At 69.9% G+C, this 54,902-nt stretch carries 59 protein-coding genes and 1 pseudogene (1 of these 60 running past the window's edge); 25 read left to right on the forward strand and 35 right to left on the reverse strand.

Translation table 11 applies throughout. The annotated features are described in order from the left end of the window. From IE153_RS28025 to IE153_RS28055, 8 genes are all read right to left on the reverse strand, one after another. Positions 1-414: ATP-binding cassette domain-containing protein (locus IE153_RS28025; protein ID WP_438817940.1), on the reverse strand; the 414-nt coding region annotated here is incomplete at its 3' end. Positions 415-491: 77 nt separating this feature from the next. After that, positions 492-1,334 carry a DUF4097 family beta strand repeat-containing protein gene (locus IE153_RS28030; protein ID WP_189592581.1) on the reverse strand — a complete coding sequence of 281 codons (843 nt, stop codon included), beginning with the start codon at positions 1,332-1,334 and terminating at the stop codon, positions 492-494. A 97-nt stretch (positions 1,335-1,431) separates the two neighbouring features. Next, positions 1,432-1,950, reverse strand: coding sequence for a toxin-antitoxin system HicB family antitoxin (locus tag IE153_RS28035; protein WP_189592582.1), 519 nt, complete (start codon positions 1,948-1,950; stop codon positions 1,432-1,434). A gap of 290 nt (positions 1,951-2,240) precedes the next feature. After that, the gene (locus IE153_RS28040) at positions 2,241-2,666 is read right to left on the reverse strand and encodes a DUF6003 family protein (protein WP_189592583.1); all 426 of its coding nucleotides are present in this window, start codon (positions 2,664-2,666) and stop codon (positions 2,241-2,243) included. Positions 2,667-2,723: 57 nt separating this feature from the next. Then, the gene (locus tag IE153_RS41820) at positions 2,724-3,308 is read right to left on the reverse strand and encodes a Fic family protein (protein ID WP_229829205.1); all 585 of its coding nucleotides are present in this window, start codon (positions 3,306-3,308) and stop codon (positions 2,724-2,726) included. Positions 3,309-3,487: 179 nt separating this feature from the next. Further along, the gene (locus IE153_RS41825; protein WP_229829206.1) at positions 3,488-4,114 is read right to left on the reverse strand and encodes a hypothetical protein; all 627 of its coding nucleotides are present in this window, start codon (positions 4,112-4,114) and stop codon (positions 3,488-3,490) included. 72 nt (positions 4,115-4,186) lie between these two features. Continuing rightward, complete coding sequence (locus IE153_RS28050; RefSeq protein WP_189592584.1) at positions 4,187-5,026, reverse strand: restriction endonuclease; 840 nt, start codon at positions 5,024-5,026, stop codon at positions 4,187-4,189. A gap of 80 nt (positions 5,027-5,106) precedes the next feature. After that, complete coding sequence (locus IE153_RS28055) at positions 5,107-5,442, reverse strand: hypothetical protein (protein ID WP_229829208.1); 336 nt, start codon at positions 5,440-5,442, stop codon at positions 5,107-5,109. A gap of 208 nt (positions 5,443-5,650) precedes the next feature. On the opposite strand from IE153_RS28055, the gene IE153_RS28060 reads away from it, so the two are divergent. Then, on the forward strand, positions 5,651-6,289 hold the full coding sequence (locus IE153_RS28060) for an HAD family hydrolase (RefSeq protein ID WP_189592756.1): 639 nt from the start codon (positions 5,651-5,653) through the stop codon (positions 6,287-6,289). Positions 6,290-6,310: 21 nt separating this feature from the next. Here IE153_RS28060 and IE153_RS28065 read toward each other — a convergent pair whose 3' ends face one another. Beyond that, positions 6,311-7,936, reverse strand: coding sequence for an FAD-binding oxidoreductase (locus tag IE153_RS28065; RefSeq protein ID WP_189592585.1), 1,626 nt, complete (start codon positions 7,934-7,936; stop codon positions 6,311-6,313). A 68-nt stretch (positions 7,937-8,004) separates the two neighbouring features. Between IE153_RS28065 and IE153_RS28070 the strand changes: the two genes are divergently transcribed. Beyond that, positions 8,005-8,643, forward strand: a complete 639-nt coding sequence (locus tag IE153_RS28070) for a TetR/AcrR family transcriptional regulator (protein WP_189592586.1) — start codon at positions 8,005-8,007, stop codon at positions 8,641-8,643. Between the two features lie 30 nt (positions 8,644-8,673). On the opposite strand, the gene IE153_RS28075 is transcribed toward IE153_RS28070, so the two are convergent. Next, entirely contained in the window at positions 8,674-10,008 is a 1,335-nt protein-coding gene (locus IE153_RS28075) for an alpha/beta fold hydrolase (protein ID WP_189592587.1), read from the reverse strand. A 68-nt stretch (positions 10,009-10,076) separates the two neighbouring features. On the opposite strand from IE153_RS28075, the gene IE153_RS28080 reads away from it, so the two are divergent. Continuing rightward, the gene (locus tag IE153_RS28080; protein ID WP_189592588.1) at positions 10,077-10,694 is read left to right on the forward strand and encodes a TetR/AcrR family transcriptional regulator; all 618 of its coding nucleotides are present in this window, start codon (positions 10,077-10,079) and stop codon (positions 10,692-10,694) included. Positions 10,695-10,736: 42 nt separating this feature from the next. Here IE153_RS28080 and IE153_RS28085 read toward each other — a convergent pair whose 3' ends face one another. The 4 genes from IE153_RS28085 to IE153_RS28100 all read right to left on the reverse strand — a co-directional run bounded on the left by IE153_RS28085 (position 10,737) and on the right by IE153_RS28100 (position 15,205). Beyond that, a complete protein-coding gene (locus IE153_RS28085; RefSeq protein ID WP_189592589.1) occupies positions 10,737-11,369 on the reverse strand; it encodes a class I SAM-dependent methyltransferase in 633 nt (210 codons plus the stop codon). A gap of 290 nt (positions 11,370-11,659) precedes the next feature. Further along, the gene (locus IE153_RS28090; RefSeq protein WP_189592590.1) at positions 11,660-12,187 is read right to left on the reverse strand and encodes a DUF4232 domain-containing protein; all 528 of its coding nucleotides are present in this window, start codon (positions 12,185-12,187) and stop codon (positions 11,660-11,662) included. A gap of 211 nt (positions 12,188-12,398) precedes the next feature. Further along, the gene (locus IE153_RS28095; protein WP_189592591.1) at positions 12,399-13,838 is read right to left on the reverse strand and encodes a hypothetical protein; all 1,440 of its coding nucleotides are present in this window, start codon (positions 13,836-13,838) and stop codon (positions 12,399-12,401) included. A gap of 203 nt (positions 13,839-14,041) precedes the next feature. Further along, entirely contained in the window at positions 14,042-15,205 is a 1,164-nt protein-coding gene (locus IE153_RS28100) for an epoxide hydrolase family protein (protein WP_189592592.1), read from the reverse strand. A gap of 103 nt (positions 15,206-15,308) precedes the next feature. On the opposite strand from IE153_RS28100, the gene IE153_RS28105 reads away from it, so the two are divergent. Further along, on the forward strand, positions 15,309-15,866 hold the full coding sequence (locus IE153_RS28105) for a CGNR zinc finger domain-containing protein (protein ID WP_189592593.1): 558 nt from the start codon (positions 15,309-15,311) through the stop codon (positions 15,864-15,866). Between the two features lie 130 nt (positions 15,867-15,996). On the opposite strand, the gene IE153_RS28110 is transcribed toward IE153_RS28105, so the two are convergent. Together IE153_RS28110 and IE153_RS28115 are read right to left on the reverse strand one after the other, a co-directional pair. Continuing rightward, a complete protein-coding gene (locus tag IE153_RS28110) occupies positions 15,997-16,302 on the reverse strand; it encodes an adenylyltransferase/cytidyltransferase family protein (protein WP_229829240.1) in 306 nt (101 codons plus the stop codon). 77 nt (positions 16,303-16,379) lie between these two features. Continuing rightward, positions 16,380-17,129 (reverse strand): transposase family protein, encoded by a 750-nt coding sequence (locus tag IE153_RS28115; protein WP_189592595.1) that lies wholly within the window; start codon positions 17,127-17,129, stop codon positions 16,380-16,382. 323 nt (positions 17,130-17,452) lie between these two features. On the opposite strand from IE153_RS28115, the gene IE153_RS41830 reads away from it, so the two are divergent. After that, positions 17,453-17,647 carry a hypothetical protein gene (locus IE153_RS41830; RefSeq protein ID WP_229829210.1) on the forward strand — a complete coding sequence of 65 codons (195 nt, stop codon included), beginning with the start codon at positions 17,453-17,455 and terminating at the stop codon, positions 17,645-17,647. A gap of 97 nt (positions 17,648-17,744) precedes the next feature. Here the strand turns inward: IE153_RS41830 and IE153_RS28125 are convergent, their stop codons facing one another. Beyond that, positions 17,745-18,716 carry a helix-turn-helix transcriptional regulator gene (locus IE153_RS28125; protein ID WP_189592597.1) on the reverse strand — a complete coding sequence of 324 codons (972 nt, stop codon included), beginning with the start codon at positions 18,714-18,716 and terminating at the stop codon, positions 17,745-17,747. A 137-nt stretch (positions 18,717-18,853) separates the two neighbouring features. Here IE153_RS28125 and IE153_RS28130 point away from each other — a divergent pair, with 137 nt between their 5' ends. From IE153_RS28130 to IE153_RS28145, 4 genes are all read left to right on the forward strand, one after another. Beyond that, positions 18,854-19,249: a RidA family protein gene (locus IE153_RS28130; RefSeq protein WP_189592757.1), complete on the forward strand. Its 396-nt coding sequence runs from the start codon at positions 18,854-18,856 to the stop codon at positions 19,247-19,249. 70 nt (positions 19,250-19,319) lie between these two features. Further along, the gene (locus IE153_RS28135; protein WP_189592598.1) at positions 19,320-19,805 is read left to right on the forward strand and encodes a DUF488 domain-containing protein; all 486 of its coding nucleotides are present in this window, start codon (positions 19,320-19,322) and stop codon (positions 19,803-19,805) included. A 153-nt stretch (positions 19,806-19,958) separates the two neighbouring features. Next, positions 19,959-20,708, forward strand: coding sequence for an SDR family oxidoreductase (locus IE153_RS28140; protein WP_189592599.1), 750 nt, complete (start codon positions 19,959-19,961; stop codon positions 20,706-20,708). 201 nt (positions 20,709-20,909) lie between these two features. Continuing rightward, positions 20,910-21,521: a TetR/AcrR family transcriptional regulator gene (locus IE153_RS28145; RefSeq protein ID WP_189592600.1), complete on the forward strand. Its 612-nt coding sequence runs from the start codon at positions 20,910-20,912 to the stop codon at positions 21,519-21,521. Positions 21,522-21,551: 30 nt separating this feature from the next. Here IE153_RS28145 and IE153_RS28150 read toward each other — a convergent pair whose 3' ends face one another. Next, positions 21,552-21,950, reverse strand: a complete 399-nt coding sequence (locus tag IE153_RS28150; protein WP_189592601.1) for a nuclear transport factor 2 family protein — start codon at positions 21,948-21,950, stop codon at positions 21,552-21,554. A 144-nt stretch (positions 21,951-22,094) separates the two neighbouring features. On the opposite strand from IE153_RS28150, the gene IE153_RS28155 reads away from it, so the two are divergent. Further along, positions 22,095-22,391, forward strand: a complete 297-nt coding sequence (locus IE153_RS28155; protein ID WP_189592602.1) for a hypothetical protein — start codon at positions 22,095-22,097, stop codon at positions 22,389-22,391. A gap of 150 nt (positions 22,392-22,541) precedes the next feature. Here the strand turns inward: IE153_RS28155 and IE153_RS28160 are convergent, their stop codons facing one another. Then, positions 22,542-23,288: a dienelactone hydrolase family protein gene (locus tag IE153_RS28160; protein WP_189592603.1), complete on the reverse strand. Its 747-nt coding sequence runs from the start codon at positions 23,286-23,288 to the stop codon at positions 22,542-22,544. Positions 23,289-23,397: 109 nt separating this feature from the next. Here IE153_RS28160 and IE153_RS28165 point away from each other — a divergent pair, with 109 nt between their 5' ends. After that, positions 23,398-23,880, forward strand: a complete 483-nt coding sequence (locus IE153_RS28165) for a MarR family winged helix-turn-helix transcriptional regulator (RefSeq protein ID WP_189592604.1) — start codon at positions 23,398-23,400, stop codon at positions 23,878-23,880. A 164-nt stretch (positions 23,881-24,044) separates the two neighbouring features. After that, positions 24,045-24,842: a class I SAM-dependent methyltransferase gene (locus IE153_RS28170; RefSeq protein ID WP_189592605.1), complete on the forward strand. Its 798-nt coding sequence runs from the start codon at positions 24,045-24,047 to the stop codon at positions 24,840-24,842. Here IE153_RS28170 and IE153_RS28175 read toward each other — a convergent pair. After that, positions 24,775-25,377: a hypothetical protein gene (locus IE153_RS28175; protein ID WP_189592606.1), complete on the reverse strand. Its 603-nt coding sequence runs from the start codon at positions 25,375-25,377 to the stop codon at positions 24,775-24,777. The two genes, IE153_RS28170 and IE153_RS28175, sit on opposite strands and share 68 nt — an antisense overlap. A 161-nt stretch (positions 25,378-25,538) precedes the next feature. On the opposite strand from IE153_RS28175, the gene IE153_RS28180 reads away from it, so the two are divergent. Both IE153_RS28180 and IE153_RS28185 read left to right on the forward strand, forming a co-directional pair. Beyond that, positions 25,539-26,111 carry a 2'-5' RNA ligase family protein gene (locus IE153_RS28180; protein WP_229829211.1) on the forward strand — a complete coding sequence of 191 codons (573 nt, stop codon included), beginning with the start codon at positions 25,539-25,541 and terminating at the stop codon, positions 26,109-26,111. Positions 26,112-26,251: 140 nt separating this feature from the next. Continuing rightward, positions 26,252-26,545, forward strand: coding sequence for a hypothetical protein (locus IE153_RS28185; RefSeq protein WP_189592608.1), 294 nt, complete (start codon positions 26,252-26,254; stop codon positions 26,543-26,545). 40 nt (positions 26,546-26,585) lie between these two features. On the opposite strand, the gene IE153_RS28190 is transcribed toward IE153_RS28185, so the two are convergent. Together IE153_RS28190 and IE153_RS28195 are read right to left on the reverse strand one after the other, a co-directional pair. Further along, a complete protein-coding gene (locus tag IE153_RS28190; RefSeq protein ID WP_189592609.1) occupies positions 26,586-26,804 on the reverse strand; it encodes a hypothetical protein in 219 nt (72 codons plus the stop codon). Positions 26,805-26,848: 44 nt separating this feature from the next. After that, positions 26,849-27,424 (reverse strand): dihydrofolate reductase family protein, encoded by a 576-nt coding sequence (locus IE153_RS28195; RefSeq protein ID WP_189592610.1) that lies wholly within the window; start codon positions 27,422-27,424, stop codon positions 26,849-26,851. Positions 27,425-27,665: 241 nt separating this feature from the next. Between IE153_RS28195 and IE153_RS28200 the strand changes: the two are divergent. The 3 genes and pseudogenes from IE153_RS28200 (at position 27,666) to IE153_RS28210 (ending at position 30,053) form a co-directional block, all read left to right on the forward strand. Further along, a pseudogene (locus tag IE153_RS28200) lies at positions 27,666-28,748 on the forward strand (barstar family protein). Positions 28,749-28,841: 93 nt separating this feature from the next. After that, positions 28,842-29,276: a VOC family protein gene (locus tag IE153_RS28205; RefSeq protein WP_189592611.1), complete on the forward strand. Its 435-nt coding sequence runs from the start codon at positions 28,842-28,844 to the stop codon at positions 29,274-29,276. A 57-nt stretch (positions 29,277-29,333) separates the two neighbouring features. Next, on the forward strand, positions 29,334-30,053 hold the full coding sequence (locus tag IE153_RS28210) for a Type 1 glutamine amidotransferase-like domain-containing protein (RefSeq protein ID WP_189592612.1): 720 nt from the start codon (positions 29,334-29,336) through the stop codon (positions 30,051-30,053). Positions 30,054-30,077: 24 nt separating this feature from the next. On the opposite strand, the gene IE153_RS28215 is transcribed toward IE153_RS28210, so the two are convergent. The 5 genes from IE153_RS28215 to IE153_RS28235 form a co-directional block, all read right to left on the reverse strand. Continuing rightward, on the reverse strand, positions 30,078-30,623 hold the full coding sequence (locus IE153_RS28215) for a hypothetical protein (RefSeq protein ID WP_189592613.1): 546 nt from the start codon (positions 30,621-30,623) through the stop codon (positions 30,078-30,080). A 165-nt stretch (positions 30,624-30,788) separates the two neighbouring features. Continuing rightward, positions 30,789-31,712 (reverse strand): DUF3626 domain-containing protein, encoded by a 924-nt coding sequence (locus IE153_RS28220; protein ID WP_189592614.1) that lies wholly within the window; start codon positions 31,710-31,712, stop codon positions 30,789-30,791. 140 nt (positions 31,713-31,852) lie between these two features. Beyond that, positions 31,853-32,344 (reverse strand): hypothetical protein, encoded by a 492-nt coding sequence (locus tag IE153_RS28225; protein WP_189592615.1) that lies wholly within the window; start codon positions 32,342-32,344, stop codon positions 31,853-31,855. A gap of 51 nt (positions 32,345-32,395) precedes the next feature. After that, positions 32,396-33,310: a hypothetical protein gene (locus tag IE153_RS28230; RefSeq protein ID WP_189592616.1), complete on the reverse strand. Its 915-nt coding sequence runs from the start codon at positions 33,308-33,310 to the stop codon at positions 32,396-32,398. A 250-nt stretch (positions 33,311-33,560) separates the two neighbouring features. Then, positions 33,561-37,214 (reverse strand): LamG-like jellyroll fold domain-containing protein, encoded by a 3,654-nt coding sequence (locus tag IE153_RS28235; RefSeq protein ID WP_189592617.1) that lies wholly within the window; start codon positions 37,212-37,214, stop codon positions 33,561-33,563. A gap of 549 nt (positions 37,215-37,763) precedes the next feature. On the opposite strand from IE153_RS28235, the gene IE153_RS28240 reads away from it, so the two are divergent. The 5 genes from IE153_RS28240 to IE153_RS28260 all read left to right on the forward strand — a co-directional run bounded on the left by IE153_RS28240 (position 37,764) and on the right by IE153_RS28260 (position 43,811). Continuing rightward, on the forward strand, positions 37,764-38,792 hold the full coding sequence (locus IE153_RS28240; RefSeq protein ID WP_189592618.1) for a LacI family DNA-binding transcriptional regulator: 1,029 nt from the start codon (positions 37,764-37,766) through the stop codon (positions 38,790-38,792). A gap of 135 nt (positions 38,793-38,927) precedes the next feature. Further along, positions 38,928-40,169 carry a sugar ABC transporter substrate-binding protein gene (locus IE153_RS28245; protein ID WP_189592619.1) on the forward strand — a complete coding sequence of 414 codons (1,242 nt, stop codon included), beginning with the start codon at positions 38,928-38,930 and terminating at the stop codon, positions 40,167-40,169. A gap of 10 nt (positions 40,170-40,179) precedes the next feature. Then, positions 40,180-41,163 carry a carbohydrate ABC transporter permease gene (locus IE153_RS28250; protein WP_189592620.1) on the forward strand — a complete coding sequence of 328 codons (984 nt, stop codon included), beginning with the start codon at positions 40,180-40,182 and terminating at the stop codon, positions 41,161-41,163. Beyond that, positions 41,160-41,984 (forward strand): carbohydrate ABC transporter permease, encoded by an 825-nt coding sequence (locus IE153_RS28255; RefSeq protein ID WP_189592621.1) that lies wholly within the window; start codon positions 41,160-41,162, stop codon positions 41,982-41,984. Before IE153_RS28250 ends, IE153_RS28255 begins: the two co-directional genes overlap by 4 nt. A gap of 93 nt (positions 41,985-42,077) precedes the next feature. Continuing rightward, the gene (locus IE153_RS28260; RefSeq protein ID WP_189592622.1) at positions 42,078-43,811 is read left to right on the forward strand and encodes an amylo-alpha-1,6-glucosidase; all 1,734 of its coding nucleotides are present in this window, start codon (positions 42,078-42,080) and stop codon (positions 43,809-43,811) included. Positions 43,812-43,886: 75 nt separating this feature from the next. Here IE153_RS28260 and ppk2 read toward each other — a convergent pair whose 3' ends face one another. Then, entirely contained in the window at positions 43,887-44,690 is an 804-nt protein-coding gene (gene ppk2 / locus IE153_RS28265; RefSeq protein WP_189592623.1) for a polyphosphate kinase 2, read from the reverse strand. A 258-nt stretch (positions 44,691-44,948) separates the two neighbouring features. On the opposite strand from ppk2, the gene IE153_RS28270 reads away from it, so the two are divergent. Continuing rightward, a complete protein-coding gene (locus tag IE153_RS28270) occupies positions 44,949-45,974 on the forward strand; it encodes a 6-phosphofructokinase (protein WP_189592624.1) in 1,026 nt (341 codons plus the stop codon). Between the two features lie 4 nt (positions 45,975-45,978). On the opposite strand, the gene IE153_RS28275 is transcribed toward IE153_RS28270, so the two are convergent. From IE153_RS28275 to IE153_RS28295, 5 genes are all read right to left on the reverse strand, one after another. Next, positions 45,979-46,866, reverse strand: coding sequence for a universal stress protein (locus tag IE153_RS28275; protein ID WP_189592625.1), 888 nt, complete (start codon positions 46,864-46,866; stop codon positions 45,979-45,981). Positions 46,867-47,031: 165 nt separating this feature from the next. Continuing rightward, positions 47,032-47,823, reverse strand: coding sequence for a MerR family transcriptional regulator (locus IE153_RS28280; protein ID WP_189592626.1), 792 nt, complete (start codon positions 47,821-47,823; stop codon positions 47,032-47,034). A gap of 15 nt (positions 47,824-47,838) precedes the next feature. After that, on the reverse strand, positions 47,839-48,600 hold the full coding sequence (locus IE153_RS28285) for an ABC transporter permease (protein ID WP_189592627.1): 762 nt from the start codon (positions 48,598-48,600) through the stop codon (positions 47,839-47,841). A gap of 9 nt (positions 48,601-48,609) precedes the next feature. Further along, the gene (locus IE153_RS28290) at positions 48,610-49,404 is read right to left on the reverse strand and encodes an ABC transporter ATP-binding protein (RefSeq protein ID WP_189592628.1); all 795 of its coding nucleotides are present in this window, start codon (positions 49,402-49,404) and stop codon (positions 48,610-48,612) included. Between the two features lie 191 nt (positions 49,405-49,595). After that, entirely contained in the window at positions 49,596-50,267 is a 672-nt protein-coding gene (locus IE153_RS28295) for a pyridoxamine 5'-phosphate oxidase family protein (protein ID WP_229829212.1), read from the reverse strand. Between the two features lie 269 nt (positions 50,268-50,536). Between IE153_RS28295 and IE153_RS28300 the strand changes: the two genes are divergently transcribed. Together IE153_RS28300 and IE153_RS28305 are read left to right on the forward strand one after the other, a co-directional pair. Next, positions 50,537-51,100, forward strand: a complete 564-nt coding sequence (locus tag IE153_RS28300; protein ID WP_189592630.1) for a dihydrofolate reductase family protein — start codon at positions 50,537-50,539, stop codon at positions 51,098-51,100. Positions 51,101-51,211: 111 nt separating this feature from the next. Beyond that, the gene (locus tag IE153_RS28305; protein ID WP_189592631.1) at positions 51,212-51,838 is read left to right on the forward strand and encodes a hypothetical protein; all 627 of its coding nucleotides are present in this window, start codon (positions 51,212-51,214) and stop codon (positions 51,836-51,838) included. A gap of 85 nt (positions 51,839-51,923) precedes the next feature. Here the strand turns inward: IE153_RS28305 and IE153_RS28310 are convergent, their stop codons facing one another. Next, positions 51,924-53,204 (reverse strand): ThuA domain-containing protein, encoded by a 1,281-nt coding sequence (locus IE153_RS28310; protein ID WP_189592632.1) that lies wholly within the window; start codon positions 53,202-53,204, stop codon positions 51,924-51,926. Then, positions 53,201-54,902, reverse strand: the 3' portion of a protein-coding gene (locus tag IE153_RS28315) for an RICIN domain-containing protein (RefSeq protein WP_229829213.1). It continues 515 nt past the right edge of the window; the window shows 1,702 of its 2,217 coding nt (coding positions 516-2,217); its start codon lies beyond the right edge, outside the window; it ends in the stop codon at positions 53,201-53,203. Before IE153_RS28315 ends, IE153_RS28310 begins: the two co-directional genes overlap by 4 nt.

Below are 54,902 nucleotides of genomic sequence, written 5' to 3' on the forward strand. Positions count from 1 at the left end.
CGCCGCGTCGGTGAGGTCGAAGCGCTCCAGCAGCTCGGCGGCGACGCGGCGTCCCTCGCGTTTGGGCAGGTGGTGCAGGTCCGCCATGAGGAGCATGTTCTCCTCGCCGGTGATCAGGCCGTCGACCGCGGAGAACTGACCGGTCACCCCGATCGCGGCCCGGACCCCGTCCGGTGACGTGGCGATGTCGTGGCCCGCGACCTGTGCGTGTCCGCCGTCGGCTGTGATGAGGGTGGAGAGGATCTTCACGGCGGTGGTCTTGCCGGCGCCGTTCGGCCCGAGCAACGCGAACACGGACCCGGCCGGAATGTGGAGATCGAGGCCGTCGAGGACGGTCTTGTCGCCGTACGACTTGCGCAGACCCACGGCGGAGACGGCGGGAGCCGACGCGTGTCCCTGGCTGGATGTGGACATGACAGATGAAGGCATGAAGCCCTCCCGTTCGAAGGCTGAAGTGGACTAGGGGTGGCGCCGGTTGAGGGGCGTGATGCTCAGGCCTTGGCGCGACGGATGTCGATGTTGCCGTGCTTGGTGCGGGCGCGGACTCTGACGGTGTCCTCGGTCTTCTCCGGGGCGTCGGACGTGGTGAGCGTGTTGCGCACCTGTCCGGAGACCGAGCTGACGTCGAGCCAGGCGGTCGTGCCCTCGCGGACGCCGATGTCGATGGCGCCGTAGCTGGTCTCCAACTGGACGGTCCCGCGGGCCACTTCGCCCACACGCAGGGTGCCGTGGGCGGTGGTGGCGGTGATCGCGTCCTCGGCGCGCCGGATCTCGATGTCACCGTTGGCGCCGCTGACCCGCAGTTCGCCGGTCGCGACGTCGACGGTCGTGGTGCCGTGCGAGTTCTTCAGGACGGCGGGGCCGTCGACGAGGCCGACGCGCAGACTGCCGGAACTGGTGGTGATCTCGGCCGGGCCGTCGACCCGGTCCACGGTGATCGAGCCGTGGGACGCGGTCAGCTTCAGCGGGCCGGTCGCGTCGAACCGTACGTCGCCGGACGAGGTCTTCACGCGGACCTCGCCGAGCCGTCCCTCACCGAGCACCTGGGTCCAGGAGCCGGTCGTGTCGACGTGGGAGCCCGTGGGCAGTTCGACCGTCACATCGACGGTGCCGGTGCGACCGAACAGGCTGGACTTGGGCGTCCTGACGGTCAGTGCGCCGCCCGTGTACGTGACCTCGGTCTGGTCGGCCGCCCGTACGTCCAGGTCCTTCTTCCGGTCCCGGGGGCGTACCTCGACGACGGTGTCGACGCGGTCGCCCGCGGTGAACTGGATGGACCCGGCCTCCACGTGGGCCGTGGCGGAGATGGGTTCAGGAGTGTCGAAAGAAGGCATGGCTGTCCCGTCCTCTTGGGTCTTCGGAACGTCCCCGCTGGTGGGACGTGGTGTCGTGAGGTGCTGTGGGTGAGGTGCCGCGAGCCGCCGGTCGCGGTCAGCGAACCCAGCCCGTGAAGCTCTGTCCGAGGCTCTGGGTCTTCTCCGCCGTGCGCGGCCGGGTGCCGCCGTCGACCGCGGCCGACACGGCGCGGACCAGCCACGCGTTGACGGAGAGGCCCTCGCGGGCCGCGGCCTCCTCGGCCCGGGCCTTGAGGTGGGCCGGCAGGCGCAGATTGACGCGGGCGGTGCCGCCCTCGTCGGCGTCGGCCGGAGTCGGGGCCCTGAGCGGTTCGACGGGCGCCGACGGCTCCGCGGAGGCGCCACCGTAGGTCGGTGGCGGTGTCACCACGAAGTCGGGGTCGAGGCCGCGCAGGCGTACGTCGACCGAACCGGGGGCGAGCTCACGGGTGATCTCGTCCATTGCGGCGGAGAGCACGTTGAGCATGGTCAGCCGGGTCGCCGACTCCAGGGGAGCGGTGAGCCTCTCGGCCAGCTCTCGCGCTTCGTCGCCACCGGCTTCGGCGGCCACCGCGAGTTCGCGGCGAAGGGTCTCGACGTACGGGGTGAGGTCCATGGCGTCATCATGGCACCACTATGGCGCCACATGCAAGACTCTGTGGTTCTCCTGTAGGTCGCGACCTTGCGGCGAGCCCTCCTACCTGCACAAATGTGATGGTGGCATCTTGAGGCATTGTGATGTCACTGTCTTGGTGGTGCCCACATGGGTGTGAGATGGCGCCATGTGGCACCACATGGTGCCACGCGGTGGGCGGGCACACTGATCGGCCCCGCCCGGTGGTGATCGCCCGGCGGGGCCGAATGCTGGAACGGACGCGGCGCACGGGATGCCCGCGCCCTTCGTCGTCAACTGCTCGCGGCAGCGGTCACCGTCGCGGGATCCACCCCGGTCAGTTCGACGATGCGGTGCGGTGCCACACCGGCAGCCAGTGCTCGACCGATCAGGCCGTCCCGCCCGTCGGCAGAGTCACGGTAGGCGAGCAGTTCCTCCTCGACCCGGGCCAGCGGCTCCGGCACCAGGTGGTGGCGGAGGCGGACCAGTTCCTCCTCGCTCAGCGGAACGGGCAGTCGTTCCGCACCCTCGGGCACGGCCGCCCTCTCCTCCGGCGGGAGCAGGCGCAGGTGCGGTGAGGTCGGCGTGCTTCCCTGGGCGTCGAGCCACGCGCGCACGGCGGGAGTCTCCATGCAGGCGAGTTCACCGACGGCGGCCGGCACCACGCCGAGCTGCGCGGACGCGTCGTCGAGCAGGAACAAATAGGCGTCGTCGGTCATCCTCGGCTCCTTCGCAACAGGGTGTTGGTCGACATCCCTTACCCCGCCGCGCCCGGATTAGCGCCGAGGCCACGGCACTCGATCGGGGGAGACGGCACGGCGCCGGGTCTCGGTGATGTGCGTGTCGATGCACCTGGCGAGGGTGAGTGCGTCCTTGGGCTCATCAGCCTGGAAGGTGACGCGGCGCAGCAGGACGACCCCGTCGAGGGCGATGCTTTCGCGGGCGAGCACGAAGATCAGTGCGAGGAAGGCGGACCGGGCGTTGCCGTCGTCGAACGGATGGAAGAAGCAGACGTCGAGGTAGGCGCGTGCGGCGCGAGCGGTCAGGGGGAGCAGCCGTGCTGCGTCGTATGCGCTCTCGGCCAGGCAGGCATCCAGGCGGGCTCGGATGTCCGGGGCGATGCCGTAGCGCTCCCGGCCGCCCTTCGCGAAGGCCGGACGGCTGCGCAGGGGCGGCGCCTGTGAGGTGCCCAGGACGTGCCGCTGCCAGCGCTGCAGTAGCTCGAAGTCGAGGCGGGCGTGGCGCCCGGCGTCATCCCGCAGCAGTTCCAGGGCGGTGAGCAGACCGTCGGCCCGCGCCGGGTCGAGGGCGCCGTCGAAGCCGCGGATGTCCTCGGCCACGCCGTCCTGACGCGGGGTCACCGGTCCCTCCGCGCCGCTGTCCGGGGCCTGCTGCCACGGCACGCTCTCGCGCACCGCGAGCCAGCGCTCGAGGTGGTCCGGGAGCGGCTCGGCGGACCGCGCCCGGTCCGCCGGCCGCAGGGACCCCGCGAGCCGCTCCGCGACATCGTCGACCAGCGCGGCGTCAGGGCCGGTCCAGCTCAGGAACCGCCCCCACCGATCGCCTGCTCGACCAGTTCCTCCGTGACGTCGGGTGCGACGGCCCAGCGGTCGAGGAACCAGGTGAGCACCTGGCGGCAGTGCCCGTGCCAGCCGCTGCCGCACCCGGTGCGGTCGGTGACCTGGAGGATGAGGTTGCGGGCCGCGCGGTCCCACATCAGCCGGTCGTCCTCCACGGTCTCCAGATCCAGCGGGTACGCGTCGATCCATCCGGCGAGACTCTCCAGCCACCCGCGCCCTTCGCACAGCGCCGCGACCACGCGGGTGAGCGTCTCCTCGGGAGTGGTGATCGAATCGCGCGGGCGGCACCAGTGTCCGACGGGCCCTCCGCCGAAGTCCCCTTCGTCGTGCGACCAGCGGAAGCCCGCAGCCCAACGGCCGTACTGCTCCACCAGCGCCTGCGACATGGCATCGGCCCACAACCGTGCCTCGCCCCAGCTCCAGGCGCCCATCGCCGGATCGGCGAAGGGGACGTCCGGCCTGCGCGGCACGCACCGGGCCGGGCCGGGCGAGCGGACCACCCGCGCTGCCGACGCCGCGTCGAAGGGGTGGCGGGCCGGATCCACCTCGTCCCAGCCAGGAAACCCAGGGGTCAGCTCACGTATCACCGCGCAAGCCTGCGTGTCCGACCCAGCCCGATCAAGCGAATTGCCACCGAGCCGGTCAGCGCGTACCGCCGCTCAGGATCCGGCGCCGGCCGTCTCGCAGCCGGCCGCGCCGGCCGTCCCGGTTTCCGGGGCGACGTCCCAGGGGCGGGGGCCGGTGCCGTCCGTCCACGCCTCCAGGGTCTCCCCGTTCACGCACAGGATCCCGCACTGCTCGGCGTACTCCAGCGCGGGCGCGGTGAAGTCACTGGTGGTGACGAGTACGGCGACGTCGGCTTCGTGCACGGTGAAGCATGTGCCGCCGAAACGCTGGAGATCCTGGGATCCGACCCGGTGGGACTCGTCGTAGCGCTTGCACTGGACGATGATCCGGCGCCCGTCGGGCGTCACCGCCAGGACATCGGCGCCCAGGTCACCGGCGCCGCCCACGACCTCGACGTCGGAGCAGCCGTCGCGTTCGCAGAGCGCGGCGATCGCCTCCTCGAACTCCTCCGGAGTCAGGGCGGCGTGGTCGAACTCCTCCGACGCTCGGCCGTCGTGGTCGACCTCCTCCGGAGTCAGGGCGTCGTAGTCGACCGCCACGGCCCCTACCGCCGACCGCCTACGGGAACCCGCGGAAGCCTCCAGCTGTTCGGCCGCTTCCCTGGCCGCCTCGTCGAGCGCGGCCGCGGCCTGACGCGCCACTCCCGCCACGCGCCACCTGCGCCGCAGGCCCAGACAGCCTGCGACACCTATCAGGACCAGCACGAACACCCAGGCCGGACGGCGCTCCAGAGCGCCCGCCGCCACGCGGGCGGCGAGACCCAGGGCGCACACGACCGCCGCGAGGAACACGAAGAACAGGGTGGTCGACCGAAGGTCGAACCGGTATCGGTGGCGCTTCACAAACGCCGTACGAGGCGCAGGCACTGTCACGACATCCCCCCTCTTGGGACAACAGCAAGATCACTCCCACCGTCTGCCCAAGATCAACGCCTTCACCGCTCCGGCCGTCGTCACCGTTCTCTGATGCGCCACCACCACCAACGCCCCGCGGTCCACTCGCTCGCCCAACCCGGGTCCGGGAGGGTGCGGCGCTCGAACTCCGCGTCGATACGCGCCACCAGGCGGCCGAGATCCACGCGGGCCCCTCCGGGCAGATACCGCAGGACCTCGTCCAGGTCGTCCCGACCGTCCTCGATCTCGATGCCGGGACTCTCGTACGGGCCACTCAGATAGCGCCCCGGCTCTGCGAAGGCCCCATCGAAGCGGCTGAGAGCGACAGCGACGGCGTCGGGCCACAGATGCTCGGCCTCAACACGCCGAATTGCGGCCCGAGTTCGAGCCGACACGGAGGGAATCCGGCGAACCGGCAGGTGCTTGGGTGGCCGCCACCGCTCGGAGCGGACGACCTTCGGACGCCTACGCGGCATTGCCCTTTCGGATCAGAATCATGTCGCCATTCTGACACGGCCGATGCCTCGGTGAGCTGTCCCGAAGCGCCCGCCGGACGCCTGGCATGATCGATGAGTGATCAGTGAAGGCGGGCGGCCGGGCCGCATGAAGTACGTCTTGTTCGACGTCGACGGCACGCTGATCGACGCGGTGAGCAACCAGCGTCGGGTCTGGGCAACATGGGCGCAGCGGTACGGGCTGGATCCGGACGAGGTCTACCGGGTGGCGCTGCGGACGCGACCGATGGAGACGTTCGCTCAGGTCGCCGCGGACCGTGATGCGCGTGAATGCCTGGCCGTGCTGCATGAGTTGGAGGACGAGGACGTTCGGTCCGGCGTCTATACGGCCTTCGACGGTGCTTCTGAATTGCTGGGCAATCTGCCGCCGGGGGCTTGGGCGTTGGTGACGTCGAACTACGAGCACCGGGTGCGCGGCCGCTTCCTGCGGACCGGCCTGCCGGTGCCGGACGTGATCGTGGACGCGGCCGCTGTCGAGGAGGGCAAGCCCTCTCCCATGCCCTATCTGCGGGCCGCCGCTCGGCTGGGCGCCGAGCCCGGACACTGCCTCGTGATCGAGGACGCACCTTCCGGAGTGCGATCGGGGCTGCGCGCCGGAATGACGGTGTGGGGCGTGAACGCCCCTGACCCGGTGGAGGGTGTCCACCGCCACTTCCTCAGTCTGCGTGAGGCGGCCCCGCACATCCTGGCCCGCATGAGCGACTCGGAGGAGACTGCCGCAGTCTGAGCGTGTCCCCCAGGTTTTCGGTCAGTCGATCAGTACGCCCGGGTTGAGGATGTGATGCGGGTCCAGGGCGTCTTTGGCGGCGCGCAGCGCCAGCGCGAAAGGCTCGGGGCGCTGGAGGTCGTAGCCGGGGCGGTGGTCCCGGCCGACGGCGTGGTGGTGGGTGATCGTGGCGCGGTGGCGGCGCAAGACGTCGCTCGCGACGGCCTTGATGTCGTCCCAGATGCCGACCTCTTCGCCGGGGCGGCCGGCGACGGCCACGGTGAAGTAGGGCGCGGCACCGTCGGGATAGACGTGCGTCAGGCGGCAGTTGACGGTGGCCGGGTGTCCGGTGGCCTTGAGGGCGACGGAGCCGACCTCGGTGCGGACGGCATCGATCAAGGCCGGGATCCTGTCCCAGGTGGCCGCTGTCTCGAAGGTGTCGACGATGGCCCCCATGCGGGCCAGGCCGTCGCGCAGATACGGCATGCGCAGGAAGGCCGAACGCCAGGCGCTCACCGCCGCGTCGGCCGGGACGTCTCCGTCGGCCGGGGTGGTGCCCGCGTTCGCCGTCGGCGCTCCGACCCGGCCCCCATGAGCCCGCGCCAGCTCCAGGGCGCTCGCGAGGCGGTCGTCGACACGACCGGTGGCGGACTCGAACCCCAGCACCAGGACGGAGGAGCCGTCCTGCGAAGCGCCGGACAGCAGAGCCTCGCCGGGATCGAGCAGGCGGCAGTTGGCGGGGGACAGGTCGGACTGGGCGATGCCCCGCACCGCCTCCAGCGCGCCCGGGAAGTCTGCGAACGCCACCGACGCCGACGCCTTGTGGCGCGGACGTTCCTGCAAGCGCATCCACGCCTCGGTGATGACACCGAGCGCACCCTCGGAGCCGAGGAACAGGCGGTCCGGTGACGGCCCGGCACCGGATGCGGGCAGTCGGAGGGACGTGCTCGATCCGGCGGGCGTGACCACCCGCAGCGACTGTACGAAGTCGTCGATGTGGGTGCGGCCGGTGGCGTAGTGGCCCCCGGCCCGGGTGGCCAGCCAGCCGCCGAGGGTGGAGAACTCGAAGCTCTGCGGGAAGTGGCGCAGGGTGAGACCGTGGGGCCGCACCTGCTCCTCCAGTACGGGGCCGAGTGCCCCGGCCTGGATACGGGCCGAGCGACTGACGGTGTCGATCTCCAGGACCCGGTCCATCGACGTCAGGTCCAGCGACAGCACGGCACGGTGGGTGTCGCCGCGGTACTCCACGCCGCCGACCACCGAGGAGCCGCCCCCGAAGGGGATGACGGCCACGCCCTGCCCGCCGGCCCAGTCCAGCAGGTCGGCCACCTCCCGGTCGTCGGTCGGGCGGGCGACCAGGTCGGGGATCCGGCCCGGCCTGCCGCGCAGGGCCCGGATGATGTCGCGGTAGGCCTTGCCCATGGCGTGGGCGGCGCGCACCTCGGGATCGGTGCTGACGAGGTGCGCCAGCGAGGACGGGGGTGTCACCCCGGGGCGGGCGATCGCCAGGTCGGCGACCCGGGGGATCGGCAAGGGGCGGGCCAGGGTGCCCGGCAACAGAGCGCCCATCGCGACGCATTCGGCGTCGTCCGGGTGGGAGTCGGCGTAGCCCCAGCCCCACCACGAGCGAGTGCGGGAGGCGCCGTGACCGGAAGGCGAGGCGGGCATACGTGTGCTCCCAGCAAGGTCCGGTGAATTTACCCTACGGAAAATTACCGTAGGGTAATATGAAGGGCATGACAACACCCTCCTCGAAGGCCGGTACCAAGGGGGTCCCCAGGGCCGCCCGCGAACGACAGGTCCTGGCGGTGGCCACCGAGGAGTTCGGCCGCCGTGGCTACGAGGCCACCACCGTGGCCTCCGTCGCCACCCGGGTCGGCGTCACCAAACCCCTGCTCCACCACTACTTCGGCAGCAAGCAGGACCTTTACCTCGCCTGCCTGAACCCCGTGGGCGACCGTCTCCTGCACGCCATCCGCACCGCCATGGCCGAACCCGCCTCCGCGTCCCGACCCACCGCCCTGCGTGTGCTGCACGCCCTGTTCACCGCGCTCGACGGGCAGCGCGAGGCGTGGTTCGTCCTCTACGACGCCACGCTGCCGCCCGACAGCGACGCCGCCCACCGCGCGGCGTACTACCGCCGCGCCATCGACGACCTCGCCGCGACCGGCACCGCCGACCTCCTGCGGACGGCCGGATCCGGCGACCCGCTGGACGCGGACGCCCTCACCTACGCGTGGCGCGGTCTGTGCACCGCACTGGTCCGCTGGTGGGTCAACCACCCCGACCAGTCGCCCGAAGCCATGACACAGCGCTGTGCGCGACTCTTCGCGGCCGGCCGCACCCTCCTCGCCACCGACGACGAGATCGCCTGAGCGGCCGGCCGAACCGCCCTCGCCGGGCACCTACTTGCGGTCGCGCAGAAAGGCGGGGATCTCGTCGCGGGTCGGATGGTTCGGCAGGGGCGCCGGCTTGTCCCGGAGGAACGCGGTGACGACGGCGGCGGCACGGTCGTTGTTGTCGTCCAGGCCGTTCCACATGTGGTGTCCGACGCCGGGCATGACCTGCGTCCGCCGGACGGCGGGGTCGTGGGCGAGGATCTCGGTCGCCCATCGACGGACCTGCGAGGAGCACTCGGCGATCATCAGCATCGCCGGGACCCGGGACTGCCCCAGTCGCCGTGCGATGGAGGGCGAGTCCTTGATCGTCTGCTGGACGCGGAGGCTGGCGGCGGGACTGAAGGAGAAGGTGCGCGCTGTGTCCTCGGTGGGAATGCGGTGTGCGTCGCGCGCGCAGTAGGCGGAGGCCGTGTCGCTGCCGAGATCCGCGGCGGTGAAGGCGTTGTCGCCCTCGGCCTGTCCGATCAACCCGGTGTCAGGGGTGAGGAGTCCGAGCCGCATGAGGCCGAATGCCACGGCGTACCGGGGGACATGGGTCGATCGCGGTCCGGTCACGGCCGGTGCGAGACCCCGGGCGGACTTGCGTCCCTTTGGTCCGGCCATGCGTGCGGTAGGGCCGTCCATGGGGCCGGGGTCGGCGATGATCGCCCGGTGCAGGCGTGCGGCGACGCCCGGATCGGCCAGGGCCCGGGTGAGCACGACCCCGCCCGAGGAGAATCCGAGAACGTCGGCCTTGCCCTTGCCCAGGCGGTCGACGAAGGCCGCCAGGTCACGGACCGACCTGGAGATCGTGTACTGGCCCATGGGGAGCAGGTCGCTTCGCCCGGCGCCGGCCGGCTCGTAGGCGTAGACGTCGTGGCCCTGGCGTGCCAGGAGTTGCAGGAAGCGGTGGTCGAGCACCGAGATGCCGCGGACCGGCCCGCCGTTGAGGTACACGAGCGGGACGGGATGCCGGGGGCCCCGGTCGGCGGGCGGGTAGTGGTACACAGCGACCCTGCTGCCTGTCGCGAGACTCCAGTGCTGTGTCGCCACGAACGGCAGGGCCGGCGGGGGCTGCCGGGTCGTCGCCACGGTCGGGACGCAGACCGTGGCCGTCAGCGCCGCCGCGACGACCACCGGCACGAACGGCACGAGCCGCGCCGGCCAACCGCGGCGCCGCGCCCGCCACATCGCGAGGGCGGCCCCGACGGCAACGGTCGTCGACCATGCCGCAAGCCCTGAACCCGCCCCGTCTGTCAGGGCGATCAGCCCGACGAAGGCGACGACCAGGGCCACGACGCCGGCCAAGGCCAGAGCTAAGCGCCCGGCGACGCGGGCGAGACGTATGACGGATATGGGCATGGCAGACCTCCGACGGCTTCATAACGCTGTTTCAAAACGACGTTATCAGAGGCGGTAGGCTGTCGGTCGTGGGTAGGCCGAGAACGAACGACGAGGCAGTCAAAGAGCGGCTCGTGGTGTGCGCGACCGAGATGCTCGCGACGGGTCCCCGGGAGTCGGTGACGGTCCGTGCCGTGGCCGCCGCCGCCGAGACGTCGACAACGGCGGTGTACTCCCTGTTCGGTGGCAAGGACGGGTTGATCGGTGCGGTGCGGGACAGAGCCGTCGCCGGACTGTTCCAGGACGTGTCGGCGGTGCCGGCGTCCGAGGACCCGCTGGCCGATCTCTACGCGCTGGCCGTCGCCTACCGCCGCTGGGGGCGAGGCCACAGTCACCTGTACACGGTGCTGTTCGGCGGTGTGCAGTCCTTCGACCCGTCGGGGGAGGTCGGCGTCGACGACCCGATCCGCCCGCTCCTGACGGCGATCGACCGCGCCGTGACGGAGTCCGTCCTCGCCGGTGAAGCGACGTCGATCGCCCTGTCGATGTGGGCGGCCATGCACGGACTCGTGACGCTCGAACTGGCCGGGGCCCTCGACGCGGCCACCGCGGATTCCGCGTTCAGGTCGACGATGCACGCCGTCCTGCGCGGATGGACGACCCCCGCGGTGTTCAGCGGCCTTCGCAGGGCCGAAGCCGCGTCATGACGCGGCGGACGCACGCGCGCCCGTGCCTGATGTTCGGTGCCGTCAGGCGGTGCGGCGGATCAGGAGTACGTGGTCGGTGACTTCGGCGGTGCTCCCGTCCGGGCCGGTCGCGATCCGGCGGGGTGCGTCGGCCCGCTCGACCGTCCAGGTCGCCGGGTTCAGATCGATGCCGGCGGCGACCTCCAGCGGGCTCGGGTACCGGAGGTCGGGATCCTGGTTCCACGACCATGGCGCGGTCGAGCCGTGGTCGACGACCAGCAACCGTCCGTCGGGCCGCAGCGCATGAGCGGCCGTTCGCAGGACGGTCGAGCGGTCCAGACCGAAGGGGGTGTGCAGGAAGTGGGCGCACACCAGGTCGAACGCGCCGGACGGGAAGGACTCCTGCACGTCGTGCCGCTCCGCGAGGACTCGGTCGGCCAGGGCGTGGGCGCGAGCGAGGGCGGTCAGCCGCTCGACCGCCACCGCCGAGATGTCGACCGCGGTGACACGCCACCCCTGCCCGGCGAGCCACAACGCGTCGCCGCCCTCGCCGCATCCGAGGTCCAGCGCCTCACCGGGTGACAGGCCGAGCCCCGTCACCGCCTCGGTGAGGCGAGCGTTGGGGCGGGGGCCGTCGGCCGCGGGGCGGCCCGCGTAGACGTCGTCCCAGAACGTGACCGCATCGGTGCTGCTCATCAGGCCTCCATGTGTCGGTGTGCCCTCAGTCTTGCCAGGACCCGTACGGCTCGGCACGGGATGTTGCGGTTACGGCAAAAGGTCTCCGCGGTCGAGCAACGGCTGCGCCCCCGGCCGACGGGATGTCCGTCGGCCGGGGGGCGTGACCGTCATCGGGGGAGGGGGCGTGGTGCCGCCCCCCCCGGCTCCTCGGTGCTACGGCCGCCATGGGGGGAGGTGCTGTGATGCCGCCCCGCCCCTCGGTGGTACCGCCGTCATCGGGCTCGGTGCGCGATGCCCGGCGCGGGGCGTCAGTTCGCGAAGGGGACGGCGTCGGCGGGGTCGGCGTGCCAGTTCGTGGCGACGGGCCGGTCGACCGTGGCGGTGTCGGGGAGGGCCAGGGTGACGGCGTTGGTCTCGTCGCCCGCGACGGACAGGTGGAGGAAGTCGAACTCCTTACCGAAGTCGTTGTTCGTGGTCTTGGGGTTGATGCCGGCGTAGGCGGCGGTGGAGCCGGACAGGGTGACCCTGTCACTGACCGCGTGCTCGGCGGGCGCCACCTCGGTGTCGGCGGAGGAGCCGAAGGACGCGGAGGGGAAGACGCCCTCCAGGTAGCAGGTGACGCCGGACTTGGCCTTGGCCGTGACGAGGTAGTAGCCGCCCGCCTGCGTCTTCAGAGTGACCTTGAAGCTCAGGTCCTTGGTTGCGCAGGCCCGCACGGTGGCGCTTCGGCTGTCGGCCGTGGCCGTGGCCGTGCCGGCCGCGGTGGCGGTGACGGCCACCGCCGCGACTGCGGCGAGGGCGAGGCGGGCGGAGGGGGCGGCAAAGCGCGAACGCATCGAGATCTCCATGCTGCGAAGTGGACTGTCCAGCGAGCTGCTTGGACGACCTCAGCCTCTTCCGCGATCTGTCCCACCCGCTACACAAGGCGGTCACTTCGGGACGCCGGAACGCTGAAACGGGTGCTGACCAGCACAGACACGGACTGCCTGGAACGGCATGCCGGGATGCGGAGTGCGTACGGGGTCGGGTCGGCGCCCGTTCGGCAGCTCAGGGCGCGATGCCCACCGAGGGCAGCCGGCTCCACATCTTCTCCTGGTGGGCCGAGAGGGCCGGCCAGTCCAGACCGTCGGGGCGCGGGTTCACGCGTGTGGCGTACGGAGCGGGCGTGAAGGCCGGCTTGTAGAAACAACCCGTGCCGTACGAGGAGTCGAACGTGGGGCAGGAGGACGCGATCGAGGCCGGGGTGGGCTTCTTCCCGCTGCGGACCCAAGCGTCCAGTGACGAGATCGAATTGGCGTACTCGGACGTGCTCAGCCCGCTGTGCTCGTGCTCGTCGGTGAAGGTCTGCACGAGGTGCTTGTCGCGTTTGGCGCCGCGCAGGCCGGCCCGGTAGGCGGCCTCGTGCTCGACGAACGCCGTCGGATCGTCGATCGCGTGGAGGGTGAGGACGGGGATCGAGACCCTCCCGGTGATGTCGCTGTCGTAGGAGAGGTCCCGCACCGCCGTGGGGTCCCCGGAGAAGCGCTCGACGCCCGCGTTGAGAGCGGCGTCGTCATGGGAGCCGGAGTAGACGACCCCCTTGTTGGAGAAGGGGTTCCGCCCGCCCAGCCGGTTGTGCACGATGTCGCGGAACGTGAACGTGGCGAACCTGAGGTGCGATTCAAGAGTCCGTTCCGGGATTTTGGTGACGGCGAGGATGTCGTCGAGGTTGCGCTGTTGCAGGGCGGTGCGCTCCTCGGGCGGGGACGAGAAGCCGGTGCACTCCTGGAGCCGGGCGCGCAGGCCGGTCGTCGTCATCGTCGAACCCGCGCGCAGCCCCATCCACAACGGATACTGCGCCTCGGACGCCCGCGGGTGGTTCCGGCAGTAGTACTGATAGACCACGCGCAGGTCCACCCGGTAGTCGTAGCCGCGGGAGCCGCCGCCGAGGACGCCGTTGGTGAGCAGCGCGCCGTCGTACGGGCCGTGCTTCTCGGAGCCGTAGATCTCGATGGTCTTCGCGGCGACGTTTCCGCCCCACGACTGGCCGTGGATGTACGTCCGCTTCGGCTTGTGGAACTGCTTGACGAAGAGGCGGCGCAGGCTCTCCGTGTCGGCCGCGGCCATCCTGGTTCCGCAGCCGCCGCGGCGATAGGAGGAGCCGGCCCACGCGTAACCCTGCTCCACCATGACCGACCAGCGTTCCAGGTCGCCGATGCTGCGCTCGGGATCGGATTCCTCGCCCAGGTCCGGTCCGCCGTGTGCGTGCACGACCAGAGAGCCGTTCCACTTCTCGGGAACGGCGATCGCGTAGTAGGCGCCGTCTGCGCTCTGCCCGGTGTAACAGGTCGCCGAGTCCTCGAGGCTCGCCGGACACTCGGCGGGCGCCGGCTCCTGGGCAGCCGCGGCAGGCGCGGAAAGTACGGATACGGCAAGGCCGGCGGCAACGACGGCGGGAAACACGGACCTGAGGCGTCCGTTCCGGGAAGGTCTCGGCGGCACTCTCATCCGGCGCTCTCCTTGTTCCTCCTGGCGCGTCCCTCACGCGGAGGGCTCGATGCTAGGGGCGCCTCCGCAAGCAACTGAATGCCGCCGCAATTGAATTCATATTGGTCGAGGGGGCGTGCTCGGCGATCCCGGAACAAGCCCTGGCCGGCTCGCAGCCCGCATCGGGCGACCGCGCTGACTGCGGGCCTCAGGGCCAGGTGTGGTCACCGACCAGCGGCCAGCACTGCCGCGAGGCCTTCTCGCAGATCCTTGACGAAGTACTCGGGAACCTCCAGCGACGGGAAATGTCCCCCGGATTCGGGTGACCCCCATCGGACGATCTGTCGGTATCGCTCCTGTGCCCAAGCGCGTGGACACTTCTCGACGTCGCGGGGATACATGGTGATTGCCGACGGGACGTCGACCCGGAGTTCGGGATCGAGCGAGTTGTGGCTTTCGTAGTAGATGCGGGCCGCCGACGCGCCGGTCCGCGTCAGCCAGTACAGGGTGACGTCGTCGAGAACACGGTCCCTGGAAAGGGTCTCGAACGGGCTGTCCTCCGTGTCCGACCACTCGGCGAACTTGTCGAGGAGCCAGGCGAGAAGACCGACCGGTGAGTCGACGAGCGAGTAGCCGATGGTCTGCGGTCGCGTCGCCTGCTGTTTCGCGTACGCGGCGCGATGGCGCCAGAAGTCGCGGGTCTCCTCGGCCCATGTGCGCTCGACCGCTGTCAGCCCGTCCATCGTCAATCCGGGCGGTCCCTCCGCGAACGTCGTGTGGATGCCGAGAACGTGCGCCGGGAACCTGCCGCCGAGAACCGTCGTGATATTGCCTCCCCAGTCGCCGCCGTGGGCTGCGAACGTGTCGTAGCCGAGCCTTCCCATGAGTTCCACCCATGCGGCCGCGATCTTTTCCGTTCCCCACCCGGTGGTGGCGGGCTTGTCGCTGTAACCGAAGCCCGGCAGCGAGGGAACCACGACGTGGAACGCCGGGGCATCTGGGTCTTTCGGATCCGCCAGCTCGTCCACTACATCGACGAATTCGGCAATGCTGCCCGGCCAGCCGTGCGTCAAGATCACAGGAGTGGCATCCGCGCGCGCGGATCGGCGGTGCAGGAAGTGGATTCCCAGATCATCGATGGTCGTGCGGAACTGGCCGATGTCATTGAGGCGTTCCTCGAACGCCCGCCAGTCGTAGCCGGTGCGCCAGTAGTGCACGACGTCGACGAGGTCGTCGAGCGGAACGCCCTGTTCCCATCGGGGAGGACCGCACGCGGGGCGACGGACCGTCTCGGGCTCCGGTAGTCGCGCCGCGGTCAGCCGCGCGCGCAGATCGTCGAGATCGGCGTCGGATGCGTGGGTTTCGCATGCGTGCACGTCGCCGGGCATGGGACCTCCTGGTCGTCGTGGGACCGGCTCGGACCTGCTGAGAACCGTCTAAGGTGGTTCTAGCATGTCTCGATGTCGGCCTGCAACCGGCTAAGGTGGTTCCATGCATGATCGGTTCCCTGACTTCCGCCTCGGCAAGGTGCTGGCGACCAGCTTCACGGCGACCTTGACCGAGCGTCGCGGAGACCCTGTGGAACGTATTCCGGTGCCTCGACGACTCGTCGACTGGCTGGCGGTGAGCGGCCTCGCCGTGCAGTCCTGCACCACCGCCCAGCTCGAACTGGCCAGGGAACTCAGGGAATCAATTCACGCCGTCCTGACAGCGACCGCGAGCCAGGAAGATCTCCCTGCATCTGCGGTACAGGTCATCAACGCCTGCAGCGCTCAGGGTCGGGCCGCGGCCATCCTGACGCCCGAGGGCAATCGGCAATGGCGACTCAGCTCGCCTTCCTGCGTGGAGGATGCCCTGGGTGTCATCGCCGCCGACGCGATCAGCATCGTCGCGGGCGAACGCGACGGAAAATTGGCCTTGTGCGCATCGCCAACCTGCCGAGCGGCCTTTTTCGACACCAGCCAAAGTCGTTCCCGCAAATGGTGTGAAATGAACACGTGCGGGAATCGCCAGAAGAAGGCGCGCTTCAACGCCAACAAGCGCCCCTGACGGCTCCCGGAGCCGTGGCTTGATCAGGCTCGCTCAGATCATCGTTCTGGGACTCGGTCCCGCTGACTCATCGCGGTGACGAGGGTGGAGGAGATGTGAGCCAGGTCGGGGTCGGCGGCCAGTTCGCGGTTCATGCGGGCCATGGGCATTTCGTGGTCCAGGTCGTGAACGCCGCAACTCCGCGGACGACGACGTCGATTCCGGCTCCGTGGCAGTAGTCGACCAGGGCGGTGTGGGAGTCGACCGTGACGTTGCTCAGACCGGTTGCCGCGGCGCGGAGCCGGTCCAGCCGTTCCGTGATGGGCAAGCGACCGGTCTTGTTCGCATGGAACATCACGCACACGACGACCTCGTCGAACAGGAGGGCAGCGCGCCGCAATACGTCCTGGTGCCCTTGAGTGACAGGGTCGAAGGATCCTGGGAAGAGGGCCCGCATGATCGGAAAGGCCAGCGGCGGCCTCCTGTGGTGAAGTGCCAGGGCGGCCAACCGCCGGGATGGATCCGTGAGGTCTTTCAGCGTTGCCGCTCCAGAATGAGCACGGCCGCGGAGATTGACGACATTCGATTCGGACTGCACCGGGACTTGCGGAAGATCCGCCAGGACCTCAGTCGTGCGACGCCGCGTTCGACCGGTGCCCGTGCCGTGGCCAGCGCTCGGCTGATGGTTTGCTGGGTCGGGGTGAGGTCACGGCCCGGCGGGCGTCTGAGGGGTGTTGTCACCCATGGGCCGGCTCCCATGTAGGCGCGGTCGGCGAGGATCGGGACGCCCTGGCGTTCACAGATCCGGATGATCCGGTGGGCGCGGGCCGCAGTGAGATCGTGCGCGCGGCCGGGCATCGTCGGCGAGATCCACAGCAGCCGCCCGGCGGGGTCGGTCACCACCTGCACGTTCACCCCGTGTCGGCGGTGCTCGTGGGGGTAGTCGGCCAGGCTGTCGCCGACCCGGTCGCACTCGGCAAGGGTGCCGTCGAGCAGGACGTAGTCCGGGTCCGTCTCGCGCACAGCACGCAGCAGGCCGGGAGCCCGGTCGGCGAGCAGGTCGACGACGGCTGTCGTGTGGGCGTGGGCTGTGCCGACGGAGATGCCGAACCCGGCAGCGAGCTGGGCGACGGTGTCGTGCCGGCGCAGGTACACCAGGCCGACCAGGGCACGCTGATGCGGTGGGAGCTTGCAGCGGCGGTCACCCTTGCGGGTGACGATGAGCATGGTGACCCAATCGACCAGGGTGTGAGGCAGGTCGAGTGCGGGAGAATACGGATCCAACGCGGCTCCTGTGCCTGTGGGTTGAGACTTCGAACGCCTCCCTCAAGGGCACGGGAGCCTCGTGCGTTGCGCAAGGGCTCTCCGACACCAAGTCGCTCCGACAATAGGCCGCCGACGCGGGCATGACGATCACCACGCGAATGGTGAAGACTGGATGGATGCGACCTCACGCCCCTGGCGGACTCCTGTTCGTAGCGCTCGGTCTCATCCTTGTCGCCGCCGGCTACGTTTGGAGGGGACGTGTCCTGCGTCCCCTCTCGGCGAAACGGGCCCAGGCAGCCGTGATCCGGGACCGTTCCAGAAACCTGCTGCGCTCTGCGGACATGGCAATCGCCGGAGCGCGCCGCCGGGCCGCACACGACGAACCGGCCATCGTCACGGTCGGAGACGTGACCAGGGTGGCGCGCCAGCACTACGGGTACCTCTTCGTGGAGCGCGAAGAAGCAGCTGCCGCCCTCCGCCAGCGCTATGAGGCTGCCGACTGCCGGGTGGACTGCATGACCGACGCCTTCAACTGACTGCCTCCCCGGCAAGTGCTTGACGCCAGAGGCGCCGGAGCTGTCACCTGATAGGTGGTCACGCTGAAAATGCTCCGTGGGTTGACGGCCCACGGGCTCAGACCCCGTCTTCATAGAGGGTAGCGAGCGCGGTGGCGCGGTCGCGCAGGACGGTGCGCAACGCCCCCGGGGTCAAGACCTCCGCATCCGTGCCGAGTTGCCACAACGCCCACTCGGCGTGCCGCAGATCCTGGTACGTCGCCTCCAGCCGCAGCCGGCCGCCCGGGTCGGGTGCCGCGGCGCGGACGGCGACGGCGCTGCTCATCAGGTCCTCCCGCCGCTGCGGGGCCACCCGCACCAGCACGGCGATGTGGTCGCCGGACAAGAACTGCGCGCAGCGTTCCCGCCAGACCCGGTCCAGATCGACCTGGTCCGGTCGCCGTGCCGGTTCGGAAAGCTCCTCGGCGGCCAGCACCCGCGACAACCGGTACGTGCGGTCCGCGCCGGATCTCGTGGCCAGCAGGTAGCTCCGGTCGCGCACGGTGACCAGGCCGATCGGGTCCACCGTGCGCCACTGCGGCGCCTGGCCCGTCGCCGCGTAGTGGATGCGCAGTTGGTGCCCGGCGAGCACTGCGCGCCGGATCTCGGTCATCGTCGCTCCGGCCACCTCCTGCGGGGCCGGCCGGCGTGAGAGCAGGTCGGTCTCCGGCTCGACGAGGAAACGCCGGGCCGCGTCGCTCGCGGTGGCGCGATGGCTTTCGGGCAGCGCGTCGGTCACCTTGCGTATCGCCGAGGCGAGTGCCGAGCCAAGGCCGAACACCTGCTCGCCGCGCCCCGATCCGGCGGTCAGCAAGGCGACGGTCTCGTCGTGGTTGAGCCCCGTGAGCTCGGTCCGGAAACCGGGCAACAGCGCGAAGCCGCCGTTGCGGCCGCGTTCGGCGTAGACCGGAACACCGGCTGCGGACAGCGCCTCGATGTCGCGCAGCACGGTACGGGTGGACACCTCCAGCTCGCGGGCCAGCGTGTCCGCGGTCAGCCGACCGCGCTGACGCAGCAGCAGCACCAGCGAGACCAGCCGATCGGCGCGCATGCGAGGACCCTATCCAATACATGACGAAGGGTGTCGTGATTCGTTGGCAGGCTCTTGAACACCGAGGACGTCGACGAAGGCGCCTGGCGCGCCGATGGACGTCGGACTCCCATGAGACGAATGGAGCTGCTGTGGCAGTGGAACGCACGGCGATCAACCCGGTGACGTGGTCGCTGGAGATGGGCTTCAACCAGGGGGAGACGGTCACCGGGCACACCCGGACCCTGTACTGCTCCGGACAGACCGCGATGAGCGGTGACGGCAAGCCCCGGCACGAGGGGGACATGGCGGCGCAGCTGGCACTCAGCCTCGACAACCTGGAGGCCGTGCTCGCCGAGGCGGGCATGTCCCTCGCGAACCTGATCCGGCTCAACGTCTACACCACCGACGTGGATCTGCTGTTCCCCCACTACGGCGTGCTGGCGTCGCGTCTGGGCGCCGCCGGAGTGGCACCGACCACCACGATGCTCGGGGTGACACGGTTGGCCGTCCCCGGCCAACTGGTCGAACTCGAAGGGACCGCCGTCGCGTGACGCGACCTCGCCGCCTCTCCTGTTCGTGCCGGTCCGCCGGCACGAACAGCGGGCAGATGGGTGACTGGCGATGCGCAGGATGACGACGATCGGCGTCTACGGGTTCGACGGCGAGTCCTTTCTGCAACGCCTGCGGCAGGCGGACGTCCGCCTTCTGCTCGACGTACGTCAGCGCCGAGGCGTCCGTGGACCCGAGTACGCCTGGGCGAATTCGCACCGGCTGCAGGCGGCCCTCGCCGAGGCCGGGATCGCCTATGAGCACCATCCCGAACTCGCCCCGACCACCGAACTGCGCATGCTCCAGTACGCCGAGGACGACCGTCGAGGGGTCGGCAAGCGCTCGCGCCGCGAACTCGCCGCCGAGTACATCCGTCGCTACACCACCGAGATCCTCGACCGCGCCGACCTCGCACCGATCGTGTCGGCGCTGCCGAGCAGGGGGACCGCGGCGCTGTTCTGCGTCGAGGGCGACCCGGAGGCCTGCCATCGCTCGCTGATCGCCCGGCGCCTGGCCGAACGGCACCGCGTCACGATCGAGCACCTGCGCCCGAGGTGAGGGACGAGCCGGATGCCGCGAAACCTTCTGACGCGAGTAGGGCTCCCGGGCGGGTGTCCGGCGCGGCAAAGGATCATGGCGATGATGTGGACAGGTAGTTCATATCCTGCTTATATGGACTCATCGTCCACATGTCGCCCAAGGGAGAGACCCATGACCAGCACACCTCGCACCACCACCCGTCGCGTCGCGCTCGTCACCGGCGGTTCCGGCGGCATCGGCAAGGCCGTCGTGGAGCGGCTCGCCGCCGACGGCTTCGCCCTCGCCGTGCACTACGCGGGCAACAAGGCCAAGGCCGAAGCGCTCGTCGAGGAGATCACCGCGTCCGGCGGCCAGGCCATCGCGGTCAGCGGTGACGTCGCCGACGAGCAGGAGATGGAAGCCGCCTTCGAGGCCGTCGAGACGGCGTTCGGCGGGATCGACGTCGTGATCAACACCGCCGGCATCATGGTGCTCGCGCCGATCGCCGACATGAACCTCGACGACCTGGACCGGATGCACCGCACGAACATCCGCGGCACCTTCGTCGTCGCCCAGCAGGCCGCCCGCCGGGTGCGCGGCGGTGGCGCGATCATCAACGTGTCCACGTCGGTCACCCGCACCCAGCTGCCCACCTACGCGGCGTACGTCGCCAGCAAGGCCGCCGTGCAGAGCATCGCGCTGATCCTCGCCCGCGAACTGCGCGGCAAGGACATCACCGTCAACACCGTCGCACCCGGCCCGGTCGCCACCCCGCTGTTCCTCGAGGGCAAGGACGAGGCGACCGTCGCCCACTTCGCCAAGGCCACCCCGCTGGAGCGGCTGGGCGAGCCGCGCGACGTCGCCGAGTCGGTCGCCTTCCTCGCCGGCCCGGCCCGCTGGGTCAACGGGCAGGTCCTCTACACCAACGGCGGCCTGGCCTGACCTCGAGACACCCCACTCGGGCACCCGCCCGCGCGGCACTCCCGAAGGAGAAGCCCCTGTCGTCCGTCGTCGTCATCACCGGTGCCGCCACCGGCACAACTCCTGCACGTCAGGGGAGCCGTGAGGACCAGCCCGGCCGGGGCGTCCGACCGTACGGCTTCCTAGACTGATCCGACCTGGAACACGCGAGGGAGAGACATCGTGACGAAGCAGGCCGAGGGCGCCGCCGAGCGCCCGGCCCGCGGTCGTGGGCGCCGCCCGGCCGACGAGGTCCGCGCGGACGTCTTCCGCGTGGTCGGAGAGGTGCTCCTGGAGGAAGGGATCGCCGACCTGACCTTCGAACGGGTTGCCCGCCTGTCCGGTGTCAGCAAGACGACGCTGTACAAGTGGTGGCCCTCCAAGGGCGCCCTCGCCCTCGACGGCTACTTCCACGCCGTCGAGGAGACGCTCGCCTTCGAGGACACCGGCGACATCCGCGCCGACCTCACCCGCCAGTTGCGTGCGTTCGCGCACATCATGACCGGTACGCCGGCCGGGCGGGTGGTGACCGAGCTGATCGGGCAGTCCCAGACCGACGAAGACCTGGCCACCGCCTTCCGCTCCCTGTACTCCTCCGAACGCCGGCGACTGGCGGGGGAGCGGCTGCTGCGCGCCAAGCGGCAGGGACAGATCCGCGACGACGTCGACGTCCAGATCCTCGTCGACCAGCTGTGGGGCGCCGTCTACCACCGGATGCTCGTCCCGGACGAGCCGGTGACCGACGACTTCGTCGTCGCCCTGGTCTCCAACCTGATCGACGGCATCACTCCGTAGACGGTGGCAGCGGACAACCCGCCGGCACGCTCACTCGGTCACCGAGTCGCCATGACGGTGGGCCACCCTCCACCGGCCCTCCTCGCGGCGGTAGACCTGGGTGGCCCGCAGCGTGTAGGTGCGCGGCACTCCGTCGACGGAGGCGGAGGTGTGCTCGAGACCGGCCGTGTAGGCCATGTCTCCCGCAACGTCGTACGCCTGGAGTTCGAAGACGTACGACGTGCAGTCGGAGAAGCTCCTGCCGAGGGTGGTGAAGAGCTCGTCCAGCTCCTGCTGCCCGTAGGCGTTCCGCCATGCCCCCAGAACACTCACCGGTTCGTTGCGTGACCAGAGCGCCCGGCGGGGAGCCGCATCGCCGTTGTGCAGCGCAAGCTCCGCCTCGTACAGGGCGGTCGTGACCCACTCCAGGAAATCGTCACGGTCGGTCATGTCTTCATCATGGGCCCAGGTGCACGCGATGCCCACGATCTCGGTCGACGGCGCGCGCGTGGCACCAGGTTCCCCGGGCCCGCGGACCGACGTCCCGGCTCTCGACCGGCCCGCGTTGTCAGTGGTGGCTGCAACGCTGGACGGATGAACGGCGACGAGCAACTGCTGCGCGGCCGGGTCTACGGCCACGACCACGACGACCCCGACCCGGGACCCCGCTCCGGGAAGACCTACGCCCACCTCGTCGGAGGGCCGCTGGACGGGTTGCTGCTGGATGTCACGGGCTGGACGCCGGACGAGATCGGCACGGGTGCAGCACTGCCCACTGAACTCGGGCAGTTCCCCGGCGGCCGCGCACTGTACGATCCCGGCCCCGGCGAGCCGCGTGCCCTCGGCCCCGGAGTGGCGTGCCGCTTCCACTACCGCGGGGACAGTCCCTGAGGGGTGACGATGCGGGACCGTCCGGACGCCCGTCACGTCGGTCACTCGATTCGGGCGGGGCCCGGTAGCCACTCTCGACGCACGCCACGCTCGGGCCGTACGACGAGTGGACCGTGAGCGCCGCCTGGTCGGTCGTGCCCGGCCCGGCTGTCAGCTCTTGGCCAGCGTGCGTTCCAGGAGAGGCAGCAGACGGTCCCAGTGGCGCCGCAGCGCAGAGGGGTCGAAGGCATCGGTGTCGGACATGGTGAAGCCGTGGACGGTGCCGGGGTAGATCTCTGAGGTGTGGTCGACACCCGCGGCGTCCAGTGCCCGGTTGAGCTCGGCGAGGGCCTCGGGCGTCAGGTCGGACTCGGCGTGGCCGAGGTGGACCTCGGCGGTGAGCTTGGACAGCAGGAGGCGCAGACTCTCGGGCCCGTCGGCGCCCACGGGGCCGTGGAATCCGGCGACGGCGGCGACCTCGCCGGGGTGGGCCGCGGCGGTGGTCATCGCCAGAAGGCCGCCGATGCAGTAGCCGGTCACCGCGACCGGTCCGGCGTCGACCTCGGGCTGGGCGGTGAGGAACCCGAGGTAGGCGTCGGCGTCGCTCAGGACGCGTTCGGTGGTGTGCGCCTCGATCAAGGGCATCAGCCGGGCGAAGAGGGCGGGCCGGACCTCTTCTCCGATGTGCTCCGGAAGCTCGATCACCGGTGCCGGGCCGTGCCGGTAGAAGACGTTCGGGACGAGCACGTAGTACCCGTGTCCAGCGAGTTCGCGGGCCATCTCCCGCAGCACGGGCCGGATGCCGAAGCCGTCCGCGTACATCAGCACCCCGGGGTGCCGCTCGCCCTGGTCGGGGAAGGCGGCGAAGGCGTCGGCCCGGCCGTCCGTGGTGGGGATCCGCAGTGTCTTGATGGGCAAGTTCTGCCTCTCTGTCGGCCACACGATCAGCGTTAGTCGCACTAACGATTCAGAGGTCTGAGCGAACGTACATCGTTAGTCCCACTAACACAACGGTAGATTTGATGCCATGACCAGAGCCGAGGCAGCCGACCTGCCCGACGCGGACGCGCTCAGGACGCCCGACAGGCTGCGGCGACGGGCGAGCCGGCTGTTGTCCCAACTGACCGTGCGATCGGACCGGCTGATCACCGAAGGGCTGGCCCGGGCCGACGCCCGCAAGTGGCACTACGCCGTGCTCGCCTCACTGCAGGAGTTCAGCCCGGCCAGCCAGGCGGAGCTGAGCAGGCGCTCCGGTATCTACCGCAGCGACATGGTCGGTGTCCTCAACGAACTGGCCGAGCGCGACCTGGTCGAACGGACGCCGGACCCCGCCGACCGGCGCCGCAACGTCATCACGATCTCCCCCCGAGGCCACCGCCACCTGGACCGCCTGGACGTGCTCCTGGACGACCTCCACGACACACTCCTCGCACCTCTCGACCCGGCCGAACGCGACCAGTTCGTCCAGTTGCTCACGCGCTTGCTGGACCACCACGCCGGAGCGTCGTGAGCGGCGGGGCGGGGGCACCGGACGTGCTCGACGGAGACATCAGTCCACGAGGGCAGGCACCCTGCCCCTGACCTCCGTCGACTTCGTTTCGACGACGTCCGGTCGAGTATGGGCGGCGCAAAGGAACAAGCACCGACGGCGCAGCCCGTGTCACGATGCCTGGCATGGCTGGTCGCGCGCTGAGTTTCGGAGTAGTGGCGGAAGCGTACGAGCGGTTCCGGCCCGGGTATCCCGTGGAACTGCTCGACCTGGTGATGGCGTACGCGGGCCATCCGGTCCGGACTGCCCTGGAAATCGGGGCCGGTACGGGCAAAGCCACCCGGCTGTTCGCTCAGCGAGGGATCACGGTCACCGCGACCGAACCCGACGGGTCCATGCTCGCCGAGCTGCGCAAACACGTGCCGGCGAACGTCAGCGCTGTGCAAGCCGCGTTCGAGGACGTGCGACCGGGGGAGCGGTACGGGCTGGTCTACGCGGCCGCGGCGTTGCACTGGACGAACCCGGAGAACCGATGGTCGCGTATGGCCGCACTGCTGGAGCCGGGTGGCGTGTTCGCTTCGTTCGGCGGGCCGTTCCGGTTGGCCGACCCGGCCGTGGAGGAGGCCGTTCGCGCGGCGAGAGCGGCGTTCTTGGAGAGCGACGAGATCCCGTCCCCCGACGGGACCCCTCCGGAACAAGAGATGCAGTGGCCGGGTACCGAGCTGCAACGTTCCGAGTGGTTCACCGACGTCCAACAGGCCCTGATCGAACGGCACGTGATGATGAGCGCCCACGACTACATCGGGTACCTCTCCACCGTCTCGGCCTACCTCGTCCTGCCGCTCCCGGATCGGCAGCAGGTCTTCAGCCGGATCATGCGTGTCCTCCCGGACAGCGTCGAGATGACCGCCGACATCACCCTCCATCTCGCGCGTCGGCGCTCCTGGGACGGGGGAAGCCCAGTTCGTCGAGCAGTCTGCTGAAGAGGCCCTCGGCGAACGTCTCGTGTGAGCGGAGCAGTTCTTCGATCTGGGCCGGCTGTGGCGTGACCGATGTGCCGGCGGCCGCGGCCCATACCACTGCGCTCTCGGCGGCGGTGGGAATCTCCGCGTCGAGCTCCGCGCGCTTATGTCTGACTGCATCATGGAACTCCGGTGTGTCCAGCCAGAGGAGCTGATCTTCGAGATCTTCGGGCTCCTCGGCCAGAAGCCTGGCGGCGATGTCCAGGTTGAGCCATGCCTGCCAACGCCGGCCGGGGGCGTCCAGCCCGGTCACGAGAGCGAGGTCACTGTCGGTGACCTCGGCGACACAGGCCGGTGCCCCGCTCCACTCGACCAGAGAGGGCAGGTCCGAGTCGTCCCATGTCCCGGCGTCGAACTGGAGCATCTGCCAGCCGCCTGGCCTCGACTCCCCTGTGTGCACAGTGGCCTTGAGCTCTTCGCCCAAGCTGCCGAACAGGGGTGCCTCCAGCAGAGGGCGGTCGCTGCGAGCAAAGACAAGATGACCCGAGAATCCCACGGCGGCTCCTCCGTTCAACGTGTTGGCCGCACCATATGGGCTGCCGCTGACAACGCAGGCGTGACTGGCGCCCACCCGCAAAAGCGCCACGGTCGGAAGCCGGTGCCCCCCAGGGACCACCACCTTGATCACGGAGCCCCCGACTGTGATCATGGAGCGTGTTGATCGCAGACGAAGGCCGGGCAGACAGCGAGCAGGAGTCGGACGGGTGGCCGGACCTACCGGGCGACACCGCGTTCACCATCAAGATCCGTGAGGCCGATCCGCTGGTCCGCGCCGGATTTCCCGCCCATGTGACGGTCCTTTACCCCTTCATGCACCAGAACCGCCTGAACGACCTCGTCCACAGTGAACTGTCCCGCCTCTTCGCCCGGCACCCCGCCTTCGCCTTGACCTTCGCCGACTTCGGCCGATACCCCGGTGTGCTGTACCTCGACCCTCAGCCACACGACCCTGTCAAGGCGCTCACCGCGGACCTCACTCGGCGCTGGCCGGAGCTCGTGCCGTATCGAGGGATCTTCGGCACTGGACTCGACCCGCACCTGACGCTCGCGAATCACGAGGGCCCCGCGACCCAGGACGCGGCCTACGACGCGTTGCAGGCAGAACTCGCGCCCCTGCTGCCCCTGCGGTGCCACGTCGACGCGGTCGCACTCATCGTCTGGGACGGGGAACGCTGGCAGAGCCAGGCCAAGTACCCGCTCGGGCAATCCGTCGGCCGACAGTGTGCCTGACTCGACCCGTGCTGCGGGGCTTCGGGAAGGGACATGATCGTGGCGTGCCGCCGATGGTCGGCACCCGGGCGTCCGGCCCCGACGACAAGAGCCCACATCCGAGGCTGATAGGGAGCGCGTTCCGGGGTACCTGCGTCGGCATGGCTTCGGAAACCGATCACGTTGAATCCGTACGAGCCCTGCGGCAGCTGCGCCGGATGCGCACCTTCTACGCCGGGGGCGCAGTCCTGTGGGCGACTTCGGCCGCATCGGCGGGATGGGACGACCCCGGGGGCCGGCCGATGTGGGTGTCGGTGGCGTTCCTGATGGTCTTCGCCGCTCTCCTGGGCATGACGGCCCTGTGGCTGAAGCGTCGGCAGGCCGACCGTGCGGAGGAGCCCGTGCACCATGCCGCTCCCCGGAGGACGGCCTGGCGCCGGCACGCCAACGCCTGATGGTGACGGTTGGAGCCCGGACCCCGGGCCGTCGTCGGCCCTACTCGTCCGGGCTCGGCCGGAAGTCGTCCGGCCGATCGCCGCGGAGTTCCTGCCGGAAGTCGTCCGGCCGATCGCGGCGCAGGTCCTCGTACCGCCGCGCGTAGGCATCGACAGCCTGGTGAACCGTGCAGCCCAAGGTCTCGCGGATCGTCGCGATCGCGGCGATGCTCCGGTGCGCCAGGATGTCGTGGTCCACACTCGCGGGCAGTCCGTCCATGACGTGAGGCTACCGGGCGGACCCGATTGGATTCAGCCGAGTGGTCAATGGAGGGTCGGCCGGTAGACGAGTTCCTGGATGTGACCGTCGAGCGTGCGATGCTCGACCAGCTCCAGATCGAAGTCGGCCGCATCCCGGAAGACCGGGTCCAACCCCGTCCGGCCGGTGATGACGGGGAAGAGTGTCACCTGCAGCCGGTCGACCAGGCCGGCGGCCATCAGCGCCCGGTTCAACGACAGACTGCCGTGCGAGCGCAACGGCACGTCCGACTCCGCCTTGAGCCGTGCGACGACGTCGACGGCGTCACCGCTGGCCACGGTCGCGTCCGGCCAGTCGAGGGGGCCTTCCAGCGTCGTCGACACCACCGTCGTGGGCAGGTTCCTCATCCGCGTCACCCAGGGGTCCCGCACGTCGGATTCCTCGGTGCTCGAGGCCAGCATCTCCACGAAAGCGCGAAACGTGTTGGCTCCGTAGACCATCCGCTGCTCCCCGCCGTAGAGGGTGAGGCGGCGATCGAGCAACTCGGGCCCCTGCTTGCCCCAGTAGCCGGTCCAGTCGCCGCCGGCGGCACCGTAGCCGTCGAGGCTGGAGAAGACGTCGAAGGTGTAGGTGGCGGTCATGTCGTGCTCCTCACGTGAGGTCGATCGGTGTGAGTGGGCAGTGGCGAGACCGGCGATCTCCTCCGGCGGCCTGCGGTGACCCTCGTACCAATAGACCCGGCACGCTTGTGAAAATCATCGCTGTGCCCACCACACGTCGCACCCGATCGCTCGAACGGCGGAGGGCAGACGGTGCACCTGCGCATCCAGCCCTCGCGCGAAATGCTTCGCGGTGTCCTCCTCATCCGGGCATGATTCCCCCGTGCGTGGAGGCAGGGGGCAGCGCGAGCCGGGACGATACGCCCTGACGGAGTCGGAGAACGGCCACGTCTGGGGCGTCTGTGCCGAGGTGGAGGGACTCTTCAGGGAGCCCGAGCGGGCGACCTACGAACTCCTCGGCTGGGTGCCGGACGGCGCCGAGGTGCGCGGCTGGGTCGGACAGCGGGTGTGGCTGGTGCCGGACGACGAGACGCTGGACCCCTGGCTGCTGGAGGACGCGGAGAGCCTCCCGGGGCGGCGGCCGGCGGATGCTCTCGTCCTCACAGGAATGGACGACTACATGGGTCCGCCGGAGGGACACGGGGCTCCGATCCGTGTGCATGACCGGTACCGGTGGCTCGGCTCGTCCCGGGAGTTCACGCGCATCCTGCCCGACGAGCAGGCTGCCCCTCTCTCGTCCTGAGGGGCCTCTCGCCGAGCGGCCGGCTACGGCGGGCCCTGGCCACGGGCACCCGGCGCGCGCTGGACCTGGACGAGGCCTGGCTGCAGATACGCGACGACAGCGGCGCGCCGCTCACCGACCGGCTGCTGCGTCCGACGATCAGGGCGTGGCGCCCGTCCGCGCATGGGCCGGACCTGATCGACCTGGAACTCGACGAAGAGCTGGACGCGCCCGTCCCGGGACATGCCCGTCCCGTCTGGGACCGCTGGCTCGCCGGGCCGCCGCAGACCCCTGGTCTCTGGGCCGGCCTGGACACCCGGCAGCGCGAGGCGTGGCTCGATCTCGTCCGCGAGCGGGGCTGCCGGTTGCAGCATGAGGCTCGACCGGCCGGACGCGTCTACGAGCTGGATGGCCGGCACATCACCGACGAGCCGAGCCTCTTCCTGGCTCTCGGCGAGGCCGTCAACGGGCCGGGTGGCTACTTCGGCGGCTGCGTGGACGCCCTCGCGGACTGTCTGCGCGGCACGTTCGGGTACACCGCCCCCGCGACCCTGCTCTGGCGCGACATCGCGCCCGCGCGCGCACCTGTCCCACGTCCTGACACCCGGGGGCGACCCGTACGACCTGGTCGCCCTCGTGCTTGAAGTCCTGGCCGAGGGCCATATGCGGGTCACCTTCACCTGACAGTCGCTCCGGGCGAAGTACGGGCCGTCTCAGCATCAACACGCCGATCAAAAACCCGAGTTGAGAGCAACAGCTGCTTGCTATGGTGGCGCGATGCCATCGGTCAAGCAGATCCAAGTCACCTTCGACTGCGCGGAACCCGAGCGAGTCGCTCGCTTCTGGTGCGAGGTGCTGGGGTACGTCGTTCCGCCGCCACCGGAGGGTTTCACCACTTGGGACGACTTCCATCGCTCGCTGCCGCCCGAGGAGCGGGGGGCATGGTTCGTAGCCCTTGATCCCACGGGTGTGGGCCCGCGCTTGTATTTCCAGCGCGTCCCGGAAGGCAAGGTCGCCAAGAACCGGGTGCACCTCGATGTACGGGTCGGCACCGGACTCGTGGGCGAAGAGCGCCTGGCCACGCTCGAGGCCGAATGCGCACGGCTGGTCGCCCTCGGTGCGGTCCGAGAGCGACTGCTGCAGGCCGATGAGGACAACGAGTCGTGCATCGTGATGCAGGACATCGAGGGCAACGAGTTCTGTCTCGACTGAGGATGCGCGACCGCATCGAACCCCGAGTGGTCGGCGGTCGGTGGGAAGGCATGGGTGATGGGCGGTCCGGCTCGTGGCGTGGCTCTCCTCGGCGGAGGCTTCTCAACGGATGAGGACGGACTGCTGGACGACTGGCTGCTCAGCCACGCGAGGAGTAGTCGTCCCAAGGTGTGCTTCGTCCCCACAGCCAGTGGCGACGCACCTGCCTACGTCGATCAGTTCCTGAGCGCGTTCAAGCCGCGCGACTGCGAGCCTTCCGTGCTGCCGCTCTTCCGGCGACAGCTGGACGACGCAGCTCTGCGGACGTTTCTGCTGAGCCAGGACGTCGTCTACGTCGGCGGCGGCAACACCGCGAACCTCTTGGCGGTCTGGCGCGCGCACGGCGTCGACCATGTGGTGCGTGACGCCTACGACCGCGGAACGCTGCTGTGCGGAATCAGCGCCGGCGCCAACTGCTGGGCCCAGGGCTCGCATACGGACTCTTTCGGCCCGCTGACGTTCCTCCAGGACGGACTCGGCCTGCTGCCGGGTTCGGTGTGCCCGCACTACGACAGCGAACCGGGGCGCCGCACCTCCTACCGAGAATCGGTGGCGAGGGGCATGTTGCCCCCCGGGTGGGCGGTCGAGGACGGTGTGGGGGCTCTCTTCGTGGACGGATGCCTCCAGGAAGCAGTCAGCCGGCGGCCGGGAGCGCGACTGTACTGGGTGCAGGCTGATGAAGATCACGCAACGCTGGAGCGGGCATTGCCGTGCCGGGTGCTCGCCGGAACCGCCTGACGCACGGCCCTCGTCATCTCCTCCTCACTTCGTGTCGCACATCTTGGCGGCCTTCGCCGGCAGTTCGTCAGGCAGGACGGGAAGCCGCTCGACCACTCCGTGGTTGCCGGACGGTCTTCGCTTCAGCGCTGCCACCCGCCTCTCCCAGCTGACACCGCGACTGTCTGTGAAGAAGAGTGCGGGTGAGGGCGTTCCCGCTCGGCTGTTGAAGAGCGACCATTGCGTCAGGACGGCCGGCGGGGCGTGCATTTCGCCGTCCGAGCCACGGTAGGGCTCGGGCGTGTAGACGACCTGCGTGCAGGGCGGTAGGTCCGGCAGGATCAGACCCACTCCGCTGGGGTGCTCGAGGACGACGTTCGTGACGGCGTCCGGTGACCTGTTCGCGATGTGCGGGCGCGGGCCGTTCTTCGTCTTCGCGATCCAGAGGGTGACGCGGCCGGCCTGGGCGCGTTCGTCCCGGTCGCTGTCCTCGCGGGACTGCTCCAGCTGGTCCTTGGCCGTCTGCTGGCTCCAGTAGGTCGTGACTGCCTGAGCCCACAGGCCACCGATGGCCGCGAGAGCGGCTGCCACGGTGGCGATCACCGTGACGACGCGGAGCGTCCTGCTTCCTCCCTCCGGCCCGGATGTCTCCCCGCCTCGCACCGGGCGGGCCCGGCCCGACGTCATCCGCCGCCGCGGGGGCCGCAGGCGTACGCGTCTTCGGCGATCGTCGCCCGGCATTCGTTCTCCCGTCGGTCAGCGATCGGTGGTGCAGGCGGCGGTGGCCGGAGCAAGGACAGCCACCTCGGTCGGTGCCGGAGCCGCCGGATCATCAGCAACCTTTCCGGGCGCCCCGAAGCGGGCGAGACAGTGCCACACCTTCTTGATCGCCTGGAGGTCGTGGTGGCCGGTGCGCGCCGCATCCCCGACGATCCGCGGAGTGAGTACGCCGTTGACGGCTATCCGCGCGCCCAGGTCGACGTACTCCCGACCGCGGTAGCCGGGATGACGGAGGAGTTCCCCGACCTCGAGCCGGAAGCCGGGGTGCCACTCCACGGGGCAGCCCAGAGTCAGGGCCGCGGCCTCGACAGCAGTACCTCGATAGCAGGGGTCCAGGACCAGCGCCTCGGCGTCGCGGTCCGGTCGCACAGGCCCGTGGACCTGCGCCTCGATGCAGTCGTCGAGAGCGTCCTGACGATCGGCGAGGGCAAGCTCGATGAGTCCCATGCGGGCCGCGACACCGAAATCCGAGGGTTCGAGGCAACTGTCCGGGTAGCAGAACGTCGTCCGCGTCAGCGTCCCGGCTGTCAGCCGGAAGTGGGCGGAGCCGAAGCGCGGCGCACCACCGACGTGCTTGCGACGGAAGTTCAACGCCCCATAGACGGGCCGCTCATGGGCGGGTGCTTCGTCGTACGCCCCGTTGAAGATGCGGCTTTCCCAGCGCCACCGGTCGCCGCCGCGATAAGCGGTCAGTCCACCGTTGCTGGTCCCCGTGACGAACTGCGAGCGGTACACCCCGTCCTCGGCCATGGCCTCAAGGATCGGCTTGGCGTGCAGCAGCCGGTCCGGGTGGAAGTTGAGCGTCACCCGCAGCGTCGGATCCAACGGAGGGCCCGACGCCAGTTCCGCCACATGACCAAGGGCCCGGTCCTGTGATGACCGGGCGGCTGTGAAGCTCATCCGCCCAGTGTTGCTCAAGCCGGTCAACCGCCGCAGCCGGATTCCCAGCCGACAAGCGGCCCGTGCCCGGACGACCCGGGCGCCGCCGAAGCCGATGCCTCGGCCCGGCGGAGCCCCTGACCGCAGCGCGTTCTCGCAGATCAGCTCATGAACTTGGCGCAGGCACTCGCGGTGACCCACCTGTGCGAGCTGATGTTGTACCACATGGGGTAGCCCCCGGTGCTGTCGTTGCGCGCGAGATCGTCGACGTAGATCTCACTGCGCTTGAGGCAGCTGTAACCACCGCGCTGCCACTCGTAGTCGGGGCTGACGTAGAAGGCGACCACGTCGTAGCCGCCGGAGTACGTGCCGGTGTTGAGGACCGAGAAGGCGCTGTCGTTGTCGCCTCCCTGGAACATGCCCGAACCGTCACCCCAGTTGGGGTCGTCACCCGCGTCGGCGCCGAGCAGGATGCGGCAGTCGGTCTCGTGGTACGCGCGGACCTTGCCGTCGCCCTTGTACTTGAAGTACTCGGCGTCACAGCCGGCCCCCGCCGTGGTGCTGCCGGCCGCCTGGGCCGAAGGCAGCGGGAGGGCGAGTCCGAGCGCCGCGGTGGTGACCAGTGTCGCCAGAAGGTGTCGTGACTTGCGCATGGATGACTCTCCTGTGTCTCGAGTGTTCCGCGGCGGTCCGCCGCGGGGGCTCTACGCGCCGAGGAGCCGCTCGGCGCGGGTGAGTGCCGCTCGCTGGAGGCGGTCACGCGTGGCGATGTCCCGCGCGTACCGTGCGCGCACGGGGGCGCTGTGCTCCCGTTCCAGCCGGCGGGCGGTCTCGGCGAAGCCCGTACTGCGGGCACAGGTGGCTTCCGCGACGGCGAGGCGCACCTCGATGGTGTGCGCGCGGCCGGCGTCGAGGCCCTGGGTGAGCCGGGGCAGCGCCGAACGGATCGAGGTGGGGTCGGTGTAGGAGTGCCCGGCCCGACGCATGCACGTGGCCCAGAGTCGCTGCGCCTTCGTGAAACGCTCGTCGCCCAGCAGCCGCGGCACGTAGAGGGGCGTCAGATTCGTCGCGATCTTGTCCGTCCGGAACCAGACCGACGGATCGCCGTAGAGCCGCTTCCTCGCCTCGGCCTCGCAGCCGCCGTTGCTCGCCCGGACCTTTCCGCCGCCCGGCAGGGGCATGGTGAGCAGCGGAGTGCCGGGACCACCGGAGAGCGCACGGACGTAGGCGCGGGCTTCCGCCTCGGACAGACCTGCCCGGTAGGCGATGTTGCGGTCGTGCCGCTTGGTGGCGAGGGCCTTTTGCTGTATGCGTCCGCCGTAGCCGTGCCGGCGGGCCCAGCCCACGTCGTCCAGCACGTACCCGGGCGCACGCAACTCGTCCGCGCGCATCGAGGGGGCCACCCAGTAGGGGTGACCGTGCCGGGCCATGCACTTCTTGGTCAGCACCAGCTCCGCCCGGTCGATCACCGCGAGCTGCGCCTCGGTGAGGGAGGCGCCCTCGGGCGCGGAGGGACGCGTTTCGGCAGCGGGCCTCTCCGCCGGTCCACAGCCCGGCAGAGTCAGGGCCAGGGCCAGGAGAACCGTCGCGACGGTGGAAAGACGCCGGTCGAACCGCACGGGCTACTCCTCACCGACCCCACGGCAGCTCCAAGCTGCCCGGGGTTCACCGAAAGCGCGACAACGTATGCGGCGGAGCCGCCCGTTGCCCGGTCGGCCTTGCCTGCGGCGACCCTAAGGGCCCGGACGTGCTCGTCGTCCCTGACAGCTGTCAGGGACGACGAGCACCGCTGTACGGAGTCCATGCGCCTCACGGCGCTCCCGGAGGAGATGACCTCAGCGGAGGAATGACCTCAGCGGAGGATTGATCTCAGCGCACCTCCCGCGCGTAGGGTGCGACGGTGATCCGGTCGATCAGCGGCGCGTAGCGGGAGCGGAGCAGCACGCCCGGGAACGTGTCCGAGGCGTAGGTGGTGCCGTCGAAGTTCGGCAGTTCCTCGGAGCGGAAGCCGATCGTGTTCTTCCCCTTCTTCAGCTGCACCGGGACGGTCAGCTCCCAGAAGTTGTTCTGGTGGAAGCTGTGCGGGAAGCCGACGCGCCGCGCGTCGCCGCCGTTGACGCTGATGTCGGCGTGGCGGGCGAGCGGGTCGGGGTTGTAGTGGGTGGCCTCGGACTGCTCCGGGTTGGAGTAGCGGATGCGCAGCGCGTACAGACCGGCCTGGTCGGCCGTGACGGTGAACGTCGCGGTGTTGCCGTTGCCCGGGGCGCCGCCGATGCCCGTGATCGCCGTGCCGCCGGTGGCGAGGGAGAGCGGGGTGAGCGTGGCCGAGCCCGCGAGCCGCGCGTCCCCGGCCTCGTACGTGCGCGTCGGCAGCGTGCCCTCGGTCGGGGTGACCGTGAGGCGGTCGACGAGGGTCGTGGCCGGACCCCCGGTCACGGTCACCTTGTTGACGCCGCCGGAGAGGGAGACCGCCGCACGGGTACTGCCCTTGGCCAGGCGCAGGACGTCGTGGCCGTTGACGGAGAGCCGGGCACCGCTGCCGCCGAGGGTGTCGACCTTGAGCGTGGCCTCGCGGTCGGCCGGCGAGTAGACCCAGAACGTGGCGCTCTGGCCCTTCGCGAGGCGGACCGCGCCCGAGCCGGTCGCCGCCGGCTTCGGAAGGTCGTAGACGGGACGTGCGCCGCCGGCCGGCCAGGCCAGCTCGCCCTCGTAGACCTGCGTGTCCGCCGAGGCGCGGGGGAGGGAGAGGGCGAGGCGGTCGACGATGGCGTCGCCCTTGGTGACGCGCTTGCCGTCGGCGCTCTTCGCGGCGAGCGTCAGCGTGTGCTTGCCCTTGGTGAGCTGCACCTTGGTGTCGGTGTGGTCCCAGACGACCCACTTGTAGCCGAGCGGCAGGTGCAGTTCCTGCTCGCTGCCGGCCTTGCCGTCCACCCGCAGGAAGACGTTGGTCGGGCCCTGCTCCTTGACCTTGTCGAAGGTGTTGAGGGAGTTGGCGAAGACGCTCAGGTCGTACGTGCCGTCCTCGGGCACGTCCACGGTGAAGTCGAGTGCGACGTCCGAGCCGGTGCGCAGGCCGCCGACGTCGTAGCCGCCGGAGGTGTAGAACTTCGACACGTCACGCGGCGAGCCCTCCGGGCCGTTCTTCGTCCACCCGGAGCCGGTGTGCGCGGCGTCCTCCGCCTCGTACGAGGACTGCCAGCGCACGGGCGGGGCCTGCGTGCCCTTCGCCTCGCCTGCCGGACTGAGGACCACCTCGTAGGCCGAGGACTCCTTCAGCTTCGGCAGGGTGCCGTCGCCGAAGTCGAGCGCGACCGTCCCGTCCTCACCCACCTTCAGGTTCGACTCGGCGAGCAGCTTCGGGCCGGACGAGTCGCCGACCTGTCCGCTCCACTCGATCTCCCGCACCCAGGCGTGCACGCGCTTGCCGAAGACCTTCTTCGGGACGCCGGCGAAGGTGATGTGACCCTTGCCGGTGGAGCCGCCGAAGACCAGCCGGGACTGCTTCTTCTTCTCGTCGAGCGTGGCGACGCCCTGCATGGTGTAGTTCTCGCCGGGGAACGGCGGGGTCACCTTCACGGTGTGCCCGCTCATCGAGGCGTATGAATTCAGCAGCCACCACTGGCCGTTGCCGCGGTTGGACTGCACGGCGGAGTCGGAGAGGTTCCCGTCGATGTTCCAGTACGCGATGTCGGCGTCGACCTTGGCCTCCTCGATCGCGGACACCCACTGGATCATCTGGCCGGGCACCGAGGTGTGGTAGTTGAACGCGTACTCGTTGATGTTGACGGGGAGTCGGGTACCTTCCCTGTCGGTGCCCTTGAACAGGTCCTTCTCCCACGCCCGGTACTTGGCGACGCTCTGGCGCACCGCCTCCGGGTGGCTCAGTTCGTGCCAGGTGATGACGTCCGGGAGGGTGCCGGCGGCCAGGGCGTGGGTGAGGAAGCCCTTCACCTGGTCGTACAGGACGCTGGTGTTGGGTCCGGCGATGCGGGCGCTCGGCATCTTGCCCTTGATGAGCTTGTGGACCTGGTCCCAGGCGGCGAAGTAGTCGTCGGGGTCGTTGAGCCAGCTGACCTTGTCGTAGCTCCACTCGCCGGTGCCGAACATGTTGCCCTCGGGCTCGTTGAACGGCACGAAGACGATGTTGTCCTGGTACTGCTTCGGCAGCTTCAGGACCTGGTCGACCTGCTTGGCGATCTTCTCCTCGTAGCCCTTGAGCTTCTCCGCGGGGGTGTCGCCCGGCCACTGGTAGGGGAAGCCGCGGTAGATGTCGGTCATGTAGATGTACACGTCACCGTCGGTGGAGTCGGCCAGCGGCTTGACCACCTCCAGGGCGTCGGCACCGGGGTGCTGCGGGCCGTCCTGCGCTTTGGTGGAGACCGTGCGCAGACCCATGCCCTCCATGAGGTTGTTGGTCGGGACGTCCGGCCCGTACACGCCGTAGAGGGTGCCGGAGGCGCCGCCGTGGAACGCGCCGGTGTTCGAGCCGAGGTCGACGGTGAGCTGACCCTCGCGGACCACGGTGACGGTGGCCTCGACCGCGCGTCCGGCCGCGGTTCCGGCGACCGTGAAGGTGCCCGGCGCGGCGTACTTCTCGGCGGGGACGGCGTCCCAGGTGACGGGCGTGTCGCGGTCGTAGCCGTCGGAGAACGAGGCGCGGACGGCGGTGGGGAGCGACGGGGCGGTCCCGGTCGTGGTGCGTGCCTCGAAGGAGGTCTTCGAGAGCTGCTGCAGGGTGGGCACGGACCCGACCGTACCGGCCACCTGCTCGGGGCTCAGGGCGGCGTGCCACACGGTGAAGTCGTCGATCGCGCCCTTGAGCAGCGGGTCCGGGTAGAGGGACTTGCCTATGTACCCGGCGGCGGTGGCCGAGGCGTCCAGCAGGTCCTTGGCCTTGATGCCGGTCTCGGCGGAGGAGACCGCCACGCCGTCGAGGTACGTGGTGAGCCGGCCCGCGGAGGTGTCGAGGGTGACGGTGACGGTCCGCCACTCGTCCGCGGGGAGCGGTGCGTAACCGCGCACCTGGGCCTCGGCGCCCCCACCACCGGTGGTCACGGAGGTCTGGAACAGCCCGCCGCCGTTGTAGGGCGTGCTGAAGAGGTACTTGGTGGTGTTCGTGCCCAGGTCGAAGATCCGCTGCCAGGGCGACTTGTCGCCGCTCCACTTCACGCGTGCGGAGACCGTCAGGTCGGCCGCGTCGCCGACCACGGCACGGGGGAGGCGGACGTACGCGCCGTCGGCGTCGGACGCGCCGCCGGGCAGGGCGAGGGCCTTGCCTCCGCCGGTGCCCTCGACGGACCGAGCGGTCGAGCCGTTCACCAGGTCTGCCGTCAGACCGTTGCCGGAACTGTCGGTGATCTTCCCGGAGGCCATGTCGTCCTGGTCGAAGGTGTAGCGGGCGGCGGGCCGGGGCGCCTCAGCCGCCTGCGCGGGGGCGGCAGGTGCGGCCAGCAGGCCCGCGCCGAGCGCGAGCGTCACGGCGGCGGATGCCCGTCGCGGGGCGGATCTGTCAGCGGATGGCATGGATGGCGTCCTCGATCTCTGAGTAGGCGGTTCCGGGAGGTGGGCGGTTCCGGGAGGAGAGGGCTCCGGGAGCGGGCGGTTCCGGGAGGTGGGCGGTTCCGGCCGGCCGGACTCGGCCGTCTGCTCGTACACGGGATGGCCCGGGCAAGAAGAGTGCGTGGGGAGGTCGATGTCGGTCGAATCGGTTCGATTTCCCGGGCCGCAGGCACGTCTCCGGGCGGTGGAGGCGGCCGCTCGCCTCCCCGGGGGTACGGGAGCAGCCCGGGTTCGCCGGAAGGATCACTTCGTCGAACCGGTTCGCGAAGCTAGCACCGGGAAACCCGCCCAGCAATCCCTCCGGCAGAAGGAGGCCAGAAGGAGGCCCCCAATCCGCGGGCGGATCGAGAAAGTGTGGTCAAGGGTGTTGACAGGTATTCGGGCAGTTTCTACGTTCACTTCACGCGAACCGGTTCGACAACCGGCCGTCGTCCCCCGTCCCACCCCTCACCCTCGCGACCGGCGAGCGCTCCCTCCCACGAGGTGTCGAACCGGTTCGAGCAAGGAGCCGCCGTGAACATCGGTGAGATCGCCAAGCGGGCCGGTGTCTCGCGGAGCACCGTGTCCTACGCGCTGAGCGGCAAGCGCTCGGTTTCGGAGGAGACCCGTCGCAAGATCCAACAGGTCATCGACGAGCTGGGGTACCGGCCCAACGCCAGCGCGCGAGCCCTCGCCAACGGGCGCACCAGCACCATCGGCCTCGTCTTCCCGCCCGCGGGCAACCACTACACCGGGATGCAGCTGGACTTCATCGGCAGCGTGGTGGAGGCGGCGGCGGTGCACGACTACGACGTGCTGCTGTCGCCCAGCGGTGTCGACAGCGACCGTTCGTTCCAGCGGCTGCTGGGGGAGCGGAGGGTCGACGGGGCGATCCTGATGGAGATCAGGCTGGAGGACGACCGGGTCGACCACCTGGCCGAACTGGAATTCCCCGCCGTCGCCATCGGCCGCACCGCCCATCCGGAGAACGGCTGGTGGGTGAGCCTGGACCACACGGCGCTCGCCGCGGCCTGTGTCCACCATCTCGCCGACCTCGGCCACCGCCGGGTCGCCTTCGTCAACCGGCCCGAGCAACTGCTGCGCGCCGGGTACGAGTCCGCGCACCGCGGCCTGGACGGCTTCACCAAGGCCGCGGCCGAGCGCGGGCTCACGGTACGGACGTACTGCTGCGGCGACGACGCGGCGTCCGGCCAGGCCTGCCTGGAGCGGATCCTGCACGACGACCCGGCCACCACCGCCCTGGTCACACTGAACGAGGCCGCACTGGGCGGCCTGTACCGGGGGCTCGCGAAGGCGGGCCGCCACGTACCGCGTGACTTCTCCGTCACCGGAGTCGTCGCGAGCCGGTGGGCGGAGACGGTCACCCCGCAGCTCACCGCGGCGGACGTACCGGCCGAGGAGATGGGCCGGCGCGCGGTCGACCTGCTCGTCGAGCGGATCGAGCACCCCACCGCGCCGGGCCGCCACCACCTGCTCGCACCGCCGATCTCGCTGCGGGCCAGCACCGGGCCCGCGACCGGCACCTCCTTCCCCGAAGCCTGACCGCACGGCGCAGCCCCCTCACTCCTCTCCCTCTTCACGAGCATCCGAGCTCCTCACCCTCGCCGGTTCGGAGTGCCCGCTTCCCCCCAGCCACCACTCCCACGGCACACGTGTGCCCAGAACGAAGGACTTGCCATGCACAGCTCCTCAAGGCGCCGGCTCACCGCGGTGGCCCTGTCGACCGTCGTCGCCGTCACCGGTGCCGCCTGCTCCTCCGGGTCGGGCAGCGCCGACGCGAAGGGCTCGGACAGCGGCACGTACACCGTCTGGGACCCGTACCCGCAGTTCGCCAAGGGCTCGGCCTGGGTGAAGCTGCTGGACGCGTGCGGTGCCAAGGCCGGGGTGAAGGTCAAGAGGACCGGCTACGACACCAGCGACCTGGCGAACAAGGCGCTGCTGGCCGCCCAGCAGGACAACTCCGCGGACGTCCTCATCGTCGACAACCCCGTGGTGTCGACCCTGGCCGAGGCGGGCGTCCTCACCAGCACCGAGGACAACAAGCTCGACACCTCGAAGGCCGACCCCAACCTGCTCGCCGCCGGCCAGTCGGACGGCAAGACCTACGGAACCCCGATCGGCGCCAACACCCTCGCCCTCTACTACAACAAGAAGGTCCTGAAGGAGGCCGGGGTGGACATCGCCTCGGTCAAGGACTGGAAGTCGCTGACGGCGGCGCTGGCGAAGGTGAAGGCGGCGGGCAAGAAGGGCATCACCTTCTCCGCGATCGGCACGGAGGAGGGCAGCTTCCAGTTCCTGCCGTGGTTCTGGGGCGCGGGAGCCGAGCTGACCGCACTGGACTCCGCGCAGGCCGCGTCCGCCCTGTCGCTGTGGAAGGACTGGCTGAAGGAGGGCTACGCCCCCAACTCCGTCATCAACAACACGCAGACCACCAGCTGGCAGGAGTTCGCCGGCGGCGACTACGCCTTCGCCGAGAACGGGACGTGGCAGCTCGCCAACGCGAAGAAGGCCGGCTTCGACTACGGCGTCCTGCCGATACCGGGCGCTGACGGAGGCAGCGCCGCAGCCCCCACCGGAGGCGAGTTCGTCACCATCCCCACCCAGGGCGACACCGGCCGCTACGCCACCACCCAGAAGCTGGCGACCTGCCTGACCAGCACCCAGAACCTGTACGACACCGACACCACCCTGTCCTACGTGGCCCCCACCAGCGAGGTCCAGGCCAAGCAGGTCGCGGCGAACGCCGAACTGAAGCCCTGGGTCGCGGCGGTCAAGGCGGCCAAGGGACGCACCAGCGACGACCTGGGCACCACGTACCCGAAGATCTCCGAGCAGATGTGGAAGGCCGTCCAGTCCGCCCTCAGCGGGGCCAAGTCGCCCAAGGACGCGCTTGCTTCGGCGCAGGCCGCGGTGAAGTGACGAGGGCCCGATGAAGCAGACGACCCACCCGCCGGACCACCTGTCCGCGCCCGTCCGGAACGGGGCGGCCACCGTCGCCCCGCCCCCGGCCCCCGCGCGCGCCCGGCGCCGTCCGACCTCCCCGCAGTGGGCCGCCTGGGCCTTCCTCGCCCCGGTGACCCTCTACCTGGCCCTCTTCTACGCCTATCCGCTCTACCGCAACCTCGACCTCAGCCTGCGCGACTACACCGTCCGCTCCTTCGTCCAGGGCAACGCGCCCTTCACCGGCATCGAGAACTACCGGACCGTCCTCGACGACCCGACCTTCGCCCCCGCCCTGCTCCACACCGCGCTCTTCACCGCCGTCTGCCTGGTCTTCCAGTACGCCATCGGCCTCGCCCTCGCGGTCTTCTTCAGTCGGCACTTCCGGCTGTCGGCGACCCTGCGCGCGCTGTTCCTGGTGCCGTGGCTGCTGCCGCTGATCGTGTCGGCGTCCACCTGGTCGTGGATGCTCAACAGCGACTCGGGGGTCGTCAACGCCGCCCTGCACGCCCTCGGCATCGCCCCGGTGAACTGGCTGACCTCACCGTCCTGGTCACTGACCTCGGTGATCATCGCGAACATCTGGATCGGCGTCCCCTTCAACCTGGTCGTGTTGTACAGCGGCCTGCAGTCCATCCCCGCGAGCCTGTACGAGGCCGCCGCCCTCGACGGCGCGGGCGCCTGGCAGCGCTTCTGGCGCATCACCTTCCCGCTGCTGCGCCCGGTGTCCGCGATCACTCTCTTGCTCGGCCTGATCTACACGCTCAAGGTGTTCGACATCATCTGGATCATGACCAAGGGCGGCCCGGCGGACTCGTCGACCACCTTCGCCACCTGGTCCTACCAGCTCGGCTTCGGCAATCTCCTGCCCGCCTTCGGACCCGGCGCGGCCGTCGGCAACCTGCTGGTCGTCGCCGCCCTGGTGTTCGGCCTGATCTACCTCAAGGTCCAGCGGAAGCAGGCGCTGTCATGAACCGACGCACCGGCCGCACCTGGTGGAAGACCGCCCTCGGACTGCTCCTGACGGCATTCATGCTCTTCCCGGTCTACTGGATGATCAACGTGTCCCTCACCCCCGACCGGGACATGCGCAAGAGCCCACCCGACCTCTTCCCCACCCACGGCACCCTGGACGGCTACCGCACGGTCCTCCACGAGCAGCTGCCCTATCTCGGCACCAGCCTCGTCATCGGCCTCGGAACCGTCGTCCTGACCATCGCCCTGTCCGCCCCCGCCGGCTACGCCCTGGCCAAACTGCGCCCACGCGGCGGTGGCATCCTCAACTTCGTCCTGCTGGCCGCCCAGATGATCCCCGGCATCATCATGGCGATGGGCTTCTACGCCATCTACCTCAGCCTCGGCCTGCTCCAGTCCGTCCCCGGCCTGATCGTGGCCGACTCCACGCTGGCCGTCCCCTTCGGTGTCCTCATCTTCACCGCGTTCATGTCCGGCATCCCCGGCGAGCTGCTCCAGGCCGCGAAGACCGACGGGGCGGGAGCCCTGCGGACCTTCTGGTCCGTCGTCCTGCCGATGAGCCGCAACGCCGTCGTCACGGTGTCCCTGTTCGCGTTCCTGTGGTCCTGGTCCGACTTCGTCTTCGCCGGCACCCTCGTCAACGGCGGCGCCCACGAGCCGATCACCCTCGGCATCTACCACTACATCGGCAACAACAACCAGGAGTGGAACGCCATCATGGCCACCGCCGTCGTGGCCTCGCTGCCCGCCGCGGTCATCCTCGTCCTCGCCCAGCGCTACGTCGCCGCCGGAGTGACCGCCGGGGCCGTCAAGGACTGACCCGCGACCGACCCCCTTCCCCCCTCCCGTCACCACCGAGCCGCCTGCGCGTCAGCCGGCCGGTGACCCCTGCTCGAGAAACGAGTCAGCGTCATGACCGCCGCCCGATCCGGCCCGGCCTTCTCCGTCCACGACATCCCGTTCAGCACGCACGGATCCTGGTTCGACATCTCACCCGTGGTGGCGGAGAAGACCTACGCCGAGGACCTCCACCTCGTCTCGCACCAGAACGGCATGCACGCCGTCCTGCGTCTCGTCCCGCTCGATCCGGCGACGGGCGACCGGGCCGAAGCCCGCGTCGAGACCACACCGGGCCTGCTCAGCTGGATCGGCGAGAGCGGACGCATCGACCTCTCCTACGAGTCGCCCGACACCGTGCGCCTGCGGGGGTGCGGCCTGGGCATGAGCGTCGACGCGGCCGCGCGGACCCTCACCCCGTTCAGCGGAACGTACTTCTTCCGCGACCCGGCCGCCGACGCGTACGTGTTCACCTCCTACGAGACCGGACGCCGCTACCGCGTCACCGTGCTGTCCGGCACCGTCACCGACGCCGGCACCCAGAGCCTGGGCGGCGGCCACCGCGGCCTCACCCTGACGTCGGAGGCGAACGGTCCCTGGGAGATCGCGATCGAGGAACTCGACACCGCCCGCCCGCCGTACGCGTCCCCGGCGACGTTCGACGCCATCACCGAGTCCGAGCAACGCTCGTTCGCGGAGTTCGTCGACCGGGTGGCCCCGTGGCGCTCCTCCGCCACCCCCGCCGCCGAACTCGCCGCCTACGTCGTCTGGTCGGCGACCGTACGCCCCACCGGGCTCGTCACCCGGCCCGCGGTGCTGATGTCCAAGCACTGGATGGACAAGGTCTGGAGCTGGGACCACTGCTTCAACGCCCTCGCCCTCGCACCCGGTTGCCCCGACCTGGCCCTCGACCAGTTCGCCCTGCCCTTCGACCACCAGGACGACAGCGGCGCCCTGCCCGACTCCGTCACCCACTCCGAAGTGCTCTACAACTTCGTCAAACCGCCCATCCACGGCTGGACCTCCGGCCGGCTGCGCCGCCGCCTGCCGACCTCTCCCGGCCCTGCCGAGCTCGCCGAGACCTACGGCCGGCTGGAACGCTGGACGGGCTTCTGGCTCACCGCCCGGCGAGCCCCCGACGCCGACCTGCCCCACTACCAGCACGGCAACGACAGCGGCTGGGACAACGCCACCACCTTCGACCCCGCGCGGGTCATCGAAAGCGCCGACCTGGCCGCCTTCCTCGTCCTCCAACTGCATGAACTGGCCGACCTGGCCACCGCATTGGACAAGCCGGACCAGGCACGCCGGTGGACACGGGCGGCCGAGGAGACGCAGACGGCGCTGCTCGACCGGCTCTGGGCCACCGACCGGTTCGTGGCCCGGGCCGTCGACACCGGGGACACCTGGACCAGCTCCAGCCTCCTCGACCTGATGCCCGTCGTCCTCGGCGAACACCTGCCCCCCGACGTCAGCAGCACGCTGGCCGACCACATCAAGGCCCACCTCACGCCGTACGGCCTCGCCACCGAACTGCCCACCTCACCGCACTACCTCGCCGACGGCTACTGGCGCGGCCCCATCTGGGCCCCCGCCACCGTCCTCATCGAGGACGGCCTGCGCCGCGCCGGCCACGAGCGCCTCGCGGACGACATCAGCGCCCGCTTCCGCGCCCTGTGCGAAACCCACGGCTTCGCCGAGAACTTCGACGCGCTCACCGGAACGGGCCTGCGCGACCGCGCCTACACCTGGACCGCCAGCAGCTACCTCCTCCTCGCCGAAGCACACGCCCACCGAGACGCACGCTGACCGGAGGCCGGGAACCGAGTCATCGGTGGCCGCCCCGCGGTCACCGTCTACCCGGAGCCCGGGGCACGACGTCTCTCACAGTCGGGCCGCGTGATCGGGGACGTAGGTCTGCAGGTCGCGCGGCGGGCGCTGGTAGCCGGTCGACGGGGGGCGGGCCGGCAGCTCCAGTACGGGTGGGGGCACCTCGTGGTACGGCACGGAGTCCAGCAGGTGGGCGATCATGTTCAGCCGGGCGCGGCGCTTGTCGTCGCTCTCGACGACGTACCACGGGGCCTCCGCGATGTCGGTGTGCACCATCATCTCGTCCTTCGCCCGCGAGTACGCCTCCCAGCGGCTGATCGACTCCAGGTCCATCGGCGACAGCTTCCAGTGCCGCAGCGGGTCCTCGAGACGCCGGCGGAAACGCTCCTGCTGCTCGGTGTCGCTCACCGAGAACCAGTATTTGCGCAGCAGGATGCCGTCCTCGGTCAGCATCCGCTCGAAGATCGGGCACTGGCGCAGGAAGAGCTGGTGCTCCTCCTTCGAGCAGAAGCCCATCACATGCTCGACACCGGCCCGGTTGTACCAGGACCGGTCGAACAGCACGATCTCCCCGGCGGCCGGCAGGTGCTCGACGTACCGCTGGAAGTACCACTGGGTGCGCTCGCGCTCGGTGGGCTTCGGCAGCGCCGCGATCCGCGCGACACGCGGGTTGAGGTGCTCCGCCACCCGCTTGATGGTCCCGCCCTTGCCGGCCGCGTCCCGCCCCTCGAAGACGACGACCAGCCGGGCACCCTCGGCGCGCACCCACTCCTGGAGCTTCACCAACTCCGTCTGCAGGCGCAGCAGTTCCTTCTCGTACGCCTTGCGCGGCACCTTCGCCGCCTGCTCGTTCGTCATGCCGCCTCCGCACGCCGCGGTGCCGTCGAACCTCCGTTCCTGCACCGTACTGTCCTGCCGGAGCCCGCGCACGACGTGCCGCTCCGCCGGCGGCGACAGCACAGGACCGTCGTCGGAAGGGCCCGCCCGAGTGGCCACCGCAGATCGAATCGGGGGAGGCTGGAGGGAAGGCGGCGGTCCGAGGGCCGACTGCGGTCTCCGGGCGCCGTGAGCGGCGCGCGCGGACGGACGAGGTGCGCAGCGGATGGGAGAAAGCCCATGAGGGTCGGAGTACTGACCGGCGGCGGTGACTGTCCCGGCCTCAACGCGGTGATCCGCAGTGTCGTCCGCAAGGGCGTCCAGGAATACGCGTTCGACTTCGTCGGTGTGCGGGACGGCTGGCTCGGCCTGCTCAAGAACGACGTCGTTCCGCTGGACATCTCCAGCGTCCGGGGGATCCTGCCCCGCGGTGGGACCATCCTCGGGTCCTCCCGCACGAATCCGTTCAAGCACGAGGACGGGCTGCGACGGGTACGGGACACCCTCGCCTCGCACGAGGTGGACGCGATCGTCGTGATCGGCGGCGAGGACACGCTGGGAGCGGCCACGGAGCTCAGTCGGCAGGGGATCAACCTCGTCGGTGTGCCGAAGACCATCGACAACGACGTCTCGGGCACCGACTACACCTTCGGTTTCGACACCGCCGTCGGAATCGCGACGGAGGCCATCGACCGCCTCCACACCACCGCGGAGTCACACATGCGCGCCCTCGTGGTGGAGGTGATGGGGCGGCACTCGGGGTGGATCGCGCTGCACGCCGGCGTCGCGGGCGGTGCCAACGTGATCCTCATCCCGGAGCGGCCCTTCGACATCGATCAGGTCTGTGAGCTGGTGAAACGCCGGTTCGAGATCAACTACGCGCCGATCGTCGTCGTGGCCGAAGGGGCGGTCCCCAAGGAGGGACAGCTGATGGTCAAGGACCAGTCCCTGGACGAGTTCGGCCATGTACGGCTGTCCGGCATCGGAGAGTGGCTGGCCCAGGAGATCTCGGCCCGCACCGAGAAGGACGCCCGCACCACGGTCCTCGGCCACATCCAGCGCGGCGGCACACCCAGCGCCTTCGACCGGTGGCTCGCCACCCGGTTCGGCCTGCATGCCATCGACGCGGTCAAGGAAGGCGACTTCGGCCGCATGGTCGCCCTGCGGGGTACGCGGATCGTTCGCGTCCCCCTCGCGGACGCCACCGCGCAGAACAAGGTGGTGGACCCGTCGCTGTACGACGAGTTCGAAGCCTTCTACGGCTGAGCGGTCACCTTCCGTGCGGCACGACCGCCACCGGGCAGCGGGCGTGGTGCAGCACGGCGTGGGCGACCGGCCCCAGACGGCCTTCTGCCGCCCTCGGCTCGGCGCGGCGCCCCACGACGAGCAGGTCCGCATCCCCGGAGGCGTTCAGAAGCGCTTCCGCGGGGTGGAGCAGCATGAGATCGCTGCCTACGGTCACCCCGGGATACTTCTCCTGCCACGGGCGCAGGACGTCGGACAGCCGCAGCACCTCCTGGTCCTCCCAGTCCGCCCGGTCCTCCTCGGTCACCACCAGGCTCCGTGAGGAGACGGATTCGGCGGGAAAGGCCCAGGCCTGCACCACGTGCAGCGGCGCGGCGTGAACATCGGCTGCCGAGAACGCGAAGTCGGCCACCTCACCGACCGGCCGGTGCGCGTCGAATCCCAGGACGACCGGACCGGTGCTGTGCGCTGCGCGGCTTTGCTCCGCGAAGGCGCCGGTGCGGTGCGGGACGAGCACGACGGGGCAGGGGGCCGCTACCGCCACCCGCAGAGCCACCGAGCCCACGGCCAGCCCCTCGAACCCGCCCGTTCCGCGCATGCCGGCGACGAGCAGCCCCGCATCACCTGCCGCGGCCACGAGAGCCCCGGCCGGGGCGTCGTCGGACTGCACGCTATCCACCCGGAGGTCCGGGTGACGGTCGGCGAGGCTGGCGACCGTCCGCTGGAGCGACTGGGCGCCGATGTCGCGCAGCCGGTGCAGGGCCGGACCCGGAACGAGGGCTCCGGGGAGCTGCGGAGACGCGTGCAGCAGCCGCAGCGGAACGCCGCGCCGCGCCGCCTCCCGTGCCGCCAGATCGGCCGCCGCCGCGGCACGCTCGGACCCGTCGATACCCACCAGCACAGGGAGCCGCATCCCGGCCTCCTCACTCCGCCCGCACCCTCGCGGGCTCCCGGCCCATGCCCCTCTCCACTGTTCCACGACGGGACGGCTACGGCGCCCGGACCGGGTACGGGGCGACATCGGCGGCCGGTCCCCCGCACGGCAGGGCACCGGTGCCCGGAGCGCCCTTTCCTAGGCCTAGGTCGGCGGAAGGCCGGTATGGAGCCGTTCGGCGGGCACTCGCTCGACGCGCGTCCAGCCCCTCCAGCCCCGCTCCTCCAGGATCGCCACCAGCCGCTCGGCAGCCGGTGAGGACTGGACCATGGTCGAGTCCAGCAGGTCGACGAACTGGTCGTCGAGCCCGAGGGCACCCACCTCACCCGCCTCCACGGCGCGCATCATCAGGCGCTCCACGATGTCGGCGACCTCGACGACCCGCGGATCGTCGGCCGGCCAGTCCAGCGCGCCTCTGAAGAAGCTGTAGAGCTTCACCATGTCGGGGTCGTCCAGTTGCTCGTGCTTCTTGGCGATCACGAAGTCGATCAGGTGCGGCACCTGAGCGGCGATCATGATCCAGGCGTCCCGCTCCATCTCGATGTACCGCTCCACGACACCGAGACCGCGCAGCCGGTCGAGGTAGCCCACGACGCTCCCCGGGAGCGCCAGGTGCTCCCCGGCGGCGAGCCGGGCGAGCCGTTTGCGGGTGCCCTGCAGCCGCCGGATCTCGGCGCGCAGGTTCGTGTCGATGGTTCGGACGCCCTCGGCGAACTCCTCCGGGCCGGCGTCGAGGAGCTCCTGCACCCGGGCCAGCGGCACGCCGGCATCTGCCAGGGTGCGGATCCGGATGAGCCGCACGACCGCTGCGGCGTCGTAGCTCCGGTACCCGGACCGGTCGCGTTCGGGCTCCGGCAGCAGCCCGACTTGGTGGTAGTGGCGCACCGCCCGCACGGTCACCCCGGCGTACGCCGCCAGCTGGCTGATGGTGAGCATGGGTCTCAGACTGCCTCAGGCGATCTTCCGGCGGTAGGCGGCCATCGCGAAGACGTACGCCGCGACGAGGATGCCGACGCACCACGCGAGGGCGGTCCAGACTTCGCCGCCGACCGGCTGCTGGGCGAGCAGGCGGCGGATCGTGTCCACGATGGACGTCACGGGCTGGTGCTCGGCGAAGGCGCGCACCGGGCCGGGCATGGTCCGCGTGGGCACGAACGCCGAGCTGATGAACGGCAGGAAGATCAGTGGGTAGGCGAACGCCCCCGCGCCCTCGACCGATGCCGCGGAGAGTCCGGGGATCACGGCGATCCAGGTCAGGGCCAGGGTGAACAGGAACAGGATGCCGGAGATCGCCATCCATGCCGGCACTCCTGCCCCCGAGCGGAAGCCCATGAGCAGGGCGACACCCACGACGATCGCGAGTGAGAGCAGGTTGGCGACCATCGACGTGAGGACGTGTGCCCAGAGCACGCCCGACCGTGCGATCGGCATGGACTGGAACCGCTCGAAGATCCCGCTCTTCATGTCGACGAAGAGCCGGTACGCGGTGTAGGAGATGCCCGACGCGACGGTGATGAGCAGGATGCCGGGCAGCATGTAGTTCACGTACGAAGTCGTCCCGGTGTCGATCGCGCCGCCGAACACGAAGACGAACATCAGCATCATGGCGACCGGCGTGATGACGGTCGTGATGATGGTGTCCATGCTGCGCGTGACATGGCGCAGGGACCGTCCCGTGAGCACCACGGTGTCGCCGAAGAAGTACGGGGTCATCCTCGTTCCCTACGTGTTCGTGATGGTGGCGGTTTCGTCGTCGCCGCCGATGACCGCGAGGAAGATCTCCTCCAGGGTCGGCTGCTTCTCGACGTACTCCACCGTGGCGGGCGGGAGGAGTTGCCTGAGTTCGGACAGGGAGCCGTTCGCGATGATCCGCCCCTGGTGGAGGATCGCGATCCGGTCGGCGAGCTGCTCGGCCTCGTCGAGGTACTGCGTGGTGAGCAGGACCGTCGCGCCGTGCCCGGCAAGCTCCTTGACCGTCTGCCACACCTCGATGCGCCCCTCGGGGTCGAGACCGGTCGTCGGCTCGTCCAGGAAGATCACCGGGGGGTTCCCGACGAGGCTCATCGCGATGTCCAGACGACGGCGCATTCCACCCGAATACGTGGACACTTTCCGCCCGCCCGCGTCGGTCAGGGAGAAGCGGTCGAGCAGGTCGTCCGCGATCGAGCCCGGGTCGTCGAGGTGGAGCAGCCTGGCGATGAGAACAAGGTTCTCGCGGCCGCTGAGGATGTCGTCGACGGCCGAGAACTGTCCCGTGAGGCTGAAGGACTCCCGCACCCTCGCCGGCTGAGTGGCGACATCGAAGCCGTTGACGACGGCCGTTCCCGCGTCGGGTTTCAGGAGCGTGGCGAGGATTCTCACGCTCGTGGTCTTGCCCGACCCGTTGGAGCCGAGCAGGGCGAAGACGGTGCCCGGCGCCACGTCGAAGTCCACGCCGCGCAGCACCTTGAGCGTCCCGTACGACTTCTCCAGACCCTGCACGCGAATCGCCGGAACGGCGGTCGATCGGGCCGTCATGGCCCCTCCCTCCTCGGCGGAGCCTTTCCCGCGGACTGCGTGGAGGCTCCTGCAAGAAGGATCGAGGGTTGCCCCGGCGTCAAGGTCAAGCTGAGCCCTGACCAGCGCATACAGATCGCGGGTGCGGGGTGTCCCGTGAAGCGATGCCGGCGGGCGCCGGGATCCAGCGGTGGTTCAGGATCCGGCCCGGATCACCGTACGGCCTGATTGTTTTTCGCCTTCGCCGCTTCGAAATAGTCGCCGCCTTTGCGTTTGACGTCGTCCGTGCCCCAGGCCTGTTCGCCTGCGGTGGCTGTGGGCTCTCTGTCTTCGCTCCGGGGCCGCAGCGGCATTTTGACCAGCCTTGGTATGTGCTTCGAGCAGTGGATGTACGCCTCCTCGACCTCGACCTCGACCCACATCTGGGGACGGCGCCCCGGCAACGGATCGAAGGGCAGGGCGGGATGGTCACGGCGCATGGTCTCGTCGGGGATCAGGCGGGCCCGGCCATTGATGTGCAAACCGATGCGATCCACGGAGAAGTCGATGAGCAGGAGGCCGACGTGCGGGTTCTCGCGGATGTTGCCGAGCGACGCCATGACGCCGTTTCCCCGGTATTCCGGGTATGCGAGGGTCGCGTCGTCGAGAACGTGCAGGAAACCGGGTGGGCCGGCCCGGAAGGTGCTGTCGCATTCACCGCGGCTGTCCGACGTGGCGAGGAAGAACATCTCCTGCCGGGCCACGAACTCCTTCATCCTGGGGTTGAGCCGGTCCAGCACCTGCTCGTCGTAGAAGCGATCAGCGCGGCCGGTGGTGGCCAACTCGTGCTGGATCTCGTGTTCTCCGTGGCTTCCGGGCCGGTCTGCCCGCTCGTCCTGGTGCAACGGTCCTCCTGACAGGCGAGCCAACGCCTGCATCCGAGCCCTGCTCCGGTGGTCCTACCGGCGCAGGTGACTCTGCCGATCCCCTCGGAGGCCGAATAGCGGTGATCGGCCACGCACATGAGGGTAGAGCAGACCGTTCGGACGTTCCGGCGGGGGAGGGGAAGTAGGGCGGTCAGATGCCGGAGCCGCCGAGCCGATGGCCCTTCGCGGAGAATTCGGGGATCTGTGTGAAGAATGGATGGAACCGTTGTCTTCCGGGAGGACTTCCGATGCGCAGCGTGACCTATTCGATGAACGTTTCCCTTGACGGCTACATCGTCGGGCCGGACGGAGGCTTCGACTGGACGGGGCCGGACGAGGATGTTTTCCGCTTCTGGATCGAAGATATCCGACAGGTCGACGTCCATCTGCTGGGACGGCGGCTGTACGAGACGATGCTGTACTGGGAGACCGCCGATCAGGATGCTTCGCTCGACGATGCGCAGCTCGAATGGGCCTCCCTCTGGAATCCGCTCCCGAAGGTGGTGTTCTCCAAGACGCTGACGTCGGTGCAGGGCAATGCCCGCCTGGTCTCCGGCGGTCTGGAGGAGGAGATCGAGCGGTTGCGCTCCGAGCCGGGGGAGGGGGAGATCGCCCTCGGCGGCGCGACCCTCGCCGCCCAGGCCGCTGCATCCGGTCTGATCGACGAGTACCGGGCCATGGTCTACCCGGTGCTGGTCGGCGGTGGCATCCCGTTCTTCCCGCGGGACGAGCGCCGGGTGGATCTCGAGCTCGTCGAGACGCGCACCTTCAGCTCCGGGGTCGTCCATCTCCGCCACCGCGTGGCGCGCTAGGTGAAGTGGTGTGACTCCTCGCGGAGTCGCATGGAACCGGGAAGCTTACGGGTGTCTTACGCGCCCTGGACGACGCCTTCCTCGCGCCGAAGCGTCTCCTACGGTGACCCGATGACACCCCTTCCCGCGCTGCGCGCCACGGCACTGGTGACCCTCGCCCCTCTGCTGCTGGCCGCGGCAGGCATCATGCATCCAGCGCATCTGACCGCTGCCACCGCGGGCCACTGGATCGCGCTGCACATCGCCCTGTTGCCCGTCTTTCCGTTCCTCGTGCTCGGCTTGGTCCTGCCCCTGAGGGGGAGGTCGTTTCGCGGTATCGATGGAGTTCTGGCACTGCTCGCCTGGGCCGGCTCGCTTTGTTACTCCGCGTACTACGCCGGGCTCGACGCCGTGGCCGGGATCTCGGCCGGCGTCGTGGTCGACCACGGAGTCCACGGGGCGGCCGGGCGGCTGTTCGCGACCGGTGACGAACTGGGCCGGGCGGGTGCCTACGGGCTGACTCTGGCCGTACTCGCCACGAGCACGCTGCTCTGGCGCCGGCACGGCGCGCGGGTGCTGCCGGGTGCCGTGGTTCTCCTGGCCGCCTGCTGGTCGTTCCGGGACAGCCACATCTTCTGGCCCCGAGGAGTCCTCACCATGCTCGGTTTCGCCCTGGGCTCCGCTCTTCTGGCCGTGGCCTCCTCGGCCTCGGAGGCCGACAGGACGGCGACGGAGGTGGAGATGCCTGCGAACCCGTGATGCCCGGACGGGCGGCCCGGCGGCCACCTGAGCCCGGTGGCACTCGCCACCGGGCTCAGACCGGCGTGGTACTGCGGCGTTGGCTTCACCCGGTCCTCAGGCGGAAGCTCTGCGCGGCCGAGGTGCCGCAGGGCCGCTGCACCAGCGAAACGCCGTTCGTCGCGCTGCCGTCGGTGCTCAGGCACTTGCCGCTGTGGCGGGCGACGAAGTGGTAGCCGCCGTCCGCCTCCCGCACCGGGCGCCACTGCTGGTTCCCGCCCCCGGCGTAGGACCACAGTTGCAGGGGTGCGTTGTCGTCCACGGAGACGCCGGTGACATCGATGACCTGTTGTGGGTTGCCGCGCGCTGCGATACGGCTGTATCCGCCGTCGGTGGAACGGAACTGGAACTGCTGGGCGAGGGTGCCGTTGCAGGCGTACTGCTGGATCGCCGTGCCGTTGGCCGTGGCCGCTGCTCGGGCGTCGACGCAAGTGCCGCCGGCCGCGCTGGTCAGTGAGTACCAGGCGGTCTCGGAGATCGGGTCGCCGGGTGCGGGGCCGTTCCCGGCACCACCGAGCCACTTGAGGCCGTCGATGAGGAAGCGGTTCTGCGTGGCGCTTGCGAACGTCGAGGAGAGCCGCGTGTGGGTGTCATAGTTCATGGCGTTGTGCCCGAAGTTCGCGTACAGCATCCTGTACTGGGTGTTGGTCCACAGGATCGGGTAGTAGCCGCTGTACCAGGACTGGTTCGGGTCGGTGCCGAGAGGGAAGCTCGACGGGTCGACCGACGCCAGGATCCTGATGTTCGGGTTGCTCCGCAGATCGTTGGACCAGCTGTACCACTCACTGACCGACGAGGTGAACGTCGCGGGCAGTCCGGTGGCGGCGGGGTGGGTCCGGTCCTCGGTGCGCAGTACCGCTGACGTCGGACCCCAGGTGTTGGAACGGAAGTTGCCGCTGCCGAGGAAGGAGTTGTAGTACCAGGGCCAGGAGCCGGCGTCGGTGGTGAACGCCGCGACGTGGAAGCCCATCCAGCCTCCGCCGGCCCTGACGTACCGTTCGAATCCGGTCCGCTGCGCCGCGGTCTCGGGCGCGTCGTCCAGGAAGAGGACGACCTGGTAGTCGTTCACCCCGCCGTTCGCGAGCAGGTTCCAGTCTGTGGTCGCCGTGTAGGTGAAGTTGTTCTGCGCCGCCGTCCGCGGGAACCACTCGTTGGCTTCCTTGACGAAGTCGATGTGCGCGGCGTCCCAGGTGCCGCTGTAGAAGGCGATGACCTTGAAGTCGGGCGCCTGCGCGGCGGCGGGTGAGCTGGGCCCGGCGTGGGCCGGGGCGGTCAGCCCCAGCACCAGCGCCAGCAGGAGCAGCAGCCGTGCGGCGAGCCGGGTCACGGGTGGCTCACCAGGCTCGCCACGTTGGTCGAGGAGTTCGACGGGCCGCCGCGGTCGTTGATGACGTGCCGGATGGTCCCGGTGCCGCCGAGCGAGACGGTGACCATGTTCCGGAAGCGCACATTGGGGTTGTCGGGCACCTCGAAGGCGTGCTCGGCGGTGACGGACTGGTTGACGTTGAAGAAGCAGTAGCTGCCCAGTCCGTAGGCCTGGTGGCTGGTGACCGAGTTCGCGACCTTGTAGGCGGCGTAGCCCTGGGTGGAGCCGTTCATCCAGGCGGCCTGGTTGGGCGGGTCGTAGGGCATCTCGTTCTGGTAGAAGTACGTCCGCCCGCCGTTGCCGTTCCAGACGGTCTGGTGCTTCTGGTAGTGCTCGACGAACAGGCCGTACATGGTCACGTCGTCGCCGTTGACGACGAGTCCGGTGTCGGCGGTGTTGGTGTTCCAGCCGATCCCGGTGCCGTGGTCGCCGCGCCAGATCCACATGTGGTCGCCGATGACGTCGTCGCTGTTGACGACCAGGCTGGTCGTCGCCTTGCCGACGGCGGCACCGCCGACGCGGAAGTACACGTCGTGCAGGGAGGTCGGGTCCGCCGCGTGGTCCGCGGCGGAACCGGCCGGGCCTACCTCCATCAGCGTCTGCGAGTTGGTGGTGCCGGCGTCGAAGAGGACACCCGCGACCTTGACCCCGTCGACGTCGGCGACGGTCATGGCGGTGACGCCGTTGTCCGGGATGAACGTGGCGAGCCCGAGACCGAGGACGACGGTGTCCGGGCGGGTCACCCGCAGGGTCTGGTTCAAGTGGTAGACGCCGGGGGTCACCAGGAGGTTCTTGCCCTCGGCCAGGGCGGCGTTGATCTGCGCCGCGGTCGCGCCCGGCTTGACCACGAAGAACTGGTCGATGCCGAGCGAGGAGCCGGCGGCGTTGCCGCCCGCCCAGGTGGTGGCGGAGGAGTCGGACCGCAGTGACGGCACGAACACCTTGTAGGCCCCGGCCCCGTCGACGTAGAGGAACGGCTTCTCCCGGACGGTGGGGGTCTGGTTCACCGTCGTGTAGGGCGGGTTGGGGAAGGTGTTGCCCGGTACGCCCTGGCTGCCGACGAACACCATGTTCCAGTTGGAGCCGGTCCAGCTGCCGAGCTGTGAGTTGCGGGTGAGCCACTGCTGCTGGGTGCCGGAGCGCACCTGGCCGTCGATCTTGCTGTCGGCCATGAACCCGCCGCTGGACCAGCCGCCGTCGCTGAGTTCGAGGTTGCCGCGGACATGCATGCGGCGGTACCCGGACGCCTGGGAGACGGCCCACCGGTCGGTGCCGCCGGTCGGGTTCACCGACAGGTTCTCCGCCCCGCGCCAGAAGTTCTGGGTGGCGTTCTGTGGCGGGAACCAGTCGGCCTCGACGTGTACGGCGCCGTTGATGGTGACCGAGTCGGGCGACTGGCCCAGGCCCAGGACCTGGGTGTAGAAGCCGACGTTCACGTCGTTGCTGTAGGTACCGGGCTTGAACATCACCGCGTAGCGCTGGGAGCCGAATTGATTCGTCTCCTGCTGCTGGAAGACGGAGTTCAACCGGCTCTGGATCGTGGAGGACGGCATCGACGGGTCGAAGACGACCACGTTGGGACCGAGGTCGACATCACCGGGCGCGGTGCTCACCGGCGCGACCTGGAAGCGCTGCGCCGCCGTGCCGTTGCAGGTGTAC

The organism is Streptomyces massasporeus (assembly GCF_014648995.1).
In the GTDB taxonomy this organism is placed as follows: domain Bacteria; phylum Actinomycetota; class Actinomycetes; order Streptomycetales; family Streptomycetaceae; genus Streptomyces; species Streptomyces massasporeus.

Excerpts from the sequence above, each read along its gene's own strand:
- IE153_RS28030 (WP_189592581.1), bottom strand. The coding sequence starts at position 1,334 with ATGCCTTCTTTCGACACTCCTGAACCCATCTCCGCCACGGCCCACGTG.
- IE153_RS28035 (WP_189592582.1), bottom strand. The coding sequence starts at position 1,950 with ATGGACCTCACCCCGTACGTCGAGACCCTTCGCCGCGAACTCGCGGTG.
- IE153_RS28040 (WP_189592583.1), bottom strand. The coding sequence starts at position 2,666 with ATGACCGACGACGCCTATTTGTTCCTGCTCGACGACGCGTCCGCGCAG.
- IE153_RS28060 (WP_189592756.1), top strand. The coding sequence starts at position 5,651 with ATGAAGTACGTCTTGTTCGACGTCGACGGCACGCTGATCGACGCGGTG.
- IE153_RS28065 (WP_189592585.1), bottom strand. The coding sequence starts at position 7,936 with ATGCCCGCCTCGCCTTCCGGTCACGGCGCCTCCCGCACTCGCTCGTGG.
- IE153_RS28070 (WP_189592586.1), top strand. The coding sequence starts at position 8,005 with ATGACAACACCCTCCTCGAAGGCCGGTACCAAGGGGGTCCCCAGGGCC.
- IE153_RS28075 (WP_189592587.1), bottom strand. The coding sequence starts at position 10,008 with ATGCCCATATCCGTCATACGTCTCGCCCGCGTCGCCGGGCGCTTAGCT.
- IE153_RS28085 (WP_189592589.1), bottom strand. The coding sequence starts at position 11,369 with ATGAGCAGCACCGATGCGGTCACGTTCTGGGACGACGTCTACGCGGGC.
- IE153_RS28090 (WP_189592590.1), bottom strand. The coding sequence starts at position 12,187 with ATGCGTTCGCGCTTTGCCGCCCCCTCCGCCCGCCTCGCCCTCGCCGCA.
- IE153_RS28095 (WP_189592591.1), bottom strand. The coding sequence starts at position 13,838 with ATGAGAGTGCCGCCGAGACCTTCCCGGAACGGACGCCTCAGGTCCGTG.
- IE153_RS28100 (WP_189592592.1), bottom strand. The coding sequence starts at position 15,205 with ATGCCCGGCGACGTGCACGCATGCGAAACCCACGCATCCGACGCCGAT.
- IE153_RS28105 (WP_189592593.1), top strand. The coding sequence starts at position 15,309 with ATGCATGATCGGTTCCCTGACTTCCGCCTCGGCAAGGTGCTGGCGACC.
- IE153_RS28110 (WP_229829240.1), bottom strand. The coding sequence starts at position 16,302 with ATGCGGGCCCTCTTCCCAGGATCCTTCGACCCTGTCACTCAAGGGCAC.
- IE153_RS41830 (WP_229829210.1), top strand. The coding sequence starts at position 17,453 with ATGGCAATCGCCGGAGCGCGCCGCCGGGCCGCACACGACGAACCGGCC.
- IE153_RS28125 (WP_189592597.1), bottom strand. The coding sequence starts at position 18,716 with ATGCGCGCCGATCGGCTGGTCTCGCTGGTGCTGCTGCTGCGTCAGCGC.
- IE153_RS28135 (WP_189592598.1), top strand. The coding sequence starts at position 19,320 with ATGCGCAGGATGACGACGATCGGCGTCTACGGGTTCGACGGCGAGTCC.
- IE153_RS28140 (WP_189592599.1), top strand. The coding sequence starts at position 19,959 with ATGACCAGCACACCTCGCACCACCACCCGTCGCGTCGCGCTCGTCACC.
- IE153_RS28150 (WP_189592601.1), bottom strand. The coding sequence starts at position 21,950 with ATGACCGACCGTGACGATTTCCTGGAGTGGGTCACGACCGCCCTGTAC.
- IE153_RS28155 (WP_189592602.1), top strand. The coding sequence starts at position 22,095 with ATGAACGGCGACGAGCAACTGCTGCGCGGCCGGGTCTACGGCCACGAC.
- IE153_RS28165 (WP_189592604.1), top strand. The coding sequence starts at position 23,398 with ATGACCAGAGCCGAGGCAGCCGACCTGCCCGACGCGGACGCGCTCAGG.
- IE153_RS28170 (WP_189592605.1), top strand. The coding sequence starts at position 24,045 with ATGGCTGGTCGCGCGCTGAGTTTCGGAGTAGTGGCGGAAGCGTACGAG.
- IE153_RS28185 (WP_189592608.1), top strand. The coding sequence starts at position 26,252 with ATGGCTTCGGAAACCGATCACGTTGAATCCGTACGAGCCCTGCGGCAG.
- IE153_RS28190 (WP_189592609.1), bottom strand. The coding sequence starts at position 26,804 with ATGGACGGACTGCCCGCGAGTGTGGACCACGACATCCTGGCGCACCGG.
- IE153_RS28195 (WP_189592610.1), bottom strand. The coding sequence starts at position 27,424 with ATGACCGCCACCTACACCTTCGACGTCTTCTCCAGCCTCGACGGCTAC.
- IE153_RS28205 (WP_189592611.1), top strand. The coding sequence starts at position 28,842 with ATGCCATCGGTCAAGCAGATCCAAGTCACCTTCGACTGCGCGGAACCC.
- IE153_RS28210 (WP_189592612.1), top strand. The coding sequence starts at position 29,334 with ATGGGCGGTCCGGCTCGTGGCGTGGCTCTCCTCGGCGGAGGCTTCTCA.
- IE153_RS28220 (WP_189592614.1), bottom strand. The coding sequence starts at position 31,712 with ATGAGCTTCACAGCCGCCCGGTCATCACAGGACCGGGCCCTTGGTCAT.
- IE153_RS28225 (WP_189592615.1), bottom strand. The coding sequence starts at position 32,344 with ATGCGCAAGTCACGACACCTTCTGGCGACACTGGTCACCACCGCGGCG.
- IE153_RS28235 (WP_189592617.1), bottom strand. The coding sequence starts at position 37,214 with ATGCCATCCGCTGACAGATCCGCCCCGCGACGGGCATCCGCCGCCGTG.
- IE153_RS28245 (WP_189592619.1), top strand. The coding sequence starts at position 38,928 with ATGCACAGCTCCTCAAGGCGCCGGCTCACCGCGGTGGCCCTGTCGACC.
- IE153_RS28250 (WP_189592620.1), top strand. The coding sequence starts at position 40,180 with ATGAAGCAGACGACCCACCCGCCGGACCACCTGTCCGCGCCCGTCCGG.
- IE153_RS28255 (WP_189592621.1), top strand. The coding sequence starts at position 41,160 with ATGAACCGACGCACCGGCCGCACCTGGTGGAAGACCGCCCTCGGACTG.
- IE153_RS28260 (WP_189592622.1), top strand. The coding sequence starts at position 42,078 with ATGACCGCCGCCCGATCCGGCCCGGCCTTCTCCGTCCACGACATCCCG.
- ppk2 (WP_189592623.1), bottom strand. The coding sequence starts at position 44,690 with ATGACGAACGAGCAGGCGGCGAAGGTGCCGCGCAAGGCGTACGAGAAG.
- IE153_RS28270 (WP_189592624.1), top strand. The coding sequence starts at position 44,949 with ATGAGGGTCGGAGTACTGACCGGCGGCGGTGACTGTCCCGGCCTCAAC.
- IE153_RS28275 (WP_189592625.1), bottom strand. The coding sequence starts at position 46,866 with ATGCGGCTCCCTGTGCTGGTGGGTATCGACGGGTCCGAGCGTGCCGCG.
- IE153_RS28280 (WP_189592626.1), bottom strand. The coding sequence starts at position 47,823 with ATGCTCACCATCAGCCAGCTGGCGGCGTACGCCGGGGTGACCGTGCGG.
- IE153_RS28285 (WP_189592627.1), bottom strand. The coding sequence starts at position 48,600 with ATGACCCCGTACTTCTTCGGCGACACCGTGGTGCTCACGGGACGGTCC.
- IE153_RS28290 (WP_189592628.1), bottom strand. The coding sequence starts at position 49,404 with ATGACGGCCCGATCGACCGCCGTTCCGGCGATTCGCGTGCAGGGTCTG.
- IE153_RS28300 (WP_189592630.1), top strand. The coding sequence starts at position 50,537 with ATGCGCAGCGTGACCTATTCGATGAACGTTTCCCTTGACGGCTACATC.
- IE153_RS28305 (WP_189592631.1), top strand. The coding sequence starts at position 51,212 with ATGACACCCCTTCCCGCGCTGCGCGCCACGGCACTGGTGACCCTCGCC.